This is a genomic window from Halomonas sp. 328, from assembly GCF_015645095.1.
Classification (GTDB): domain Bacteria; phylum Pseudomonadota; class Gammaproteobacteria; order Pseudomonadales; family Halomonadaceae; genus Bisbaumannia.
The window spans coordinates 1-50,966 of sequence record NZ_JADOTW010000029.1 but is presented as its reverse complement, the minus strand read 5'-3'; the positions used below and the strand labels follow the sequence as shown (position 1 = coordinate 50,966).

The following is a 50,966-nucleotide window of genomic DNA, read 5'->3' as shown; positions in this document are numbered from 1 at the left end:
GAGAGGACTTGAACCTCCACGTCCGTAAGGACACTAGCACCTGAAGCTAGCGCGTCTACCAATTCCGCCACCTGGGCAAGTGGCGAGCATAATACCGATTCCGTCGGGTTTTGCAAGCCCCGTCATCGGCATTCGGAGGCTGAAATCGCGGCAATGGTTGGGTCGAGCGATACCTAAGGCTATACTGCGGCCATGAAACCGACCCTGCCCGCCTCACGCCCGTGCCTCTCGCCCATTTCTTGTTCAAGGACGCCACACGCATGACCCACTGGACGCTCAGCGACGACCCCCACGCGGAACGTGAAGCCCACAAGTACGACAAGCCTGCCCCCAGCCGCGAGTACCTGCTCGCCCGCCTCGAGGATTACGGCAAACCCATCACCCACGAGAACATGAGCCGCATGCTGGGCCTCGACGACGAGGACCTGATCGAGGCGGTGCGTCGCCGCCTGGCGGCCATGGAGCGCGACGGCCAGGTGCTGCGCAATCGCCGCGGTGCCTATGCGCTGATCGACAAGCTCGACCTGATCAAGGGCAAGGTGTTGGGCCATCGTGACGGCTTCGGCTTCGTGCTGCGCGACGACGGCAAGAAGCCCGACCTGGTGCTGCCGCCGCGGCAGATGCGTCGGGTCTTTCATGGCGACCACGTGCTGGTGCGTGTCAGCGGCCGCGACCGCCGCGGCCGTGACGAGGCCACCATCGCCGAGGTGATCTCCCGCAATACCCAGAGCATCGTCGGCGTCTACCGGGCCAACACCCCGGAGTTCGGCGTGTTGATCCCGGAGAATGCCCGCATCACCCAGGAGGTGATCATTCCCCACAGCGCCTGCGGCGGCGCCCAGGATGGCCAGGTGGTCTCGGCGCGCATCGTCAAGCAGCCGGAGACCCGGGTGCAGCCGGTGGGCGAGGTGGTGGAAGTACTCGGCGAGCGCATGGATCCCGGGATGGAGATCGATATCGCCATCCGCAGCTACGAGATTCCCGCCGACTTCCCGCCGGACGTGCACGACCAGATCGCCAGCATGTCCGCCGAGGTGGCCGAGGAGGACAAGGCGCACCGCATCGACCTGCGCGACCTGCCGCTGGTGACCATCGATGACGAGAGCGCCAAGGACTTCGACGACGCCGTCTGCGCCTGGAAGACCAAGTCCGGCAGCTGGAAGCTGGTCGTGGCCATCGCCGACGTCTCCCACTATGTGCGCCCCGGCTCGCCCCTGGACCAGGAGGCGATCACCCGCGGCAACTCGGTCTACTTCCCGGGGCAGGTGGTGCCGATGCTGCCGGAGCTGCTCTCCAACGGGCTCTGCTCGCTGAACCCGGACGTGGATCGCCTGGCGATGGTCTGCGAGATGAATATCTCCCAGAACGGTGCCATCAGCCGCTACCGCTTCTACGAGGCGGTATTCCGCTCCAAGGCGCGCCTCACCTATAACAAGGTGGCGGCGATCCTCGACGAGGAGAGCGAGGGGGGCGATGCCCTGCGTCAGGAGTACGCTCCCCTGGTCAAGCCCCTGAAGGACCTGCACGCCCTCTACAAGCTGCTGCGTGAGGCCCGGGAGGCGCGGGGTGCCATCGACTTCGAGACCACCGAGACCGCCATCCTCTTCAATGAGGAGCGCAAGATCGAGAAGATCGTGCCGCGCTCGCGCAACGATGCCCACAAGCTGATCGAGGAGTGCATGCTGGCCGCCAACGTGGCCACCGCCCGCTTCCTCGACAAGCACGATCTGCCGGCGCTCTACCGCATCCACGAGAAGCCGTCCCCGGAGCGTCTCGACAAGCTGCGCCTGTTCCTCAACGAGCTGGGGCTCTCCGTGGGCGGCGGCGACGACCCGACGCCCCAGGACTATCGGGACCTGGCCGAGGCCATCAAGGGGCGCCCGGACGCCGATGTCATCCAGACGGTGATGCTGCGCTCCATGAGCCGGGCGGTCTACTCGCCCCAGAACGACGGTCACTTCGGCCTGGCCTATCCGGCCTATGCGCACTTCACCTCGCCGATCCGCCGCTACCCGGACCTGCTGGTGCACCGCGCCATCCGCTCGGTGATCCGCGGGCCGCGCCAGACCAATACGGTACTGCGCGCCGAAGGTGCCAAGGTGGAGCCGCCGAGCAAGTGGGCGCCCTACACCTTCGAGCAGATGCTCGAGCTCGGCGAGCACTGCTCGATGACCGAGCGCCGTGCCGATGACGCCACCCGCGATGTCGAGGACTGGCTGAAGTGCGAGTTCATGTCCGACAAGCTCGGCGAGGTCTTCGACGGCACCATCGCCTCGGTGACCCAGTTCGGCATCTTCGTGCGCCTCGACGAGGTCTACGTGGAAGGCCTGGTCCACGTCACCTCGCTGCCCTCCGACTACTACCACTACGAGGCCGAGAAGCACCGCCTCAAGGGCGAGCGCAGCGGCATGAGCTATCGTCTCGGCGATGGCGTCACCGTCCAGGTGGCCCGGGTCGATCTCGATGAGCGCAAGATCGACTTCGAGCTGGCCGATGCCAAGCCGCGTCCCCAACGGGTGCCGCGGCGCCGCAAGGAGGCCCCCGCCGCCTTCGCCCCGCGTAGCGAGGCCAAGGAGAGCGGCAAGGAAGCCACCAAGGGCAAGCGCCGCGGGCCGCGGCGGAGTCGCCGCCGGTGAGTGACAAGCGCGTCAACAGGAAGGGCGGCCGTCGTCCCGCTAACGCCGCCCGTGGTCCCCGGTCGAAGGGCGCCGTAGCGACCCCGGCGGGCCTCGACCTGGTGCACGGCGTGCATGCCGTCCAGGCCCTGCTGGAACGCGGCGAGGCACCCCGCGAGCTGTGGGTCCAGGAGGGCGATGCCGGGCGACGCCTGGCGGAGACGGTTCAGCAGGTGCGTGCCCGGGGTGCCCGGGTACTGACTCAGCCCCGGGAGCTCCTCGACCAGTTGACCCAGGGCGCCGCCCACCAGGGCATCGTGGCCTTCTGTCCGCCCCTGGCCTTCGCCAGCGAGGAGTCCCTGTGGTTGCAGCTGGGCGCCTGGCCCCATGCGGCGCCGCCGCTGTTGCTGATCCTCGATGGCGTCACCGACGTGCACAACTTCGGCGCCTGCCTGCGCAGCGCCGATGCCGCCGGGGTGCATGGCGTCATCGTCACCAAGGACAAGGCCGCGCCCCTCAATGCCACGGTGCGCAAGGTGGCCTGTGGCGCCGCCGAGAGCGTGCCGGTCTATCAGGTCACCAACCTGGCCCGCACCCTGGCCCGGCTCAAGGAGCAGGGCGTGTGGCTGTTCGGCACCGCCGGCGAGGCCGAGGCGAGTGTCTACGAGGGCGACTATCGCGGTCCCACGGCCCTGGTGATGGGCGCCGAGGGCAAGGGCATGCGCCGCCTGACCCGGGAGGCCTGCGACACCCTGGTCAAGCTGCCCATGGCGGGTAGCGTCTCCAGCCTCAATGTGTCGGTGGCCACCGGTATCTGCCTCTTCGAAGCCGTCCGCCAGCGAACGATCGCGCCGTAGGCGCGATCGTTCGCAAGCTGGAAGAGCGGCGCTTCGCGCCTGGAAGCCGGAAGCTTGAAGAAAACCCTTGCCCCCAGGGTTGGCTGGATAATGCTGCCTTCCAGCTTCCAGCTTCCAGCTTCCAGCTTCCAGCTTCCAGCTTCCAGCTTCCAGCTTCCAGCTTGCGTGCTGCGCGCGCAGTCATTAGAATATTGGCGCCCGTGCGTCCTTCGCGCGGGCGTTAGTGTTTCCACTATCACCTCCTTGCTTCTTCGGGCCCCCGTGCGCCCCAGGAAGCTGTCAAACCGAAAGGAGCCACCATGCGTCATTACGAAATCGTCTTCATGGTCCACCCGGATCAGAGCGAGCAGGTGCCCGCCATGGTCGAGCGCTACACCAGCCTCGTCACCGAGAGCGGCGGCAGCGTGCATCGCCTGGAAGATTGGGGCCGTCGTCACCTGGCCTACCCGATCAACAAGATCCACAAGGCCCACTATGTGCTGATGAACGTCGAGTGCCGCGGCGAGACCCTCGAGGAAATCGAGAACATCTTCCGCTTCAACGACGCCATCATCCGCAGCCTGGTCGTGCGCTGCAAGGAAGCCATCACCGAAGCCTCACCGATGATGAAGCCGGCAGAAGAGAAGCGTCCGCGTCGCGAAGAGAAGCCGCGCAGCGCCGAAACCGCCGAAGCTAACTGATTCCGCACGCCCAGAGGAGATTCACAATGGCACGCTTTTTCCGTCGCCGTAAGTTCTGCCGTTTCACCGCCGAAGGCGTGAAGCAGATCGACTACAAAGACATCGATACGCTCAAGGCCTACGTCACCGAAACCGGCAAGATCGTGCCGAGCCGTATCACCGGCACCAAGGCCCGTTATCAGCGCCAGCTGGCCACCGCCATCAAGCGCGCCCGCTACCTGGCCCTGCTGCCCTACTCCGACAGCCACCAGTAAGCCGGATTCGCGATGCTGCCCTTCGCCCGATGGCTGATGCGTGGAACGCCCCAGGCGGTGGCAGCGGCGGCGATCGCCGCCCTGGTGCCCTGGCTGTTCTGGCTGAGCGCCGCCATCGCCGCCCTGGTGACCCTGCGCCGCGGCATGTCGCCGGCCCTGCCGGTGATCCTCGCCGCCGCGCTGCCCGCCGGCTGGTGGTGGATGCAGGGGGACGTGATTCCCCTGGCCTGCGTGCTGCTGGCCACCCTGATGGCGGTGGTGCTGCGGGCGCGGGCGAGCTGGAGCGAGGCGCTGATCGTCGGGGCCCTGGCCGCGGCGGGGATGGTCCAGCTCGGTGTCTTCGTCCCCCCCGGGGGCGTGGGCCCGCTGCTGGAGCAGCTGCGGCAGAGCTCCGCGGAGGTGGATGCCATGCTCCGCGAGCTGGCCAACCAGGGCATTGCCACCGAGCAGGTGGCGACGCTCCTGGTGGGTGGGGTCACCGGCCTGATGGTGAGCCTGGCCGCGGTGGGCTGTCTGGCCCTGGGGCGTGCCTGGCAGGCGGGGCTCTATAACCCCGGCGGCTTCCGCGAGGAGTTCCATGGCCTGCGCCTGGCACCCCGCGAGTTCGCCATCCTGCTGGCGCTGGGCATCATGGGCCTGGCCCTGGGCCTTCCCGCCCTGGCCATGCTCACCTGGGTGCCGCTGCTGATCGCCGGCATCGCGCTGATTCACGGTATTATCGGTATCAAGGGGATGAACGGGCTCTGGTTGGTGGCCTTCTATGTACTGCTGATCGCCACCTGGCCCACGATTCTGATTGTGCTGCTGCTGGCCGTTATCGACAGCTTCGCGGATCTCCGCGGACGCCTGGCCCGCAGCGACTGACAAGAGGTTCACGAGATGGAAGTCATTCTGCTCGACAAGATTGGCAAGCTGGGTGGCCTGGGTGACCAGGTGACCGTCAAGGCCGGTTACGGCCGTAACTACCTGGTCCCGTACGGCCTGGCCGTGCCGGCCACCAAGGACAACGTGGCGGCCTTCGAGGCCCAGCGTGCCGAGCTCGAGGCCCAGGCCGCCGAGCGCAAGGCCGTGGCCGAGGCGCGTGCCGCCGAGCTGTCCGAGATCGAACTCTCCCTGGTCGCCAAGGCCGGCGACGAGGGCAAGCTGTTCGGTTCCATCGGTCCGCGTGACCTGGCCGAGGCCCTGAGCCAGGCCGGTCTCGACGTCGCCAAGAGCGAAGTGCGCATGCCGGAAGGTCCGATCCGTGCCACCGGCGAGTACGACATCGACCTGCAGCTGCATGCCGAAGTCGGCGCCACCGTGCGCATCGTGGTCGTCGCCGAGTAAGCGACCGCCACTCGCCCCGTCCCTTCGGGCGGCGGGGCAGGAAAGGCCCCGGGGGTTCGTCCCCCGGGGCCTTTCGCGTCTCTGGCGATCCCGCGGCTTGCCCGAGCCACATCGGGCGTCGCTTGAGGTAGAATGCTCGGGCTCGCCCCGAGCCGTCTCGTTCCAGCCAAGGCCCGTATCGCGTCATGAATGAATTCGCCGAGTCCGATCAGGAAACCGCCGCCCTCAAGGTGCCGCCCCACTCCCTTGAGGCGGAACAGTCGGTGCTGGGCGGCTTGATGCTCGACAACCAGGCCTGGGATACCGTCTCCGAGCGGCTCACCGCCAATGACTTCTATCGCTACGAGCATCGGCTGATCTTCAATGCCATGCAGACCCTGGCGGAGGGCGCCCACCCCCTGGACGTGGTGACCCTCTCCGAGGCCCTGGAGAATCGCGACCAGCTGGAGACGGTGGGCGGGCTCGCCTACCTGGCGGAGCTGGCCCGCAACACCCCTTCGGCCAGCAATATTCGCGCCTACTCGGAGATCGTCCGCGAGCGGGCGACCCTGCGCAAGCTGATCCAGGCCGCCAACCAGGTGGCCGAGAGCGCCTTCGCCCCCCAGGGGCGTCCCGCCGACGAGCTGGTCAACGAGGCGGAGCGGCTGGTCTTCCAGATCAGCGAGGAGCGCCCCAAGTCCGGCGGCGCCATCGGCATGAGCGAACTGCTGGCCAAGGCGGTGGATCGCATCGACGAGCTGTTCAACCTCAAGGGGCAGATGACCGGCCTCTCCACCGGCTTCCGCGACCTGGACGACATGACCTCGGGGCTGCAGCCCTCGGACCTGGTGATCATTGCCGGGCGTCCGTCGATGGGCAAGACCACCTTCGCCATGAACCTGGTGGAACATGCGGTGATCTCCGGCGACAAGCCGGTGGTGGTCTTCTCCATGGAGATGCCGGCGGACGCCCTGATGCTGCGGATGCTCTCCTCCCTGGGGCGCATCGACCAGACCCGGGTGCGCACCGGCCAGCTGGAGGACGAGGATTGGCCGCGGCTCACCTCGGCGGTCAACCTGCTCAAGGACAAGCAGCTGTTCATCGACGATACCGCGGCCCTGTCGCCCAACGAGATGCGCTCGCGGGTGCGGCGCATCGCCCGGGAGCACGGCAACATCGGCCTGATCATGATCGACTACCTGCAGCTGATGCAGATCCCCGGCTTCTCCGAGAACCGCACCGGCGAGATCTCCGAGATCTCCCGCTCCCTGAAGGGCCTCGCCAAGGAGTTCGGTTGCCCGGTGATCGCCCTGTCGCAGCTCAACCGCTCCCTGGAGCAGCGTCCCAACAAGCGCCCGGTGATGTCGGACCTGCGCGAGTCCGGGGCCATCGAGCAGGATGCCGACGTCATCGCCTTCGTCTATCGTGACGAGGTGTACAACGCCGATAATCCCGACAACAAGGGGTTGGCGGAGCTGATCATCGGCAAGCAGCGTAACGGCCCCATCGGCACCGTGCACATGGCCTTTATCGGCAAGTACACCCGCTTCGAGGACCTGGCCCCGGACAGCTACGGCCAGCATATGAACGAGTGATGGCGCCCCATTCGGGCGAGTGACCACGGGATGCTGGTGACGGCGACTTGAGGCCTGGGCTCGGCCCCGTATAATCGCGACCCTCGATCATCGACAGGAGACAACCATGGCAGGCGGATTTCGACGCGGCGGCCGCAAGCGCACCCCCAAGCTGGAGGGGCGCGGCGAACTGCAGTCCCTGGAACGGGAGGGCCCCTTCAAGGAGTGGCTGGGCATGCCCGACCTCTATCGCTACCAGCTGGTGGTGGAAGGCGAGACCTACAGCTACCAGACCGAGGATGCCGAGCTGCCGGTCAGCGTGGGCGACCGGGTGGTGTTCCGCTACAAGGAGACCAAGGCCGGCAAGTGGGTGGACCGTAACTCCTTGGGCAAGGCCATCGACCCTTCCGAATATCAGTAACCGACGGTCGGCCGGGGAACCCTCCGGGCAAGGCAAAGGTCATAGGACCACTATCTGAGTGTCATCGCATTGTCATTTGATGCATTCAGTGTGCAGGGAAGAGTTACCTGCTTTGCTTTGGAGGGATTATGGATATTCATCATCTGAAGGCCTACGTGGCCAGTCATGACAATTTCGAGATCCGCGTCATCACCCATTCCGGGAGTCGCTTCTACCAGGTGGAAGTGGAGGACCTGGAGGGCAAGCGCGACCTGCTGACCCGGGCCGGCAAGCCGATGATGTTTCGTGCCCTGGACGACATCTACCTGGAACTCAAGCGTGCCGGCATCCACCGCGCCTACCTGGTGCAGTACGTGCCCCAGGACGAGGTGATCGGTCGTGACGCCCACTACCACGACCCCCTGACCTCCCGCGTTCCCCTGGCCTTCTAAGAAGGCCCTCGTCGCCGTTTCCGTCGGCGACGCCCGCTTCCCTGCGCTCACTCCCTCTTTTCTTTCCGATAGCCCTTGGCGTGTCGTTTGGCTTCTCCACCGCCCTCCCAGCGGGGCGCTGTGTCGCAGGCCAGGCGGGCGAGGAAGGCCTCGGCCTGCTGGGTGATGGCCTCGCGCTTGGCCTCGCTCATGCGCGCCAGGCCGGCATAGATCAGGCGCATCCGGGGGTTGTCCGCCAGGGGCTCCCGGTGGCGCATCAGGAAATGCCAGTAGAGGCTGTTGAGGGGGCAGGCGTGGGTGCCGGTGAGCCGCTTGGGGTCATAGCGGCAGTGGCGGCAGTGATCCGACATGCGGTCGATGTACTTGCCGGAGGCGCAGTAGGGTTTGGAGCCCATCAGGCCCCCATCGGCGTGCAATACCATGCCCAGGGTATTGGGCAGCTCCACCCACTCGCAGGCATCCGCGTAGACCGCCAGGTACCAGTCGCAGAGCGCCTGGGGCGACACCCCGCAGAGCAGGGCGAAGTTGCCGGTCACCATCAGTCGCTGGATATGGTGGGCATAGGCGTGGTCGCGGGTCATCTCGATGGCGCGCCTGAGGCAGCGCAGCTCGGTGTCGCCGCTCCAGTAGCAGCTCGGCAGGCCGCGGCTGGCCCCCAGGTGATTGCCGCGCTTGTAGGCCGGCATGCGGGTCCAGTAGAGGCCCCGCACGTACTCCCGCCAGCCGAGGATCTGGCGAATAAAGCCCTCTACCGAGTTCAGCGGCGCGCGCCCCTCGAGGTACTCGCGCTCTGCGGCTTCGCACACCTCGCGAGGAGAGAGCAGGCCCAGGTTGAGAGCCGCGGCGAGCCGCGAGTGGAAGAGCCACGGCGCCGTGTCGCTGATGGCATCCTGGTAGCGGCCGAAATGGGGCAGGCGAGCCGCGAGAAAGTCGTCCAGCTCGGCCCGGGCCTGGGCCCGGGTCACCGGCCAGTCGAAGCCCTCGAGGCGACCGAAATGCTCGCCGAAGTGCTCCCCCACCAGCTCGAGCACCGCCTCGGTGATGGCATCCGCCCGGTGGCGGGGCGGTCTGGGGGGAGGGGGCGCATCGTCCAGGGGTTGGCGATTGTCGGCGTCATAGTTCCATTGTCCCCCCAGCGGGGCGTCGCCCGCCATCAGCAGGCCGGTGGCGCGTCGCTGGGCCCGGTAGAAGTGCTCGAGGCGCGGCTGCTTGCGGCCCCGCATCCAGGCGGCGAAGTCATCCGGGGTGGTATAGAAGCGGCTGTCCTCGAGCAGTCGCCAGGGCAGGGGCCCGGCCTGGCGCGCCCTGAAGGCCTCCCACAGTCGCCACTCGCCGGGACGCGTCACGCGAATCTCGTCGCAGCCATGGTGGTGGGCCAGGCGCTCCGCCTCGCCGACCAGCGACTGGGTATTGTCCGGGCTGTCGAGGGCGCTGTAGTGCACCCTCAGGCCACGCTCGCGCAGCTCGTCGGCGAAGTGGCGCATGGCCGCCAGCATCATGGCGATCTTCTGGGGATGGTGGGGCACATAGCGCCCCTCGTCGGCCACCTCGCAGAGGGCGATCACCGCCGCGTCGGGGAGGTCGGCCAGGCTCGGCAGGTCGTGGCTGAGCTGGTCACCCAGGATCAGGATCAGAGGCTTGGACATGGTCTCGCCTAAAGTTATACAAATATTCATGATAGTATAACTTTATTCCGCCTTATCGCGAGCCGCTGATACAATGGCTCGCGATTCAACGACGTCGGCGTGCCATGGCCCGGTGACGCCACACCAATCAGGAGCCTCTTATGTCCAACCCCCGATTCGGCGTCATGCTGGTCAACCTGGGTACCCCGGATGCCCCCACCCCCCAGGCGGTGCGCCGCTACCTGGCGGAGTTTCTCAGCGACCGCCGGGTGGTGGATGCGCCCCGCTGGCTATGGTGGCCGATCCTCCATGGGGTGATCCTGCGCATTCGTCCGCCGCGGGTGGCCAAGGCCTATGCCTCGGTGTGGACCGACGACGGCTCGCCGCTGCTGGCCATCGGGCGGCGTCAGCAGCGGGCCCTGGGCGAGCGCCTCAAAGCGGAGCTGGGCGAGGCCATCCCGGTGGAGCTGGCCATGACCTACGGCAACCCCTCCCTGGTGGAGGCGGGCCTCAGGCTGCGCCAGGCCGGCGCCGATCGGATCCTGGTGCTGCCCCTCTATCCGCAGTTCTCCCGCTCCACCACGGCGGCGGTCTTCGATGGCCTGGCCCGGGCCCTGGCCCCTTGCCCGCACCTGCCGGAGCTGCGCTTCATTCGCGACTACCATGACCACCCCGCCTATATCGGCGCCCTGGCGGCGAGTATCCGCGAGCACTGGGCGGCCCATGACGGCGAGCGCGGCAAGCTGATGTTCTCCTACCACGGCATTCCCCAGCGCTATGCCGACCAGGGCGACCCCTACCCCCGTCACTGCCAGCGCACCAGCGAACTGGTGGCCGAGGCCCTGGGGCTCGGCGAGGAGGAGTGGCAGCTCTGCTACCAGTCGCGCTTCGGTCGCGAGGAGTGGCTCAAGCCCTACACCGACGAGACCCTCAAGGCCTGGGGCGGCAGCGGCGTCGCGCACGTGGACATCATCAGCCCCGCCTTCGCCGCCGACTGCCTGGAGACCCTGGAGGAGCTGGAGGAGGAGAACCGGGAGAACTTTATCGAGGCGGGGGGCAAGACCTATCGCTATATCCCGGCCCTCAACGACCGGGACGACCATATCGGCCTGCTCGCCGAACTGGTCAAGACCCACTCCCAGGGCTGGTAGGCCGCGCTAGCGTGGTTGGATCGCTCCATGAACCAAGCGAGCTGCCATAGCCCTGGCATAGCCCAGGGCGGGTAGGCCCTCTCTATAGCCAGCGGCGGGCCCTGGCGCGCCGCTTCGGGCGCTTGGGGCGCGGCGGCCGCTCGACCCGGTGCTGGCCCACGTCCTCGTCGAGGAACTCCGGGGTGGCGCCGCGGGTGCCGGTGATAAAGCGCAGGTGCATGTGCAGGCCGGTCTTGGCGAGGATATGCCCGGTCACCGGGGCGGTAATGAAGAGGAAGAGGGTGATCAGCAGCTCCTGCACATGGAAGTCGCCCTGGGTCACCGTGAAGTAGAGCATCGAGGCGATCAGGATGCAGCCGATGCCCAGGGTGGTGCCCTTGGTGGGGCCATGCAGGCGCATGAAGAAGTCCTTGAACTGCAGCATCCCCAGGGAGCCGGTGAAGGCGAAGAGGCCGCCGGCCACCAGCAGGAAGGAGATCACCCATTCGAGGAGCACATAGAGGGTCATGGTCGCCTCCTATTCGATGATGTCGCCGCGCAGCAGGTAGCGGCAGATGGCCATGGTGCTGACGAAGCCCAGCATGGCGATCAGCATTGCCGCCTCGAAGTAGGTCTTGGTATTGAGCCACAGTCCCAGCATGACGATCAGCGCGATGGAGTTGACGTACATGGTGTCCAGGGCCAGCAGGCGATCGGGGATGTCCGGCCCCCGGGCCAGGCGAATCACGTTCATGGCCAGGGCCAGCACGATCAGCGTCAGGCTGATCCACAGCGCCTTGTCTAGCATTCGAAGATCTCCTTGAGGGGCCGCTCGTAACGCTGGCGGATCTCCTCGATCAGCGCCTGCTCGTCGTCGAGATCCAGTACATGGATCAGCAGCGAGGAGCGGTCGAGACGAATATTGGTGGAGACGGTGCCCGGGGTCAGGGTGATGGTGTTGGCCAGCAGGGTGATGGTCAGCGGCTCCTGCACCTCCAGGGGGTACTCCACGAAACCGGGATGCGGCGTGCGGCGGGGGCTGAGAATCAGCAGGCTGACATGCAGGTTGGCCTTGACGATATCCCAGAGCACATGGCCGGTGAAGCGCAGCAGCTTGAGGGGGTGCTTCACCCGCGGCAGCGGGTCCCAGAAGCGCCGGGTGATCAGCGGGATCAGCCAGGCCAGGGCCAGCCCCAGCAGCAGCTGTCCCGGCGCCAGGCTGCGCACCATCAGCAGCCAGACCACCAGCAGCAGCAACGACAGGGTCGGGGTAGGCAGCCAGCGGCTGGCCAGGCGTCCATGACCGCCGTTCATCGGGTCTCCTCCATTACAGGGCCAGGCGTCCATGACCGCCTCTTATGACCGGCTTTCATGGGGGGCTCCTCCATTGCAGGGCCAGGCGTCCATGACCGCCTCTTATGACCGGCTTTCATGGGCTCTCCTCCGTCTGCAGGGCCAGGGCCGTGGGCTCGCCGAACAGGGCGCCGAGCACCCGCTGGGGCGTGGCCAGCTGGTCGGCGGTGGCCAGGGTGAATTCCGCCATGGGGGCGGCGAAGAGGGCCAGCAGGGGGGCGCCGGCCAGCAGGCAGAGCACCCCGGCCAGCTGCAGCGGTTGTACCCGGCTGCCGCTGGTATCGCCCTTGTGGCTGGCCCAGAAGAGCACCGAGCCGGCCCGGGAGAGGGCGATCAATACCCCCAGGGTCGCCAGCAGCAGCAGGCTCCAGAACCAGGGGCGTGCCGTGGCATCCACCGCCTGCAGCAGCCACAGCTTGGCCAGGGCCCCGGAGAGCGGCGGCAGGCCGATGGCCGCCACCGCCGCCACCAGGAAGAGCCACCCGAGCAGGGTGCCCTGGCGCAGGCGTCGCGCCCGCACCAGGCGGGTGCCCGCCTTGCCGCGCTGGATGCCGATCAGCTCCGCCAGCAGGAAGAGGGCCCCGGTGATCAGGGTCGAGTGCACCAGGTAGTAGAGCAGGGCGGCATCGGCCTGGGGCGTGTCGAGGCCGGCGCTGGCCAGCAGTACCCCCGCCGAGGCCAGCACCAGGTAGGCGGCCAGTACCCGCAGGTCCCGGGCGCCCAGGGCGCCGATCACCGCTAGGGCCAGGGTCGCCAGTCCCATCCACCACAGCCAGCCCTGGATCAGTGCCGCCCCGGGGCCGGCGCCGAAGATCAGCGACTCGATCCGCAGGATGGCGTAGAGCCCCACCTTGGTCATGATGGCGAACAGCGCCGCCACCGGCGCCGGGGCCGCCGCATAGGTGCTGGGTAGCCAGAAGTAGAGGGGCAGGGCCGCCGCCTTGAGACTGAACACCACGATCAGCAGCAGGGCGCCGGCACCGGCCAGGACCTGGCGATCCTCGGGCAGCTCGACCAGGCGGCGGGCCATGTCGGCCATGTTGAGGGTGCCGGTGGCGCCGTAGAGGGTGCCGAGGGCCACCAGGAAGAGCGCCGAGCCCACCAGGTTGAGCACCACGTAGTGCAGGCCCGCGGCGACTCTTGGCTTGTCGCTGCCGTGCATCAGCAGCGCATAGGAGGCCAGCAGCAGGATCTCGAAGAAGACGAAGAGGTTGAAGAGGTCGCCGGTGAGGAAGGCGCCGTTGAGCCCCATCAGCTGGAGCTGGAAGAGGCCGTGGAAGAAGCTGCCCTGGCTATCCTCCCCGGCGCTGGCGAAGAGCACGCAGCCCAGCGCCAGCACCGCGGTAAGGGCCAGCATCAGCGCCGCCAGGCGATCCAGCATCAGCACGATGCCGAAGGGGGCCGGCCAGTCGCCGAGGGCATAGAAGCGGATCTGGCCATCGTCGCTGAGCCACAGCAGCCAGGCGCTCAGCCCCACCAGGGCCAGAGTGGCGAGAAGGCTGACGCGCCGCTGCCAGGCCAGGTTGGCCTGGCCGGTGAGCAGCAGGCCCAGGGCGCTGACCAGTGGCAGCAGGATCGGCAGGATTAACAGGTGCGGGTTCATCCTTTGCCACGCTCCTCGCCGGTCTTGCCATCCACATGGTCGCTGCCCAGCTCGCTGCGGGCGCGTACCGCCAGGATCACCAGGAAGGCGGTCATGGCGAAGCCGATGACGATGGCGGTGAGCACCAGGGCCTGGGGCAGGGGATCGGAGGGAGCGGTCGAGTCGCCGATCACCGCCGCCGCATCGGTATTGAGCCCGCCCATGGAGAACAGGAAGAGGTTCACCGCGTAGGAGAGCAGCGCCAGGCCGACGATCACCGGGAAGGTGCGCCCGCGCAGCAGCAGGAAGGTGCCGGAGGCGGTGAGCACGCCCACCACCAGGGAGAACAGGGCTTCCATCAGTGCTCCTCCACGCGGGGCCGGTGCACCGTGGTGACCCGGCCCAGGTTGATCAGAATCATCAGGGTGGCGCCCACCACCGCCAGGTAGACCCCCAGGTCGAAGAGCAGCGCCGAGGCGAGCTCGAAGTCGCCGATCAGCGGCAACGAGAAGTGGCCATGGGTAGTGGTCAGGAAGGGATAGCCGAACAGCCAGCTGCCCAGGCCGGTGAGGGTGGCCAGGGCCAGCCCCGACACCGCCACCAGGTTGTAGGCCACCGGCAGCCGCTCGCGGGTCCACTCGTAGCCCCGGGCCATGTACTGCAGGATCAGCGCCACGGCGGTGATCAGCCCGGCGATGAAACCGCCGCCGGGCTGGTTATGGCCGCGCAGGAAGATATAGACGGTGACCAGCAGCGCCAGGGGCAGCAGGATCTGCGCCACCACCGCCAGGATCATCGGGTGGCGGTGACTCGACCAGTGGATGCCCTCCACGTTGCCCGCCGGCATGAACAGCTTCAGGCGGCTGAGCAGCTTGAAGGTGGCCAGGCCCGCCAGGGTCAGCACGGTGATCTCGCCCAGGGTGTCGAAGCCGCGGAAGTCCACCAGGATCACGTTGACCACATTGGTGCCGCCGCCGCCGGGGACGCTCTCGCGCAGGAAGAAATTGGCGATCGATAGGGTCTCCCGGGTCAGCAGGGCGAAGTTGAAGCCCGCCACCAGCAGCCCCAGGGAGCCGGCCACCGCCAGGTCGCGGAACATCCGTCGGGTGGAGATCCAGCGCGGTGGCCGCTGGGGCAGGAAGAAGAGCGCCAGGATCATCAGGATCATCGACACGACTTCCACCGAGAGCTGGGTCAGGGCCAGGTCCGGGGCGGAGAAGCGCACGAAGGTCAGCGACACTGATAACCCCACCACCGACAGCATCAGCAGCGAGACCAGGCGCCAGCGGTGGCTCAGGGCGCTGCCGATGGCGCCGAAGATCATCAGCGCCGCCCCCAGCACCAGCATGCCGTCCAGGGGTTGCAGGGCGAGCTCGCCGGTGAGCCGCTCCAGGCGGCTCAGGCCGAGCCCCGCCATCGCCAGGGCGGTGATCAGCAGCAGCGCCAGGTAGCGCTGCAGGGAGCCGTTCTCCAGGCGCTGGGTGATGCCCAGACTGATCTTGGTGAGGCGGATCATCGCCTGCTCGAAGAGTCGGCGAGCATCGTAGCGACCGAAGACCTGGAAAGCCTGCTCCAGCAGGCGACGACGGCTCATCAGCAGCACGCCGACGGCCACCGCCAGGGCGCTCATCGCCAGGGGCAGGTTGAGGCCGTGCCAGAGCGCCAGGTTCAGCGCCGGCGGCGGGGTGGCCAGTACCGCCTGGCCGGCGGCCATCACCAGGGGGGCGGCCAGGGCCATGGGAAAGAGCCCCACCAGCAGGCAGAGGGCCGCGAGCATCAGGCCCGGGGCCAGCATCCCCCTGGGCGGGTCATGGGCCTCGGGGGGCTCGCCTCCGGGGCGGGCGAAGAAGAGACTGTGCACCAGGCGCAGGGAGTAGGCCACCGAGAGGCTGGCCGCGGCCACCACTCCCAGGGGAATCAGTGGGTTGAGCCCACCGAGCAGCTCGCTCTCCAGGCTGGCGGCGAACAGTAGCTCCTTGGAGAGGAAGCCGTTGAAGGGCGGCAGGCCCGCCATGGCGGCACCGGCGGTGACCGTGAGAGTGGCGGTCAGCGGCATCAGTGCCGCTAGCCCCCCCAGGCGGCGCAGGTCCCGGGTGCCGGTCTCGTGATCGACGATGCCCACCCCCATGAAGAGGGCGGCCTTGAAGGTGGCGTGGTTGAGCAGATGAAAGAGCGCCACCAGGGGCTGGCCGAGGCCCAGCAGCAGGGTGATCAGTCCCAGGTGGCTGAGGGTGGAGAAGGCCAGGATGCCCTTGAGGTCGCGCTGCAGCAGGGCGAACCAGGCACCGTAGAGCAGGGTCGCCAGGCCCACCCCGGTCAGCGCCAGGGCCCAGGCCGGGGTCTCGCCCAGGGCCGGCTGCAGGCGCATCAGTAGGAAGAGCCCCGCCTTGACCATGGTGGCCGAGTGCAGGTAAGCGGAGACCGGGGTGGGCGCCGCCATGGCATGGGGCAGCCAGAAGTGGAAGGGCAGCTGCGCCGACTTGGTAAAGGCCCCCAGCAGCACCAGGGACAGTATCCAGGGGTAGTGGGGCGAGGCGCGCAGCAGGTCGCCGGCGGCCAGCACCTCACCCAGGGCGAAGCTGCCCACCGTCTGGCCGATTAGCAGCACCCCCGCCAGCAGTGCCAGGCCCCCGGCGCCGGTGATGGTCAGGGCCATGCGCGCGCCGCGGCGGGCATCACTGTCCTGTGACCAGAAGCCGATCAGCAGGAAGGAGGCGAGGCTGGTCAGCTCCCAGAAGAGCCACAGCAGCAGCAGGTTGTCCGCCATCACGATGCCCAGCATGGCGGTCATGAAGAGCAGCAGGTAACCGGTGAAGCGGCCGTGATTCTCCTTCGGCGAGAGATAGTAACCGGCATACCACTGGATCATCACCCCGATGCCCAGGATCAGCAGGGCGAAGAGCAGGCCCAGGCCGTCCAGGCGCAGGGCCAGGTCCAGGCCGAGCTGAGGCATCCAGGCCCAGCCCTGTGACAGGGTGTCGCCCCCCAGGATGGCGGGGCCCTGAGCGAGCAGCAGACCCAGGGCCAGCAGGGGGGGGAGCAGGGGTAACCACTGGGGGCCAGGCGTGTCGCGATAGGGGCGGGTCAGGGCAGGCAGCGCCCCCAGCAGGGGCAGAAAGAGGATCCAGGGCAGCGACATGCGATCGGTTCCGGGCCATGCAGCGAGGGGTGCCGGAGGCCGCCATCGCTGGCGTTATTTTATCCTTATTGGGCATCGAGCCGGGGTGCCTTCGGGCACCGAAAACCACCGTCAAGCCACCGGAATGACTTGCCAATGATTGCCCCGATTCTATAGGCTTTGGCGCGTTAACTGTAGGCGTGGCATGTAAATTTACGAACCCCCTTTAGTCTAGAGTGAAGGGAGTGCCCGCTTCGGCGGTGCGGATGGCGACCGCGACAAGGAGACCCCTACGACATGCAACTTGCCGTGCTTTCCGGTTTCGTTCTGGCTGCCTTCGCCCCGCTGTTTCAGCGCTGGTGTGGCGAGCGTGCCAGCCAGGCCCTGGCCCTCTACCCGGCCGCCCTGGCGCTCTGGTTCCTGACCCAGCTGCCCGCGGTGGCGGCGGGTGAAGTGCTGGTCTTCACCCTGGAGTGGGTACCCTCCCTGGGGATCAGCCTGACCTTCCTGGTGGATGGCCTGAGCCTGCTCTTCGGCCTGCTGATCACGGTGATCGGCACCTTCGTGCTGATCTATGCCGGGGGTTACCTGAAGGGGCATCCCGACCTGGCCCGTTTCCACCTGGTACTGCTGGCCTTCATGGTCTCCATGCTGGGGCTGGTGCTGGCGGACGGCCTGCTGACCCTGTTCATCTTCTGGGAACTGACCAGCATCACCTCCTACCTGTTGATCGGTTTTAACCACTCCGACCTGGAAGCGCGCAAGTCGGCCCGTCAGGGGCTCTTCGTCACCGTGGCGGGTGGCCTGGCGCTGATGGCGGGGCTGGTGATGCTGGGTATCGCCGGCGGCAGCTGGTCGATCTCCGAGCTCAATGCCATGGATGATCTGCTGCGCGAGCACGAGCTCTATACGCCGCTGCTGATCTGCCTGTTGCTGGGGGCCTTTACCAAGTCGGCCCAGTTCCCCTTCCACTTCTGGCTGCCCAACGCCATGGCGGCGCCCACCCCGGTCTCCTCCTATCTGCACTCGGCCACCATGGTCAAGGCGGGCATCTACCTGCTGGCGCGGTTGCAGCCGGGCCTGGGCGGGACCGAGCTGTGGGTGGTGACCCTCTCCCTGGTGGGGGCCCTGACCATGTTCACCGGCGCCTTCCTGGCCATTCGCCACACCAATATCAAGAAGCTGCTGGCCTACTCCACCATCATGGCCCTGGGCACCCTGACCATGCTGTTAGGCATCGGCACCGAGGGTGCCCTGATCGCCTTCGTCACCTTCCTGCTGGCGCACTCCCTCTACAAGGGGGCGCTGTTCATGGTCGCCGGTATCCTCGATCACGAGACCGGCACCAAGGACGTCTCGGCCATGGGGGGGCTACGCTTCGCCATGCCGGTGACCGCCGTGGCGGCCTGCGTGGCGGCGCTCTCCCTGGCCGGGGTGCCGCCGCTGTTCGGCTTCATCGGCAAGGAGCTGATGTTCGAGTCGGTGCTGGAGGCGGGGGCCTGGCGCTGGCTGATCGTGCTGCTGGCCTTCTCCGCCGCGGTGCTGACCATCGCCGTGGCCGCCATCGTGGCGCTCAAGCCCTTCTTCGGCGAGCGCCGTGAGACGCCCCGGGCCCCCCATGAGGCGCCCAGTGACATGCTCGCCGGGCCGGTCGTGCTGGCCGGCCTGTCGCTGCTGCTGGGGGTGCTGCCCTTCCTGGCCGCCGACGGGGTGCTGGTCGCCGCCGCCGGCGCCGTGGCCGGGGAGCCACTGACCTTCTACCTGTCGCTGTGGCACGGCATCAACCTGCCGCTGATCATGTCCCTGGTGGGCCTGGTGCTGGGCTATCTGGTCTTCCAGCGCTGGGCGCGGATTCGCGGCCGCCTGGCGCGCCTCGAGCCGGTGCTCAGCCGCGGTCCCGAGGCCGGCTACGAGTGGCTGATGGACGCCATCGTGCGGGTTTCCGAGTGGCAGACCCGAGTGCTGCAGAACGGCTATATGCGTAACTACATCCTGGTGATGGTGGTGACCCTGGCCGTGCTGGTGGGCTATTCGCTGCTGATTCGCCACTCGCCCCAGCTAGCCATTCACCTGGACGTGCAGTTCCATGAGCTGATCGTGGTGGCGTTGATGGTGATGGGGGCCCTGGTGGCCTGCGTCTCCCGCTCGCGGCTCGCCGCCGTCGCCTCGGTGGGCATCATGGGCTTCTGTATCGCCTTGATCTTCATCCTCTTCAGCGCCCCGGACCTGGGCATCACCCAGTTGCTGGTGGAGACCCTGACGGTGATCCTGCTGATCCTGGTGCTGTTCCGGTTGCCGCGCTTCGCCAAGCTCTCCACCCCCCTGGAGCGGGTGCGCGACGTGGCGGTGGCCGGCAGCATGGGCCTGTTGATCATGCTGCTGGTGCTCACCGTGGTGGACAGCAACCAGTTCGTGCCGATCTCCGATTACATGATCGCCAACAGCGTCCCGCTGGCCCATGGGCGCAATATCGTCAACGTGATCCTGGTGGACTACCGGGCCCTGGATACCCTGGGCGAGATCTTCGTGCTGGCCCTGGCCGCCATCGGCGTCTACGCCATGCTCAAGCTGGTGGCGCCCAAGCCCACCGCCAAATCCACCAAGGGCAGCGCTGCCAAGGAGGCCAAGGATGGTTAAGTCCGGCACCATCATCCTCAACACGGCGGCCCGGCTGCTGATGCCGCTGCAGCTGCTGTTCTCGGTGTTCCTGCTGCTGCGCGGTCACGACGAACCCGGTGGCGGCTTCATCGCCGGCCTGGTGGCCTCCGGGGCCTTCGCCCTCTATCTGTTCGCCTACGGGGTCACCGCCACCAAGAGCGTGCTGCGCATGGTGGATCCCCGCGACCTGATCGGCTTCGGCCTGCTGCTGGGGATGATCTCGATCTTCCCTGCCTGGTTCCAGGATCAGCCCTTCCTCACCGCCCAGTGGTGGACCATCCCGGGAGTCGACTTCAAGTTCTCGACCCCGCTGATCTTCGATGTCGGCGTCTACCTGGCGGTGCTCGGCACCATGCTCACCGCCATCATGACCCTGATGGAGGTGGATAAGGATGAGCCCTGAGTCGCGCAACCCCTCAAGCTGCAAGGAGCTGCCATGGAACCCTTGATGGCGCTGGCCATTGGCCTGCTCTATGCCACCGCGATCTTCATGATGTTGCGGCGCTCCATCGTCAAGCTGGTGATCGGCCTGATGCTGCTCTCCAACGCCGCCAACCTCCTGATCTTCACCTCGGCGGGGATGACCCGTGGGGCGCCGCCGCTGATCCCGGAGGGCGCCCAGGGGCCGATCGGCGCCGTGGCCGATCCCTTGCCCCAGGCGGTGGTGCTGACCGCCATCGTGATCGCCTTCGGGGTGCTGGCGTTCGCCGTGGTGCTGATTCGCCGGGCCTACGAGATCGTCAAGGCCGATGACCTGGACAAGATGAAGGATACCGACACGTGAGGCCCGAAGTCGCTCTGCCCGTAATCATCCCGCTGCTGGCCGGCGCCATTTCGCTGCTGTTCTGGCGCTCGCGGCCCATGCAGCGCTTCACCGCCGTGGCCGGCACCGCGGCGCTGCTGCTGGTCAGCCTGTGGCTGATGATCTCCGTCTACCAGGAGGGCTATGTGGTGATGCACATGGGGGGCTGGCAGGCCCCCTACGGCATCACCCTGGTGGCCGATATGCTCAGCGCCATCATGGTGCTGCTGACCGGTATCATCGGCCTGGGACTGGCGATCTACTCGCTCTCCTCCACCGGCCCCCACCACGAGAAGTTCGGCTACTACCCGCTGATGCACCTGCTGCTGGCGGGGGTGCTGGGGGCCTTCCTCACCGGCGACATCTTCAACCTCTATGTGTGGTTCGAGGTGATGCTGGTGGCTTCCTTCGCGCTGCTGATCCTCGGCGGCGAGAAGGCGCAGATGGAGGGGGCCATCAAGTACGTGACCCTCAACCTGCTGGCCTCGGTGATCTTCCTCACCGCCATCGGCCTGCTCTACGGCATGGTCGGTACCCTCAACATGGCGGATATCGCCCAGCGCCTGGCGGTGGCCGAGAACCAGGGCATGGTCGAAGTGCTGGCGGTGATGTTCATGGTCGCCTTCGGCATCAAGGCGGCGGCCTTCCCGCTGTTCTTCTGGCTGCCGGCGTCCTACCACACGCCGCCGGTGGCGGTCTCGGCGCTGTTCGCCGGCCTGCTCACCAAGGTGGGCGTCTATTCGCTGTTCCGGGTCTTCACCCTGATGTTCGACCAGACCATGGACTATGTGCAGGACCTGCTGCTGTGGGGGGCCGCCTTCACCATGGTCACCGGGGTGCTGGGCGCCGCCGCCCAGTACGAGTTCCGGCGCATCCTGTCGTTCCATATCGTCAGCCAGATCGGCTACATGATCCTGGGCCTGGCTCTCTTCACCCCGCTGGCCATCGCCGGGGGCATCTTCGCGGTGATGCACAACATCATCGTCAAGACCAACCTCTTCCTGATCAGCGGCATCACCCGACGCCTGCAGGGCACCTATGAGCTGAAGAAGATGGGTGGCCTCTACAAGGAGCGCCCCTGGCTGGCGGTGGCCTTCTTCCTCTCCGCCTTCTCCCTGGCGGGGATTCCGCCCTTGTCGGGCTTCTTCGCCAAGTTCGTGATCGTGCGCGCCGGTATCGAGGCCGAGGCCTATGTGGTCACCGGCATCGCCCTGGCGGTGGGCCTGATGACCCTCTATTCGATGGTCAAGATCTGGAACGAGGTGTTCTGGAAGTCGCTGCCGGAGAACAACCTGGTGCCGGAGTCCCCCGCGCCCCGGGGCGATGACGGTCGCCTGGTCAAGAACACCCTGGGGCTGATGTACCTGCCGGTGGCGGTGCTGGCCAGTTTCGCCCTGCTGATCGGCGTCTTCGCCGAGCCGCTGACCACCATGATGCTGACCGCCGGTGAGCAGCTGCTCCATCCCGAGGGCTATATCGAGGCGGTGCTGGGCAATGGCGAGGCCCTGCTGCAATCGGCGCTGGAGGTGAGCCCATGACCGGTGCAATCTGGAACCTGCTGCTGGCCCTGGCCTGGGTGGTGCTGGGGGGCGACTTCAGTGGCGTCAACCTGGTGGTGGGCCTGGTGTTCGGCTACATCACCCTGGTGCTGCTCGAACCCCAGGTGGAGGCCCTCAAGGGCTACCCGGCTCGGGTGCCACGGATCATTCGCTTCATCGGCTTCTTTATCAAGGAGCTGGTGCAGGCCAACCTGAGGGTCGCCTTCGATATCCTGACCCCGCCCTGGCACATGCAGCCGGGGGTGATCGCCATGCCGCTCAAGGCCAGGACGGAGCTGGAGATCACCATGGTCGCCAACCTGATCTCCCTGACCCCGGGCACCCTGAGCCTCGATGTCTCCGACGATCGCAAGGTGCTCTATATCCATGCGATGTTCCTGGATAACGAGGAGGAGCTGCGGCGCAACCTGGAAGAGATGGAGCGCCGTGCCCTGGAGCTGTTTCGTTAGGCCGGGGTGGGGCCATTGCCTACCCCGCCCGGCTACGCCCAAGCGTAAGGAGTGACCTTGGAAACCATGATTCTCATCAGCCAGGTATTGATGGGCCTGGCCCTGATCCTGGCCTTCGTGCGCCTGGTACGTGGCCCCAGCCTGCCCGACCGGGTGGTGGCCCTGGAGCTCTTCTCCACCACCATCGTCGGCCTGGTCGGGGTCTATGCCATCAAGTCCGATGTGCCCAGCTTCCTGGATGCCGCCATCGTCATCGCCCTGATGGCCTTCCTGGCGGCCATCGGTTTCGCCCGCTTCCTGGAACGTGGAGGACCCCGCGATGATTGATGCCATCAAGGGAAGCCTGATCATCGCCGGCGGCCTCTTCATGCTGCTGGCCTCGCTGGGCATCCTGCGCCTGCCCGACCTCTTGACCCGCATGCACGCCACCACCAAGGCCGCGGCCCTGGGGGTGATCCTGGTGATGCTGGCGGTGGCCCTGCACTTCGGTGAGGTGGGAGTGGTGGCGCGCTCCTTCGCGATCATCATCTTTATCCTGATGACCGCGCCGGTGGCCGCCCATGTGATCGGTCGGGCCGGGTACTTCGTCGGCTCCAAGCTGTGGAGCGGTACCGTCAAGGACGAGCTGCGCCCCAACTATGACCCCCTGACCCACGAACTAAAGAGCGGCCTCGAAACCGAGGCCAATGCGCGTCGCCAGCCCAAGGAGAACGACCCGGATTAGGACCCCCTGACCCACGAACTAAAGAGCGGCCTCGAGACCGAAGCCAATGCGCGTCGCCAGCCCAAGGAGAACGACCCGGACTAGCCTGGCCGGAAAAGTCGACGATGCCCCATCGGGCCACCTCAGGGTGGCCCGATGGCGTTTCAGGGAGGCGATAAGGACTAAATAGTGTACATTGATATACACTCTGTACATTGTTTGTCTAATAAGGAGCTTCCCATGAGGCGCAAGGCCGACCTGCCCAGCAAGCCCTGTCTTCACTGTGGGCGCCCCTTCTCGTGGCGGCGCAAGTGGGCACGCTGCTGGGGGGAAGTGCGCTTCTGCAGCGAGCGCTGCAAGCGTGATGGGAGGCAGCGGTCATGAGTACCACCCTGGTCTGGTTTACCGAGGACCTGCGCCTGGGCGACAACCCCCTGCTGCGCTTCGCAACGCCACCGGAAGCCCTGCTCTGCGTCTACCTGCTCTGCCCCGAGCAGCTGGCGCCCCTGAACGAGCACCATGGGTGGTCGCGCATGGGAGCCGCCCGGCGACGCTTCCTGTGGCAGAGCCTGATCGCCCTGCGCGGCGAGCTGCTCAAACGGGGCAGCGACCTGCTGGTTCGGGTCGCCGAGCCGGTGGCGGCCCTCACCGAGCTGGTGGCGACCCATGGGGTGAGCGAGGTGCGGGTTCGCCGGCCGGCGAGTCAGGAGCGGGGCGATCAGCTCGAGCGCCTCGCCGAGGCCCTGCCCGAAGGGGTCCGGCTGTGGCCCGGGGAGAGCGGTACCCTGGTCGAGGCGGCCGACCTGCCCTTCTCCCTGGAGGCCTTGCCCGGCAGCTTCTCGGCCTTTCGTCGCCGCGTCGAGGCCGGGTGCGAAATCGCTTCTCCCTCCCTGGCGCCCATCACCCTGCCGCCCTGGCCCCGGGAGGCCTCCCGGGGCCTGCCGCCCCTGGTCGAGGTGTGTGGCCGGGCCCACCAGTGGCGCCCGGATCCTCGAGGCGGCTTTCTCTTTCGCGGTGGCGAGGCGGCCGGGCAGGAGCGCCTCGCGGCGTTCTGCCGCGCCGGCGGGCCCATCGGTCGCTACAAGCAGACCCGCAACGGCCTCCTGGGGGCCGACTTCTCCACCCGCCTGTCGCCCTGGCTGGCCCTGGGCTGCCTCTCGGCCCGTCAGGTGCATCGGGCGGTGCGTGACTGGGAGGCGGCCGAGGGGGGCAATGAGTCCAGCTATTGGGTGATCTTCGAGCTCTGGTGGCGGGACTACTTCCACTGGGCGGCGCGCCAGGAGGGCAGGGCGCTGTTCGGGGCGCGCCGCTTGTCGCCGCCGTCCCCGGCCTTCGACGCCTGGCGCCACGGCGAGACCGGGCTGCCCTTCGTGGATGCGGCCATGCGCGAGCTGGCCACCACCGGCTGGCTCTCCAACCGGGCTCGGCAGAACGTGGCCAGCTTCCTGGTCAAGGACCTGGGCGTCGACTGGCGCCTGGGGGCAGCCTGGTTCGAGCATGCCCTGGTCGACTACGAGGTGGCCAGCAACTGGGGTAACTGGCGCTACGTGGCCGGGGTCGGTCGCGACCCGCGAGGCGATCGCTACTTCAACCTGCTGCGCCAGGCCCGCCACTACGACCCCCGGGGGGATTACGTGGCCCACTGGTTGCCGGCACTGGCGGCCCTGCCCGCCGGCCTGGCGCGCCACCAGCCCTGGCGGGCGGCCCCCGGCGAGTTTGCCCCGCCGCGGGTGATCCCCGGGGCCTGGCAAGACGAACTGTTGCCCCTGGCCCTTCCCGCCTCCCGGGGAGGGGGGCGAGGCGCCCCGGGTTGATGGTCACTGGCCCATCGTCCGGGGCTGGTCGTCGGCTCGGATCTGCGCGATCATCGGGCTCTTTGCCAAGGAAAGCAGGAACACGAGATGCCCAGGCCCCTGATGCTCCCCCTTCTTCTTCTCGCCCTGGCCGGCTGCCAGAGCACCCCGCCCCCGGTCCAGGCCGACACGGGCCAGGAGGCCGTGGCCGCTTCCGCGTCCGAGGCCGCCGTCGAGGCGGCGCAGCCCACCGATTTCTCCACCTGGCTGGCGCAGTTCCGTCGCCAGGCCCGGGCCGAGGGGATCGGCGAGGCGACCCTCTCCCGGGCCCTGGATGGGGTGCGTTATCGCCCCCGGGTGATCGAGCTGGATCGCCACCAGCCGGAGTTCGTGCGGCCCATCTGGGAGTACCTGGACAGCGCCGTCTCCGCCCAGCGGGTCAACCAGGGGCGCGACAAGCTGGCCGAGCATCGGCGCACCGCCGAGGCCATGGCCCAGCGCTACGGGGTGCCCGCCGAGATCCTGGTGGCGATCTGGGGCATCGAGAGCAACTACGGCGGCAACTTCGGGAACTTCTCCACCCTGGAGGCCCTGGCCACCCTGGCCTACGACGGCCGGCGCCGCGACTTCGCCCGGGGCGAGCTGATGGCGGCACTGCGCATCATCGAGGCCGGCGATATCGCCCCGCAGCGGATGATCGGCTCCTGGGCCGGGGCCATGGGGCACACCCAGTTCATTCCCTCCAGCTTCGAGGCCTATGCGGTGGATGGCGACGGCGATGGGCGTCGGGATATCTGGGGCAGCATCCCCGATGTGCTGGCCTCCACCGCCAACTACCTGGCCGAGGCGGGCTGGCGCCGGGGCGAACCCTGGGGCGTGGAGGTGCGCCTGCCCCAGGGCTTCGATTACGCCGAGGCGGAGCTCGACACCCGCCTGAGCGCCCGCGAATGGGCCGAGCGGGGCGTGCGGTCGATAAGCGGCGCGGCGCTGCCCGACTTCGCCGCCGCCTCGGTGCTGGTGCCCGCCGGCGCCAATGGGCCGGCCTTCCTGGTGGGACCCAACTACCGCGCCATCCTGCGCTACAACAACGCCACCAGCTATGCCCTGGCGGTGGGCAGCCTGGCCGATCGCATCGCCGGTCGTGACGGAGTGGTGGCCGGCTGGCCGCGAGGCGAGCAGCCGTTGACGCGTGGCCAGGTGCGCGACCTGCAGGAGCGCCTCAATGCCCGCGGCTTCGACACCGGCACCCCGGATGGCATCCTCGGGCCCAATACCCGACGCGGGTTGCGCGCCTTCCAGCGCAGCATCGGCGAGGCGGCGGACGGTTTCGCCACTCGACGCCTGCTGGATGCCCTGCGCTAGGCCGGTTATTGCGTCGTCGTATCGAGCTTGGAGGAGACCCGTGAAGATGCCTTGGAATCGCTGGTGGGGAGTCGTGGCGCTGCTGCTGGCGGCGCCGCTGGCGGCCGATGAGCGGCCGGTACTGGGTTGGGTGGAGAAGGCGACCCTCGAGCCCTGGGGCATCGAGGTCAAGGCCAAGCTGGACAGCGGCGCCCTGACCTCCTCCCTGGATGCCCGGGAGATCGAGACCTTTCGCCGCGACGGCGAGCGCTGGGTGCGCTTTCGTCTCGACCTGGAGGACGAGGCCAGCGGCGAGGTGATCAGCGAGACCCTGGAGCTGCCCCGGTATCGGCGGGTGCGGTTGCGCGGCGCCGGCGGCGAGGACTCGCGGCCGGTGGTGCTGATGGATATCTGCGTCGGCGGCACCATCTACGAGGAGCAGTTCAGCCTGCGCGACCGGGGCGACATGAACTACCCGCTGCTGCTGGGGCGGCGCACCATCGGTCACCTGGGGCTGCTGGACGTGACCACCACCTTCCGGCAGCGCCCCGACTGCGATGACGACTCGCCGCGGGTGGCCCATGATCCCGACGAGGACGCGCGCTTCGCCGACGAAGAAGGCGGTGAATGAGCTGGCCTCAGCCCAGCCGGGCCAGTAGCGCCACCACCGCGGTCTCCACCCGCAGGATGCGCTCGCCCAGGTGGACGCCCTGGCAGCCCGCGGCCAGCAGCTGCTCCACCTCGTAGGGAATCAGCCCCCCCTCCGGCCCCACCACCAGCAGGGCCGGCTCCGCCAGGCCCCGGGGGCAGGCCTGCTCCATGCCGGGGTGGGCCACCAGGCCGCGGCGTCCCGCGAGGCGCCCCGGCAGCAGGTCCTCCACGAAGGGCTTGAAGCGGGTCGCCAGCTCGATCTCCGGCAGCCGGGTATCCCGGGCCTGTTCCAGGCCCAGGACCAGGTGTTCGTGGATCTTTTCCGGACGCAGCTCCGGCGACTGCCAGTAGCTCTTCTCCACCCGCCGGGTATGCAGCAGGGTCAGCCGCTTCACGCCCAGGGCGGTGACATGCTCCAGGCTGCGGGCCAGCATGCGCGGCCGTGGCAGGGCCAGCACCAGCTCGATATCCAGGGCCGCGGGCGGGGCCTGGTCGAGGGCATCGACCTCGAAGCGGGCCTCCTCGGCCTCCAGGCTCAGCAGCCGGCCGCGGCCGATGCCGCCGCTCAGGACCCCCAGGGTCAGCTCGTCGCCCGGGGCGGCCCGGTGCACCTCCTTGAGGTGGCGCAGGCGCCGCGGGTCGCGGACCCGGGCCTGGTGACGGTCGTGAAGGTCTTCCGGGGCGAGGAGAATCAGGTTCATAAGGGCTCGTCAATTGGCGTCCTGGGGTGGCGCGGTGCACAATACCTGCAAAGCCGACCACAGGAGCCGTGCCGTGCGCGTGATTCGCAAGTATGCCAACCGTCGCCTCTATGATACCGAACAGAGTCGCTATGTGACCCTCGAGGATCTGCGCCAGTTGGTGATCGACGAGGTGCCCTTCCGGGTCGAGGACGCCAAGAGCGGCGAGGACCTGACCCGTACCATCCTGCTGACCATCATCATCGAGCAGGAGCAGGCCGACGGCGATGCCGAGGTCTTCTCCAATGACCTGCTGGCCCAGCTGATCCGGGTCTACGACATGGCGCAGCCGCTGCCCCTGGCCCGCTACCTGGAGCAGGGCACCCGGCTGATGCTGGAGCAGCAGAAGCAGATGCAGGACCAGTGGCAGCAGGCCATGCGCCATACCCCCATGGAGCTGATGCGCGAGCTGGCCGAGGAGAACATGCGCTTCTGGCAGCAGACCTTCGGCGGCATGGGCCGCGCCCCCGGCGACAAGGGCGGCGACAAGGACAAGGACGGCGACAAGGAATAACCCGCCGACGGCTGGGTGCCTTTCTGGCATAATGCCGAGCCCCAAGCAGCGATTTCCCCGATAGCAAGGTACTCCCATGAAGGTTCTGATCATCGGCGGCGGCGGCCGCGAGCATGCCCTGGCCTGGAAGGTCGCCCAATCGTCCCAGGTGAACGAGGTCTTCGTCGCCCCGGGTAACGCCGGTACCGCCGGCGAGGCCAAGCTCACCAATGTGGCCATCGCCGCCGATGCCCTGGACGAGCTGGAAGCCTTTGCCCGCCGCGAGGCCATCGACCTGACCATCGTCGGCCCCGAGGCGCCGCTGGTGGCCGGGGTGGTGGACCGCTTCCGTGACGCCGGCCTGGCCATCTTCGGGCCCACCGCCGGTGCCGCCCAGCTGGAAGGCTCCAAGTCCTTCACCAAGGACTTCCTGGCCCGCCACGCCATTCCCACCGCCGACTACCAGACCTTCACCGCCGTGGAGCCGGCCCTGGCCTACCTGGCCGAGAAGGGCGCCCCCATCGTCATCAAGGCCGACGGCCTGGCCGCCGGCAAGGGGGTGATCGTGGCCATGACCCAGGCCGAGGCCGAGGCGGCGGTGCGCGACATGCTCGAGGCCAACGCCTTCGGCGATGCCGGTGCCCGGGTGGTGATCGAGGAGTTCCTGGAGGGCGAGGAGGCCAGCTTTATCGTCATGGTGGATGGCGAGGCCATCCTGCCCATGGCCACCAGCCAGGACCACAAGCGGGTCGGCGAGGGCGACAGCGGCCCCAACACCGGCGGCATGGGCGCCTACTCCCCGGCGCCGGTGGTCGACGACACCATCTTCGAGCGCATCATGGCGCGGGTGATTCGTCCCACCGTGGCCGGCATGGCCGCCGAGGGCCACCCCTACACCGGCTTCCTCTACGCCGGCCTGATGATCGACGCCGACGGCAACCCCAAGGTGATCGAGTACAACTGCCGCTTCGGCGACCCGGAGACCCAGCCGATCATGCTGCGCCTGCAGTCCGACCTGGCCGAGCTGTGCCTGGCCGGCGCCCGGGGCGAGCTGGCCGGCAAGGCCTGCGATTGGGATCCGCGGGCCGCCGTGGGCGTGGTGCTGGCCGCCGAGGGCTACCCCGGCAGCTACCGCAAGGGCGACCCCATCGAGGGGGTCGAGGCCGCCGAGGCCACCGGCTGCAAGGTGTTCCATGCCGGCACCCGCGAGGACGAGCAGGGCCGGGTAGTCACCAGCGGCGGCCGGGTGCTCTGCGTCACCGCCCTCGGCGAGGGCGTCTCCGCCGCCCAGGCCCTGGCCTATCGGGGCGTCGAGGCGATTCACTGGCAGGGCGTCTTCTGTCGGCGCGATATCGCCTATCGGGCCATCGCCCGGGAGCAGGCCCAGGGCTGACCCGAGGTCGCTCCACGCCAACAATAACCACGAAGGAGCCGCCACCATGGAACGTGTTCGCCTGGAATTTCCGGCCGAGGCCTGGACGCATCGCCACTCGCTGGCGGTGCGCATCACCGACATGAACTATGGTCGCCACCTGGGCCATGATGCCCTGGTCTCGCTGCTCCACGAGGCCCGCACCCAGGCCTTCGCGGCCCTGGGCGTCACGGAGTGGGATATCCACGGCCGCCCCAGCGTGGTGGCCGACCTGGCCATCCAGTACCAGGCCGAGGCCCGCTGGCCCGATACCCTGGAAGTGGAGACCGCCCTACCGGTGCCCGCCGGCAAGGCCCTGGTGGCCTTCCAGCGGGTGGTGCGCCCCGCCGACGGCGTCCAGGTCGCCCTGGCGCGGCTCAACCTGCTGCTGCTCGACCCCGCCAGCGGGCGTCCGGCGGCGGTGCCCGAGGCGCTGCGTCGGCGCCTGACGCCGGGCGAGGGGGGCTGAGCATGTCCCGCGAATACCCGATCATCGCCGTGACCGGCTCCTCCGGGGCCGGTACTACCACCGTCCGCCGCACCTTCGAGCGCATGTTCGTGCGCGAGGACGTGCATGCCGCCACGGTCGACGGCGACGCCTTCCATCGCTATACCCGGGCCGAGCTGGCGCGCATCTTCCGCGAGGAGCCGGAGCGCAAGGACGAGCTTTCCCACTTCGCCGTGGAGGCCAACCTGCTCGACGAGCTGGAGGCGCTCTTCCTGGAGTATGGCGAGCAGGGCAGCGGCACCTATCGGCACTATATCCATGCCGAAGACAAGCGCATGATCGAGAGCGGCTACCAGGTGGGCACCTTCACCGAATGGCAGCCGTTGCCCTGCGGCACCGACCTGCTCTTCTACGAGGGGCTGCACGGTGGCCTGGTCACCACCGAGCACGATATCGCCCGCCACGTGGACCTGCTGGTGGGGGTGGCCCCCACCATGAACCTGGAGTGGATCCAGAAGATCGACCGCGACACCAAGCTGCGGGGCTACTCCCAGGAGGCGGTGATCGATACCATCCTGGGGCGCATGCACGACTATGTGCGCTATATCCAGCCGCAGTTCTCGCGCACCCATATCAACTTCCAGCGGGTGCCCACGGTGGATACCTCCAACCCCTTCGAGGTGCAGGATATCCCCACCGATGCCGAGTCCTTCGTGGTGATCCGCTTCCGCGATCCCTCCACGGTGGACTTCCCCTACCTGCTGGCGATGATCCAGGATTCCTTCATGAGCCGTCCCCACACCCTGGTGGTGCCCGGCTCCCGGATGCCGCTGGCCATGGAGCTGATTCTCGCGCCCCTGGTACGCCACCTGCTGGCCCAGCGGCGCTTCCGTTGATCGACCCCGAGCCCGAGGAGGCCGCATGGATTGCCTGTTCTGCAAGATCATCAATCGCGAGATTCCCGCCGATATCGTCTACGAAGACGAGCATGTGCTGGCCTTCAATGACATCAATCCCCAGGCCCCGACCCATGTGCTGATCATCCCCAAGCGGCATATCGCTACCCTCAACGACCTCGAGGAGGCGGACCTGGCCCTGGTGGGACGGTTGCAGTACACCGCCGCCAAGCTGGCCAAGGAGGCCGGCTTCGCCGAGGAGGGCTATCGGGTGGTGATGAACTGCAATGAAAAGGGCGGCCAGACGGTCTACCATATACATATGCACCTGATGGGCGGTCGCCGCTTCACTTGGCCGGCTGGCTAGCCGGCGCTCTGCGACCAAGCGCTCGGGGTTGCCGGACATCGGGCCCTCTGCGTGTCGCGCCCCCAGTCGCGTTGCGACGCATCGGTGCATCTTCCTTCGAGCCGGGGCTTGCCCCGGCTCGATTCGTTCCGTTACCCGAGAAAGTGGAACTCCAGCAGAGTATCGCAGCTGGAATGGCTGAGGGGCGCTGTGGGCAGGATGGAGCGGGGGTTTTTTGCCAGGGATGGCAAAAGTAGCGCCCAGGGATGGGTTTACAGCGCCCCGCGATGGCCTGCCCTCAGGATAGCCCCGAGCCTCAAGAAGGAGACTGACTTGGGAGGCGAGGGGCGCTGGGGTAAACTGGGTCCAGTTGTCACGAGGCTTATTCCATGCGTCACCTGACCCCCAGCGATCGCCTGATCGATCAGTTCGATACCGTGCTGCGCACCCTGGTGCCCCATGCCGCCCAGCCCTCGCGCCCCTCGCCGGCGGCAGGGGTCCATGACGAGGCGCTCTCGGAAAGCGAGCGTGAGCAGGCCATCGGCCTGATGCGCATCAACCATACCGGCGAGGTGTGTGCCCAGGCCCTCTACCAGGGCCAGGGGCTGACCGCCAAGCTGCCGGATACCCGCGAACAGATGGAGCAGGCCGCCCAGGAGGAGATCGATCACCTGGCCTGGTGCGACGAGCGCCTGGAGGAACTGGGCGGGCGCACCAGCCTGCTCAACCCGCTCTTCTATGCCGCCTCCTTCGGCCTGGGGGCCGTGGCCGGCGCCGTGGGCGACCGGGTCAGCCTGGGCTTCGTCGCCGCCACCGAGGAGCAGGTGGGCAAGCACCTGGACGAACACCTGGAGACCCTGCCCGCCGGCGACCGCCGCTCCCGGGCGGTGCTGGCGCAGATGCGCGAGGACGAGGCCCACCATGAGCGATGGGCCCTGGAGGCCGGCGGCGCCCGTTTCCCGGCCCCGGTCAAGCTGGGCATGCGGCTGATGTCCAAGGTGATGACCAAGAGCGTTTATAAGCTATAACCCGGCTGCGCCGGGAGCTTGAAGCCATAAGCCGGAAGAAAAAACCGCTTCCGAGGTCTTGCTTCGGAGGCGGTGTTATTTAGGCTGCTATCCAGCTTCCAGCTTCCAGCTTCCAGCTTCCAGCTTCCAGCTTCCAGCTTCCAGCTTCCAGCTTCCAGCTTCCAGCTTCCGCTAGTCCTCGACGATGGTATAGGAGTGGCTGATCTCCACGCCGCCCTTGCCGAGCATGATGGAAGCGCTGCAGTACTTGTCGGCGGAGAGTTCCACCGCCCGCTGTACCTGCTTCTCCTTGAGGTTCTTGCCGCTCACCGTGAAGTGCACATGGATCCTGGTGAAGACGCTGGGCACGCTGTCGGCACGCTCCGCCTCCACCTTGGCCACGCAGTCATGCACGTCGGCCCGGGCCTTCTCGAGGATCTCCAGCACATCGAAGGAGGTGCAGGCGCCCAGGCCCATCAGCAGCATCTCCATGGGGCGGGGCCCGGTGTTGCGGCCGCCATGATCGGGGGGGCCATCGATCACCACGCTATGGCCGCTGCCACTCTCGGCAACGAATTGACGACCGTCGGTCCACTTTACTGAGGCTTGCATAAGCCGTGCTCCTTCCCGTTGTTCAATTCAATGATGCTTGTCTGTCACGGCCAAAACGGCCGCTCCCGGCTCTTTACCACCCCAGGCAACGAATTGACGACCGTCGGTCCACTTCACTGAGGCTTGCATAAGCCGTGCTCCTTCTCGGTTTGCAACTGCGTGTGTCTGTCGAGGGTAACGCTTAGCCTCGCAGGGCGCTAAGGCGGCGATCCAGGGCTGTGAGGCGCTCGGGGGTTCCCACGTCGACCCAGTCGCCCCGGTGATGGCTGCCGGATACCCGTCCCGCCGCCATGGCCCGGCGCAGCAGCGGCGCCAGGGGGAAGGCGCCAGCGGGTTCGTTGGCCACCAGGGCCGGGGCCAGCAGGCTCAGGCCGGCGAAGGTCAGGCGCGGCTCGCCGCGCTCCCGGACCCGGCCCTGGGCCTCCAGGTGAAAGTCGCCGTGCGGGTGATGGTCGGGGTTGTCCACCAGCACCAGGTGGGCCAGGTCCGCCCCCAGGGACGGCAACCGGCGGGGGTCCAGGTCGCACCAGATATCGCCGTTGACCAGCAGGAAGGGCGCCTCGCCCAGCAGTGGCAGGGCCCGCTGGATGCCGCCGCCGGTCTCCAGGGGGGCCTCCTCGCGGCTCCAGGCGATGCGTACGCCGAAGTCGCTGCCGTCCCCCAGGGCCGCCATGATCTGCTCGGCCCGGTAGCTGACGTTGATCACCACCTCGGTGATCTCCGCCGCCGCCAGGCGCTCCAGGTGATGGACGATCAGCGGCTTGCCGGCCACCGGCAGCAGCGGCTTGGGACAGTGGTCGGTGAGGGGGCGCATGCGGGTGCCGAGGCCCGCGGCCAGGATCATCGCCTTCATCTCTCGAGCGCCTCCCGGGCCAGGGCGGCCGTTAACGCCGGGGCGAAATCGGTCTCCAGCCAGGCGGCGAAGTCGTCGTGTGCCGGCAGCCCCGCCAGGCTATCGCGCAGGTGGTCGAGGAAGTGGGGCAGGCGTGCCAGGTAGCCGGTCTTGTGGTCGCGATGGGTCAGCCGACAGAAGATCCCCAGCACCTTGAGGGCGCGCTGGGCGGCCATGGCCTCGACCTGGTGGCGCCAGGTCTCGGCATCCAGGTCGGCGGCCAGGCGCCCCTCGGCCTGGGCGTGTTCCCGGAAGTCGTCCACGAAGGCGGCGAAGGTCGCGGCGTCGAAACGCCGGTAGCGGCCCCGCAGCAGCGAGATCAGGTCGTAGCTCGGCGGACCCGCCACGGCGTCCTGGAAATCGATCAGGGTCAGGGCATCGCCCCGGACCATCAGGTTCATGGCGTCGAAGTCACGATGCACCGCCACCCGTGGTTGGGCCAGGGCCGAGGCAATCAGCGCCTCCCGCAGGGCCGGCCAGCTCGGTGGCGTAGGCAGGGCCAGCCAGGTCAGGCACCACTCGGGGAAGAGATCCAGCTCGCGGCCCAGCAGGGCGGCGTCATAGGCGGGCAGCTCCCGGAGGGGAGCGGCCGCCTGAAGCCGGTGGAGCAGGGCGATGGCCCGCTCGTGCCAGGTCAGCAGGGCGGCCTCGTCATCGAAGCAGACCGAGAGCGGGGTGTCGCCCAGGTCCTCCAGTTCCAGGAAGCCGGCGTCCAGGTCGATGGCATGGAGGTGCGGCACCGGCAGGCCGGCGCTCTCCCAGGCCTGGGCGATGGCCACGAAGGGGCGGCTATCCTCCCGGGCCGGCGGGGCGTCCATCAGGATGCGGGTCCGGCCATCAGGCAGGGTGGCGCGGTAGTAGCGGCGAAAGCTGGCGTCGCCGGCGGCCAGGCGCAGCTCGCAGGCCTCAGTGGCCAGGTCATGCTGGCTGGCGAACCAGTGGCGCAGCCGGTCGAGGCGCGGCGCGGAAGCGGCCGGGGACATAGAAACTCCTTGCTGGCGGGCGCTCGTCCCTCGGACGGCGAGATCGTGGCGGCGAAGTTGACGCCTTGGGGACGGCGCCGCATGCTGGGCGCTGCTTGCGCGAGACGGGCCCGGCGTCGGACCGCCGAGCCGCTCCTGGCGGCTCTTCACGCTCCGGGCGTGACTCCCGCGCAGCAGAGCCGAAATACGCGCTGTATAATACCGATTTCATTCGCCAAGGACACCGACGACGATGGGCAAGCGATTCACCCGGACTGCCCTGGCTAGCCTGATTGGCGCCGCCTCCCTGGGGGGCATTGCTCAGGCGGCCCCGCCCGAGCCGCTGGCGGCCAGCCAGCTCGATTGGCACCCCTGGGGGGATCAGCGCCCCGCCGACGCCCTCTGCCGGGGGCGCTACCTGGTTCCCGACTATCGCCTGCCCGCCGGTGCCACGCCGGAGGAAGTGGTGGGGGAGTCGGAGCAGGCCAGCTACGGTGAGGATGGCGAGGTGATCCTCGGCGGCGAAGTGGTGCTGCGGCGCGGCACCAGCCAGCTGGAGTCGCCCCGGGTGCGGGTCACCGCCGAGCGTGACCGGGCCCTGGCGGACGGCCCCCTGGCGCTGCGCGATACCGGCCTGCTGGTGCGTGGCGAGGCCGGCGAACTCTCCCTGACGGACGATGCCGCGACCATCGAGCGGGCCCACTATGTGGCCCACGAGCAGCACCTGCGGGGGGGCGCCCAGCGCCTCGAGCGCCTGGCCGATGGCCGCTTTCGCCTGGCCTCGGCGAGCTTTACCAGCTGCGAGCCCGGCAGCGAGCTGTGGCGCCTGGTCACCGGCGACCTGGTGCTGGATCAGGCCAGTGGCTTCGGTACCGCCCGCCATGCCCGCCTGGAGGTGGGCCGGGTGCCGGTCTTCTACTGGCCCTGGGTGCGCTTTCCCATCGATGATCGCCGCCATACCGGCTTCCTGTGGCCGACCCTGAGCGTCTCCGGCGACGGGGTCGACTATGCCCAGCCCTTCTACTGGAATATCGCCCCCAACCGGGATGCCACCATCACGCCGCGCTGGATCAGCGATCGGGGCCTGCTGCTCGGCGGCCAGTATCGCTACCTCCATCCCAGCGACGCCGGTCAGCTCGACGGCGCCTACCTGCGTCACGACGATGGCGGCAGCGGCCCGGCGGGCAGCGCCGGGCGGCGCTTCGAGGGCGAGGATCGCTGGTATGTGGACTACCGCCACCAGGGCCGCTTCTCCGAGCGCCTGGGCTATCAGCTGCGCTATGGCGCCGCCAGCGATGGCCGCTACTTCGACGATTTTGGTGGCGACTTCGGCGAGCGTACCACCACCTATATGCCGCGCCTGGCGCGCCTCGATTACCGCGGACCGGTGTGGCGCCTGGAGGCCCGTGCCCAGGGTTTCCAGCGCCTCGACGAGCCGCTGGCGGATCGCGACAAGCCCTTCTATCGCCTGCCCAGCCTGACCGCCGATGCCCGCTGGCAGCAGCAGGGTTTCTACCAGCAGTGGCGCTCCAACCTCACCTACTTCTGGCGGGATATCGACGAGACGAGCCTTCCCCAGTCCCTGGAGCGCGAAGCCGCGGTGGGGACCCGGCTGCACCTCTCGCCGGCCCTGGGCTGGCGCTTCGACGACAGCTGGGGGCACCTGGAGCCGCGCCTGGAGTGGCTGCATACCGCCTATGACCTGGACTACGGCGACCGGATCACCGACCGTGACCGCCGGCCCGAGCGCAGCCTGCCGGTGTTCTCGGTGGATGGCGGCCTGGTCTTCGAGCGTCCCCTGACCCTGGGGGGGGCGGACCATCGCCAGACCCTGGAGCCGCGCCTCAACTACGCCTATGTGCCGGCCCGGGATCAGCGCGAACTGCCCGATTTCGACGCCAGCGAGCGAGCCTTCTCCTGGCAGCAGCTGTGGTCCCCCTACCGCTTCTCCGGGGCCGACCGGGTCGGTGACCTCAACCGCCTCTCCTATGGGCTGAGCAGTCGCCTGCTGGAGGATGCCAGCGGCCGCGAACGCCTCGGCCTGCACCTGGGCCAGGCCCTCTACTTCGAGGATCGCCATATCGACCTGAATGGCGACCCGGACACCCTGCCCCCGGAAGCGGACTTCCAGCGCTTCTACAACGCCACCCGCGATCGCTCGCCCCTGGTGGCCCGCGCCGACTGGCGGCATGGCGCCCGCTGGTCCAGCCACTACGAGATCCTCTACGACGACCACCTGGAGCGCACCGAGCGGGCCGCCGCCGGGCTCCAGTACCGTGATCCCCGCGGCCATGTGGTGAACCTTGGCTACCGTTGGGAGCTCCAAGGCTTCGACCCGTCGGTGGAGGTGGGCGATGACGCCTTCCGCAACTTCGATCGCGAGGAGTTCGACCTCTCCTTCGCCTGGCGGGCCAATGCCCGGGTCGACCTGATCGGGCGGCTGCTCTACGACAACACCAACGACCGCTTCCTGGAACAGCTCGCCGGGGTGCAGTGGAACGACTGCTGCTACGGCGTGCAGCTGGTATGGCGGGAGTGGGTGGATGACAATGACACCGGGATCCTGGCCGACGACTTCAACGACCGGGGGCTCTTCCTGCGCTTCGTGCTCAAGGGGCTCGGTGGCGTGGGCGGCGATGCCGGCGATTACTTCGAGCGGACCATTCCGGGTTACCGCCCGGCGGCCCTGTGAGGATCCGACGGGCCCCAAGGAAGTGAATTTTGATGATCAAGACAATCAACGAGGTAGTTATGCGCAGTCGTTTCTCCGCCAGCCTGGCCGTGGTGCTGTCGCTGCTGGCCCTGCCCCTGGCGGCCCAGGCCCAGAGTCAATTCCAGGGCCAGGGCGAGTTCCGGGGGCAGCCCTTCGAGCGCCAGGCGCTGGATCGCATCGTGGCGGTGGTCAACCAGGGCGCCATCATGGCCAGCGAACTGGACGCGCGCCTGGCCCAGGTGCGTAGCCAGCTGGCCGGGCGTGGCATCCAGGCGCCCTCCGACCAGGAGCTGCGTGCCCAGGTGCTGGAGCGCATGATCGTCGAGGAGCTGCAGCTGCAGCGGGCCGAGGAGGCCAACCTCAGCGTCGATGACACCGAGCTCAACCGGGCCGTGCGCAGCGTGGCCGAGAGCAATGGCATGAGCCTCGAGCAGTTCGCCGACGCCCTGGAGGCCGATGGCCTCAGCCTGGCCCTGGTGCGCGAGGATATCCGCCGCGAGCTCCTGACCCGCGAGCTGATCCAGCGCCAGGTGGCCAACCGCATCACCATCAGCGAACGCGAGGTGGAGCGCTTCCTGGCCCAGCAGGGCGAGGCCGGCGATGCCCGCTACCGCCTGGGGCATATCCTGGTGGCCCTGCCGCGCTCGCCGAGCAGCCAGCAGGTGCAGGAGGCCCAGCAGAGGGTACGCCGCCTGGCCGATGAGCTGGCCGCCGGTGCCGATTTCGGCGCCCTGGCCGCGGCCCATTCCGACGGTGGCCAGGCCCTGGAAGGCGGCGACCTGGGCTGGCGCACCGCCGGCGAGCTGCCGACCATTTTCGTCGACCTGGTGCCGACCCTCGCCGTGGGCGAGGTCAGCGAGCCGCTGCGCAGCCCCAGCGGCTTCCATCTGGTCAAGCTGGTCGATCGCCAGGGGGGGCAGGCCATGCCCGCCGAGGCCCAGCGTCAGCAGGCCCAGGAGCGGCTCTTCCAGCGCAAGGTCAACGAGGAGATCGAGACCTGGCTGCAGGAGCTGCGTAGCCAGGCCTTCGTCGATATCCGGCTCTGACCATGGTCGCGCCCCTCCTGGCCCTGACCAGCGGCGAGCCCGCCGGCATCGGCCCCGACCTGACGGTGCTGCTGGCCGCCGATCCCGCGCCCCTGCCGGGGCGCCTGGTGGCCATCGGCGACCCGGCCCTGCTCGCCGAGCGGGCCCGCCTGCTGGGCCTCGAGCTGCGCATCCGCGAGCTGGCGCCGAGTGAGGCGCCGGGGCCCCGGGTGGCCGGCGAGCTCGCCGTCTGGCCGGTGCCCCTGGCGGCGCCGGTGACCCCGGGGCGGGTCGATCCCGCCAACGCCGACTATGTGCTGGCGACCCTCGACCTGGCCATCGCCGCCTGCCGCGACGGTCGCGCCCAGGCCATGGTCACCGCGCCCCTGCACAAGGGGGCGATCATCGAGGGCGGTCACCCCGGCTTCACCGGTCACACCGAGTACCTGCGCGACGCCTGCGGCGTCGACGAGGTGGTGATGATGCTGGCCACCGACGCCGCCCTGCACGGCCGGGTGCTGGGTCAGGCTCGCTGCCCGCTGCGGGTGGCCCTGGCCACCACCCATCTGCCCCTGCGCCAGGTGCCCGATGCCATCACCGCCGAGGGACTGACCCGGGTGCTGCGGCGCCTGGAGGCGGGCCTGCGCCGCGACTTCGGCCTCGCCAAGCCACGCATCCTGGTCTGCGGCCTCAACCCCCACGCCGGCGAGGAGGGCCACCTGGGCCGCGAGGAGATCGAGGTGATCGGCCCGACCCTGGCGGCGCTGCGCGACGAGGGGCTCGACCTGGTGGGTCCGCTGCCGGCGGACACCCTCTTCACGCCGCGGCATCTCGAGGGGGCCGATGCGGTGCTGGCCATGTATCATGATCAGGGACTGGCGGTGCTCAAGTACGCCGGCTTCGGCCGCGGCGCCAATATCACCCTGGGCCTGCCGCTGGTGCGCACCTCGGTGGATCACGGCACCGCCCTGGACCTGGCCGGCAGCGGCCGGGCCGACCCGGGCAGCCTGCGGGTGGCCCTGGCCCTGGCGGCGGAGATGGCCGCGGCCCGTGCCACGCCCTGAGCCGTCAGCGACTCTTCTTGCAGCAAAGGATCCTATAGCGCATGTCATCTCGACCCCCGACGCACCGGGCCCGTAAACGTTTCGGGCAGAACTTCCTGCGCGATGCCGGCATCATCTCGCGGATCGTCCGCGCCATCGGCCCGCGTCCCGGGGAGCGCCTGTTGGAGATCGGCCCCGGCCAGGGGGCGCTGACCGGGCCCCTGCTGGAGGCCGCCGGCGCCCTGGAGGTGATCGAGCTGGATCGCGACCTGATTCCCGGGCTGCGGGTGCAGTTCTTCAACTACCCCGACTTCGTGATCCACGAGGGCGACGCCCTCAAGTTCGACTTCCGCGCCCTGCGCGGCGAGGGCGAGGCGCTGCGGGTGGTGGGTAACCTGCCCTACAACATCTCCACGCCCTTGATCGTGCACCTGCTGGGGGCCGGCGACGCCATCGCCGACATGCACTTCATGCTCCAGAAGGAGGTGGTGGAGCGCCTGGCCGCGGCCCCCGACACCGCCGACTGGGGACGCCTCTCGGTGATGGCCCAGTACCACTGCCGGGTCGATTCGCTGTTCGTGGTGCCGCCGGAGGCCTTCGTGCCGCGGCCCAAGGTGGACTCCGCCATCGTGCGCCTGATGCCCCATGAGCACCTGCCGCACCCCGCCAAGGACGAGGCGCTGCTCTTCGACCTGGTGCGCGAGGCCTTCGGCCAGCGCCGCAAGACGCTGCGCAACAACCTCAAGGGGCGCATCAGTGCCGAGGCGTTGGTCGAGCTGGGCATCGACCCGGGCCGCCGCCCTCAGACCCTGAGCGTCGAGGAGTTCGTGCGTATCGCCAACAGCCTGGCCGAGGAGGGCGTTTGAAACCCATGGGCGAGAGCGAGTCACCGGCCATTCGTATCGACGTGCAACCCGAGTTCCAGGCGGAGGAGTCGTCGCCGACGGAGCAGCGCTATGTGTTCAGCTACACCGTCACCGTGCACAACCACTCCCGGCAGAGCGTGCAGCTGCTGGCCCGCCACTGGAAGATTACCCAGGGCAGCGGCAAGGTCCAGGAGGTGCGCGGCAAGGGGGTGGTGGGCAAGCAGCCGCTGATCGGCCCCGGCCAGACCTTCCGTTACACCAGCCGGGCGGTGCTGGATGGCCCGGTGGGGGTGATGGAGGGGGCCTACACCTGCATCGAGACCGCCTCCCAGACCCACTTCGAGGTGCCCATCGCGCCCTTCCGGCTGGCCGGCCCCAACCAGGTCCACTGAATCCCGACGCCAGGAGTCACCATGACCACCTACGCCATCGGCGATCTCCAGGGCTGCCACGGCGAATTCGTCGCCCTGCTGGAGCGCCTCTCCTTCGACCCGCGCCGCGACCGGCTATGGCTGGCCGGCGATCTGGTCAACCGCGGTCCCGGCTCCCTGGCCTGCCTGCGCGAGGTGGCCGCCCTGGGCGAGGCCGCCCGGGTGGTGCTGGGCAACCATGACCTGCACCTGCTGGCGGTGGCCCGGGGCGATGCCGGGCTCAAGCGCAGCGACACCCTGGACGCGATCCTCGAGGCCCCGGACCGCGAGGCGCTGCTCGACTGGCTGCAGTCCCGGCCGCTGCTGGTGCGCGACGGCGAGGACGTCATGACCCATGCCGGCCTGCCGCCCCACTGGTCCCTGGCCCAGGCCGAGGCCCTGGCCGATGAGGTGGCCGGGGCCCTCACCGGCGAGGCCGGCGGCGCCTTCCTGCGCGACATGTACGGCAACCGCCCGGCCTGCTGGCGCGACGACCTGGCGGGCATCGATCGGCTGCGGCTGATCGTCAACACCCTGACCCGCATGCGTTTCATCGATGCCGAGGGCTGCCTCGACTTCTCCGCCAAGGAGGGCCTCGACTCGGCGCCGCCGGGCTTCGCCCCCTGGTTCCAGTACCCGCGGCCGGACGCGCCGCGTATCCTCTTCGGCCACTGGGCGGCCCTGGAGGGCCAGACGCCGACCAGCCGCGTCGACGCCCAGGCCCTCGACACCGGCTGTGTCTGGGGCGGACGCCTCACCGCCCTCGACCTGACGAGCGGCGAGCGACATAGCGTGCCCAGTCGCCAGCGCTGATCTTTCCCCCGATTCCCGGAGCCACCATGAACCAAGCCCCCTTCGAGCACCTCGACGTGGACACCCTGGCCGGCTGGCTGGCCGACCAGGCCCCCCTGACCCTGGTCGATATCCGCGATCCCCTGAGCTTTTCCCAGGGCCATATTCCCGGCAGTCGCCACCTGGACAACACCAGCGTGGCGGCGCTGCTGGAGGAGGCCCCCAGGGAGCGCCCCCTGGTGGTGGTCTGCTACCACGGCAACTCCAGCCAGCAGGCCGCCGCCTGGCTGGGCGGCCAGGGCTACGACCGGGTCTATAGCCTGGACGGGGGCTTCGGCGACTGGGTCGCTCGGCATCCCGAGCGGGTGGAGCGCCAGGGGTGAGCGACGATCCCTGTCTCGTGGGCCTCGAGGTCTACTGCGTGGGCGGAGCGGTGCGTGACGCCCGCCTGGGCTGGCCGGTCGCCGACCGCGACTGGGTGGTGGTGGGGGCGACCCCCGAGGCGATGCGCCGACGCGGCTTCAAGCCGGTGGGGCGCGACTTCCCGGTCTTCCTGCACCCCGAGACCCATGAGGAGTACGCCCTGGCCCGCACCGAGCGCAAGGCCGGCCACGGCTACACCGGCTTCGTGGTGCATGCCAGCCCCGAGGTTCCCCTGGAGGAGGACCTGGCGCGCCGCGACCTGACCATCAATGCCATGGCCGAAGCACCGGACGGGCGCCTGGTGGACCCCTACGGCGGCCTGGCGGATCTCGAGGCGCGCATCCTGCGGCATGTCTCGCCGGCCTTCGTCGAGGACCCGCTGCGGGTGCTGCGCACGGCGCGCTTCCTGGCCCGCTACTGCGGCCTGGGCTTCACCATCGCCGAGGAGACCCGGACGCTGATGGCCCGGCTGGTGGCGGAAGGCGAGCTGGCGCACCTGGTGGCGGAGCGGGTCTGGGTGGAGACCGAGAAGGCCCTGGACGAGCCCCACCCGGAGGCCTACTTCCAGGCCCTGCAGGAGTGCGGCGCCCTGGCCGTGTGGTGGCCGGAGCTGGCCGCCGACGAAGCGGCCCTGGACGCCGCCCTGGATCGCCTGCCGTGCCTGCCGGAAGACGATGCCGAGGCTCGTCAGTGGCGCTGGGCGCGCCTCGTCGAGCACCTGGACGACAACGAGCGGACGCGGCTCGGCGAGCGGCTGCGCCTGCCCAAGGCCTATGCGGCCCTGGCCCGCCAGGTGGCCCTGACGCGCGCCCTATGGCAGGGCGCCGAGGCGGCGCCCCCCAGCGCGGATGCCGTGCTGGCCTGGCTGAATGGGGTCGATGCCTGGCGCCGCCCGGAGCGGGTGCCGCCGCTGCTGTCGCTGGTCAGCCTGGAGAATGCCGAGCTGGCCACCGACCTGTCGCTGGCCTGGCGCCTGGCCGGGCAGGTGGTGCCCCGGGCGCTGATGGAGGAGGGTTTCAAGGGCAAGGCCCTGGGCGAGGCCCTGGCCCGCCGCCGTCACGAGGCGATCGCCGCGGCCCTGGCCGGCGAGGCGGGAGAGTCGACGCCCTGAACCGGAAGGGCGCTGCCGCGGAGGTGGTTGATCTTGTGGGAGATGCTATGTTGCTTCCCCCAAGCCGTCACAGAGGGTTTTGTGGGAGCTCAGCTCCGCTGAGCGATTGGCGCCACAGGCGCCCTGCTGCTGCGACCCATGAAAAAGCCACCGTCTTAGGGTTCAGATCTAATCCGGCCAGGAGATTCGCCGCCCCTGCCAGGTAAACTCCACCGGGCGCAGGGTCTGGTCGCGCTTGTCGAAGGCGGCCCAGAGTTCGTCGTAACGCCGGCCATCCAGGGGGTGGCGTGCCTCGGGCAGCAGCTCCGCCAGGGGCCAGAGCACGAAGGCGTGGTGGAGGATCTCGTCCCGGGGCAGGGCCACGCCATCCTGCATGCCGGTCAGCTCGCCCACCGTCAGTAGGTCGATATCCAGGGTGCGGGGGCTGAACTTGGGGCTGTCCTTGCGCCGCCCATGGGCGAACTCCAGGCGCTTGCACCAGGCCTGCAGCTCGCCCACCGAGGCGTCGCTCTCGAAGGCCACCACCAGGTTGTAGAAGTTGCGGCCATCCTCAAAGCCCACCGGCTCGCTGTCGAAGACCCGCGAGATCTCGAGCTCGCCGAAGGCCTCCGCCAGGGCGTCCAGGCAGCGATGCACATGGTGATCGCGGTCGATATTGCTGCCGATGCTGGCGGTGACCCTCATGCCCGCTGGCCCCGCTCGATGGTCACGCCCACCGCCGCCGCCTGGGGCACGGCGCCGGGCTTGCGCACCGTCAGCCGCAGCCAGGGAATGCCGAACTCCGCACGCAGGGTGGCGGCGAGGCGCTCGGCGAAGGTCTCCACCAGCTCGAAGTCATGGGCCGCGGCGAAGGCGGCGATGCGCTCGCTGATGGCGGCATAGTCCAGGGTCTGGCTCAGGTCGTCGTTGGCCGCCGCCGGGCGGATATCGGTGGCCAGGGCCAGGTCCAGTACCAGCCGCTGCTGGATGCTGCGTTCCCAGTCGTAGACGCCGATCACGGTGTCCACTGCGAGTGCCTCGATCAGCACGAGATCCATTCCCTACCCCTGCCTTGGTCGTGGTGGTGTGGCAAAGGCTCGATTGTACGCGACTCGCCAGGCAGAATCATGGTGTCGCCACGCTTCGGGAACCGTTCATGTCGCCCACGACACTGGCCCTGCTGCTCGCCCTGATGGGGCTAGGTTACCTGTGCGGTTCCTGGCTGGGCTCGCTGACCGTCTGCCGCCTGGCCGGGGTGGGGGACCCCCGCTACGCCGGCTCCCGCAATCCCGGTTTCTCTAACGTACTGCGCCTGCATGGCCTGCCGCTGGCCCTGGCCACCCTGGCCCTGGACGCCGGCAAGGGCATGCCGGTGCTATGGCTAAGCATGGCCCTGGGGCTGTCGCCCTGGGCCCAGGGGCTGGTGGGGCTGGCGGTGCTGCTGGGGCACAGCTACCCGCTATGGCACCGCTTTCGTGGCGGCAAGGCGGTGGCCAGCGCCTTCGGCGTGCTGCTGGTGCTGGTGCCCCCGGTGGCCCTGCTCTGCGCCCTGTGCTGGGCCCTGCTGGCCTGGCGGGTGCGTACCGCGGCGGTGGCCTCGCTGAGCAGCGCCCTGCTGGCGCCCCTGGCCAGCCTGTGGCTGGCGCCGGACTACGCCCTGGTGGTCACCGGCTTCGCCCTGTTGGTGCTGGCCCGCCACTTCTGGAACCTGCGCCGGCTGCGCAGCGGCGAGGAGCCGGGGCTCTAACGCCGGAAGCCGGAAGCTAGAAGCTGGAAGAAAAACCAAGTCGGCATGGGTAAGGGCTTCGGCGATATCGCCCGCAGGGCGATCCTGGTTGCCACCAAGGGCGACTTCGTCGCCCAATCGCCGAGACGTCGGACCGTCGGCATAGTCGGAGCGCCGAACCGCAAACTCCCACAATAGCGAGCCGGAAATAGGCTATGTCGAGGCTTCACGCTGATCTGTGATGGCACAAAGTTCTAGCCGGTGCCGCCGAGGTAAGGGCTTCGGGCCAGGAGGGCGAGCGATTTCGCCGGGACGCCGCCACGCAGCGAGCCGAGTAGCGGCGATCAACAGGGATGTCGAGGGAGAACGTGCGCGTTTGCGATCGGCGAGAGGGACCTCGGTCCGATTCGTCGCGTAGCGAGGCTCGCGCAGTGGCGGGGTTTCGTCCCGGTGGTGAGCGAGCCCCCTGGGCCGAAGGCCGTATTAGCCGGTGGTCTTAGCTGGCCTCGGGAGGCGTCAGGGTATCCATCGGCCAGCGGGGGCGGGCGGCGAAGACGCCGGGTTCATCGCGTTCGCCGGCGAGCAGGCGTTGGGCGCCTACGTAGGCGATCATGGCGCCGTTATCGGTGCAGAAGCGCCCCCGCGGGTAGTAGGCCCGGGCGTCGCGCTTGGCGCACTCGTGCTCCAGGCGCTCGCGCAGGCGCACGTTGGCGCTGACCCCGCCGGCCACCACCAGGCGCTTGAGGCCGGTCTGGTCCAGGGCGCGGCGGCACTTGATCACCAGGGTATCCACCACCGCCTCCTCGAAAGCCCGGGCGATATCGGCGCGGGCCTGATCGTCCAGGGCACCCTCCGCCTCGAAGGCGCGCAGGGTGGTCAGGGTATGGGTCTTGAGGCCGGAGAAGCTGAAGTCGAGCCCCGGGCGGTCGGTCATGGGGCGCGGGAAGCGCAGCCGCTTGGGGTCGCCCTGTTCCGCCAGCTTGGCCACCCGGGGACCGCCCGGGTAGTCGAGGCCGAGCATCTTGGCGGCCTTGTCGAAGGCCTCCCCGGCGGCGTCGTCCACCGACTCCCCCAGCAGTTGATAGCGACCGATGCCCTGCACCTCCACCAGCTGGGTGTGGCCGCCGGAGACCAGCAGCGCCACGAAGGGGAAGGCCGGGGGCTCGTCCTCCAGCATGGGCGCCAGCAGGTGGCCCTCCATATGGTGCACGCCGAGCACCGGCCGCTCCAGCGCCAGGGCCAGGCCATGGGCGGTGGCGGCCCCCACCATCAGGGCGCCGGCCAGCCCCGGGCCGGCGGTATAGGCGATGCCGTCCAGGTCGCCCCGGCTGAGGTTCGCCTCGGCGAGCACCTCGTCGACCAGCGGCAGCAGCTTGCGGGTATGATCCCGGGACGCCAGCTCCGGCACCACGCCGCCGTAGTCGGCATGCATGGCCACCTGGCTGAAGAGGGCATCGGCCAGCAGGCCGTGCTCGGTATCATAGAGGGCGACGCCGGTCTCGTCGCAGGACGTCTCGATCCCCAGTACACGCATGATGGTCAAAGGCTCGCTGGCTCCAAGGAGAGGCGCTATTCTACGCGCTTGCCCGCGGCGCGTCAGCGTCATTTGCAAAGCCGGGCGACCACGTCTAGAATACTGTGCGCTGTAAGACTGGGTCGTGCACCCGGATTCCCGCTTCCCCACATTTGTCTGCTCACGGTCGTTTCCTCGACCGAGTCGGAGTCTGCGACGGAATCGAGTCCTCAGGGTGTGCGTATCATCCGAACTCATGATCCTAAGGTAGGTGAGTGCTTAATGCCTTCTGTCAAAGTACGTGACAACGAGCCGTTCGACGTCGCACTGCGTCGCTTCAAGCGTTCCTGCGAAAAAGCCGGTGTTCTCTCCGAAGTTCGTCGTCGCGAGCACTACGAGAAGCCGACTGCCGAGCGCAAGCGCAAGGCGGCTGCCGCCGTCAAGCGTCACGCCAAGAAGCTGCAGCGCGAGCGCAAGCGTTTCGAACGGCTGTACTGATCCGTACTGGGGGCGATAAGGGCGCCTGGCGCATATCGTCCCGGAGGGATGCCAAGCGGCCGCCATTCGGTGGCCGTTTGTTTTTTTGCTGGACGACTTGACCTGCCGGTCTCTCGGGCGACTCAGCCATGGGACAGATTCCCCAACGCTTTATCGATGATCTCCTGGCCCGCGTCGACGTGGTCGAGGTGGTGGGGGAGCGTGTCCAGCTCAAGAAGGCGGGGCGCAACTTCAGCGGCCTCTGCCCCTTCCACCAGGAGAAGACGCCGTCGTTCACCGTCAGCCAGGACAAGCAGTTCTATCACTGCTTCGGCTGCGGCGCCCACGGCAACGCCCTGCGTTTCCTGATGGAGTACGACCAGCTGCGCTTCCCCGAAGCGGTGGAGCAACTGGCCGGCCGGTTGGGCATGGAGGTGCCCCGGGAGGGCGCCGACGACCCGAGGGCCCAGGCCCGGGAGCGCAAGCGCCAGGAAGGCGTCAACCTGCTGGAGCTGGCGGCGAGCTTCTTCCGCGAGCGGCTGAAGATGCCCGAGGCCCAGGCGGCCCGCGGTTACCTGGAGCAGCGCGGCCTGTCGCCGCAGGTCCAGGGCGACTTCGGCATCGGTTACGCCCCGGACGCCTGGGAGGGCCTCAAGCGCCACCTGAGCGAGCGGGGCATTCCCGAATCGGTGCAGGTCGAGTATGGCCTGCTGGTGCATCGCGAGGAGAGCGGGCGCACCTACGACCGCTTCCGCGACCGGGTGATCTTCCCGATCCGCGACTTCAAGGGGCGCACCATCGCCTTCGGCGGGCGGGTACTGGGCGACGCCAAGCCCAAGTACCTCAACTCCCCGGAATCGCCGGTGTTCCACAAGGGGCGCGAGCTCTACGGCCTCTATGAGGCGCGCCAGGCCAATCGCCAGCTGGAGCGCCTGGTGATCGTCGAGGGCTACATGGACGTGGTGGCCCTGGCCCAGTTCGGCATCCGCAACGCGGTGGCCACCCTGGGCACCTCCACCAGCGAGGAGCACCTGCAGCGGCTGTTCCGCCTGGTGGGGGAGGTGGTGTTCTGCTTCGACGGCGACCGCGCCGGGCGCCAGGCCGCCAGCCGCGCCCTGGAGACGGTGCTGCCGCTGATGATCGACGGCCGCCAGGCGCGTTTCCTGTTCCTCCCTGAGGGTGAGGACCCGGACACCCTGGTGCGCCGCGAGGGCCCCGAGGCCTTCGAGGATCGCATCACCTGCGCCAGTCCGCTCTCCGAGTTCCTCTTCGAGGAGGCCGGACGCGGCCGGGACCTGGCCCGGGTGGAGGATCGCGAGCGCTTCGCCACCACGGTGCTCAAGGCCCTGGAGAAGCTCCCCGAGGGGGTGCTCAAGTCGCTGCTGCTGGGCGAGCTGGCCAAGCGCACCGGCGTCGAGGCAGGGCGCTTCCAGGCGCTGATGAAGGCGGCGGAACCCGCGCCGGTCGAGGCGGAGGCCCCGCCGCCGATGCCTGATGCGCCCCCCGGGGAGTGGGGCGAACCCGCCCCGGAAGCGGCGACGCCGCGGCGCAAGGGCGCACCGCTGACCCTGCTGGGGCGCGCCCTGCAGCTGCTGGTGCATGAGCCTGCCCTGGTGGCGCGGCTGCCCGAGGAGGACGGCTGGTGGCCCGCCGAGGACCCGGATGCGGGCCTCTTCGGCGAGGTGATTCGCCTGCTGCGGGCCGGCGGCTACCGCAGCGGCCAGGTGCTGCTGGCCCACTTCCATGGGCGCCCCGAGGGGCAGCGTCTGGCGGAACTGGTGCGTCGCGAGCTGCCGATTCCCCGGGAGGTGCGCGGCGAGGAACTGGAAGGCCTGGTGGCGCATTTTCGTCACCAGCACCAGCAGCGCTCGCCGCAGAGCGAATTCGAGGCACTGCTGTCAAAGGAACGTAACGGCGAACGGCTCGGTCGAGAAGAGAAGCAGCGGCTCAATGAGCTGGTGCTGACACTGAGTCGGGGCCGATAAGGCGGGCAGGGCTTGAAAAGTCGCCGGTCACCTCCATCTAGGGGGCAGCCGGGAATTTCCATCGGGGAAACCGTACAACCTAACACACCTGAACCATGGCGCAAATGGAGCGCTGGCGGATAGGCGGGGTCAGACGCTATACTGTTTGGCTTTATGGATTTTCGACGCCTGAGCGTTCGGGTGCTTCATTCTTCTTCGTCGAGATAGGGTATCTATGGCTGGAAATGCGCAGCAACAGTCGCGTCTGAAGGAGCTGATCGCGCGCGGCAAGGAACAGGGTTACCTGACCTACGCCGAGGTCAACGATCACCTCCCCGAGGATATCGCCGACCCGGATCAAGTGGAAGACATCATCGGCATGATCAACGACATGGGCATCAGCGTCGTTGAAGTCGCGCCGGATGAAGACACCCTGATGATGTCCGACCACTCCACCGACGAGCATGCGGCGGAAGAGGCCGTGGCCGCGCTGGCTGCCGTGGAAAGCGACGTGGGCCGCACCACCGACCCGGTGCGCATGTACATGCGCGAGATGGGTACCGTGGAGCTGCTGACCCGCGAGGGCGAGATCGAGATCGCCAAGCGGATCGAGGAGGGCACCCGCGAGGTGATGTCGGCCCTGGCTTATCTGCCCGGTGCCGTGGAGTCGATCCTCGAGGCCTATGATGCCACCCAGGACGAGGAGGCCCCGGGCCGCCTCTCCGACCTCTTCTCCGGCTTTATCGATCCGGACGAGGGCATCCCCGGCGTGGCCGAGGCCGATGTCCCCGAGGAAGAGGAGTCCGCCTCCGTCGACGACGAAGACGAGGATGCCGAGGAAGAAGAGTCCGGCGGTGGCCCCGATCCCGAAGAGGCGCGTGCCCGTTTCGAGCAGATCCGTGAGCAGAACGCCCTGGTCAAGGCCGCCGTCGAGAAGCATGGCCACGGCTCCGCCGAGGCCCAGGCCGAGCAGGCCCGCCTGGCCGAGCTGTTCTCGCCGATCAAGCTGGTGCCCAAGCATTTCGAGCGCCTGGTGGGTCAGGTGCGCATTAGCGTCGAGCAGGTGCGTGCCCAGGAGAAGGCGATCATGCAGGTGTTCGTCAAGCGCGGCAAGGTGCCCCGCAAGGCGTTCATCAAGTCCTTCCCCGGCAACGAGTCCCGCGCCGAGTGGATGGACGAGTTCCTCGCCGACAACGCCAAGTACGCCGATCGCCTGGAACCCTTCCGCGGCGACGTGCAGCGCGCCCAGCGCAAGATCGCCTTCGAAGAGGACATGGTCCAGCTGCCGGTGGGCGAGCTCAAGGAGGTCAACCGTCGCCTCTCCATCGGCGAGGCCAAGGCGCGGCGCGCCAAGAAGGAGATGGTCGAGGCCAACCTGCGCCTGGTGATTTCCATCGCCAAGAAGTACACCAACCGCGGCCTGCAGTTCCTGGACCTGATCCAGGAGGGCAATATCGGCCTGATGAAGGCGGTGGACAAGTTCGAATACCGTCGCGGCTACAAGTTCTCCACCTACGCCACCTGGTGGATTCGTCAGGCGATCACCCGCTCCATCGCCGACCAGGCGCGCACCATCCGTATCCCGGTGCACATGATCGAGACCATCAACAAGCTCAACCGGGTCTCCCGGCAGATGCTGCAGGAGATGGGCCGCGAGCCGACCCCGGAAGAGCTCGGCGAGCGCCTCGAGATGCCCGAGGATAAGGTACGCAAGGTGCTGAAGATCGCCAAGGAGCCGATCTCCATGGAGACGCCCATCGGCGACGATGACGACTCCCACCTGGGCGACTTCATCGAGGACGGCACCATGCTGCTGCCCATCGATTCCGCCACCGGCGAGGGGCTGATCGAGGCCACCCGCAACGTGCTCGGCGGCCTCACCGCCCGCGAGGCCAAGGTGCTGCGCATGCGCTTCGGCATCGACATGAACACCGACCACACCCTCGAGGAGGTCGGCAAGCAGTTCGACGTGACCCGCGAGCGGATCCGTCAGATCGAGGCCAAGGCGCTGCGCAAGCTGCGCCACCCGTCCCGCTCGGAGCCGCTGCGCTCCTTCCTGGACGAGTAAGGCGGCTCGCCCCGCCGATAGAAAACGGCCGCGGGCCCGGGCGCGGGGGGTTTTTTTTGTGGGGGGGGGGGCGGCCGGGGCCCCCCCCCCCCCCGCCCCGCTCAAGAGTGTGGGGGGGGGGCCGGCCCGGGGCCCCCCCGGGGGCGGA

53 protein-coding genes and 1 tRNA gene are annotated in these 50,966 nt (G+C 68.4%); 39 read left to right on the top strand and 15 right to left on the bottom strand.

Going from position 1 to position 50,966, the window contains the following annotated elements:
• Window positions 1–69, bottom strand: a tRNA-Leu gene (locus tag IHD13_RS14650).
• Between the two features lie 191 nt (window positions 70–260).
• Between IHD13_RS14650 and rnr the strand changes: the two genes are divergently transcribed.
• From rnr to IHD13_RS14605, 9 genes are all read left to right on the top strand, one after another.
• Entirely contained in the window at window positions 261–2,636 is a 2,376-nt protein-coding gene (gene rnr / locus IHD13_RS14645; RefSeq protein ID WP_195861769.1) for a ribonuclease R, read from the top strand.
• A 101-nt stretch (window positions 2,637–2,737) separates the two neighbouring features.
• Window positions 2,738–3,472, top strand: coding sequence for a 23S rRNA (guanosine(2251)-2'-O)-methyltransferase RlmB (gene rlmB / locus IHD13_RS14640; RefSeq protein ID WP_442786574.1), 735 nt, complete (start codon window positions 2,738–2,740; stop codon window positions 3,470–3,472).
• A 299-nt stretch (window positions 3,473–3,771) separates the two neighbouring features.
• A complete protein-coding gene (gene rpsF / locus IHD13_RS14635; RefSeq protein ID WP_195861767.1) occupies window positions 3,772–4,152 on the top strand; it encodes a 30S ribosomal protein S6 in 381 nt (126 codons plus the stop codon).
• A gap of 26 nt (window positions 4,153–4,178) precedes the next feature.
• Window positions 4,179–4,406: a 30S ribosomal protein S18 gene (gene rpsR, locus IHD13_RS14630; RefSeq protein WP_146800863.1), complete on the top strand. Its 228-nt coding sequence runs from the start codon at window positions 4,179–4,181 to the stop codon at window positions 4,404–4,406.
• Window positions 4,407–4,418: 12 nt separating this feature from the next.
• Window positions 4,419–5,270, top strand: a complete 852-nt coding sequence (locus IHD13_RS14625) for a hypothetical protein (RefSeq protein WP_195861766.1) — start codon at window positions 4,419–4,421, stop codon at window positions 5,268–5,270.
• Window positions 5,271–5,285: 15 nt separating this feature from the next.
• Window positions 5,286–5,732 carry a 50S ribosomal protein L9 gene (rplI, locus tag IHD13_RS14620; RefSeq protein WP_195861765.1) on the top strand — a complete coding sequence of 149 codons (447 nt, stop codon included), beginning with the start codon at window positions 5,286–5,288 and terminating at the stop codon, window positions 5,730–5,732.
• A 185-nt stretch (window positions 5,733–5,917) separates the two neighbouring features.
• Entirely contained in the window at window positions 5,918–7,306 is a 1,389-nt protein-coding gene (dnaB, locus tag IHD13_RS14615) for a replicative DNA helicase (RefSeq protein WP_195861764.1), read from the top strand.
• A gap of 106 nt (window positions 7,307–7,412) precedes the next feature.
• Window positions 7,413–7,706: a hypothetical protein gene (locus IHD13_RS14610; RefSeq protein WP_195861763.1), complete on the top strand. Its 294-nt coding sequence runs from the start codon at window positions 7,413–7,415 to the stop codon at window positions 7,704–7,706.
• A 128-nt stretch (window positions 7,707–7,834) separates the two neighbouring features.
• Entirely contained in the window at window positions 7,835–8,137 is a 303-nt protein-coding gene (locus IHD13_RS14605; RefSeq protein WP_195861762.1) for a DUF6482 family protein, read from the top strand.
• 47 nt (window positions 8,138–8,184) lie between these two features.
• Here the strand turns inward: IHD13_RS14605 and IHD13_RS14600 are convergent, their stop codons facing one another.
• Window positions 8,185–9,783: a cryptochrome/photolyase family protein gene (locus tag IHD13_RS14600; RefSeq protein ID WP_195861761.1), complete on the bottom strand. Its 1,599-nt coding sequence runs from the start codon at window positions 9,781–9,783 to the stop codon at window positions 8,185–8,187.
• Between the two features lie 140 nt (window positions 9,784–9,923).
• Between IHD13_RS14600 and hemH the strand changes: the two genes are divergently transcribed.
• On the top strand, window positions 9,924–10,913 hold the full coding sequence (gene hemH / locus IHD13_RS14595) for a ferrochelatase (protein WP_195861760.1): 990 nt from the start codon (window positions 9,924–9,926) through the stop codon (window positions 10,911–10,913).
• Window positions 10,914–10,995: 82 nt separating this feature from the next.
• Here the strand turns inward: hemH and IHD13_RS14590 are convergent, their stop codons facing one another.
• The 6 genes from IHD13_RS14590 to IHD13_RS14565 all read right to left on the bottom strand — a co-directional run bounded on the left by IHD13_RS14590 (window position 10,996) and on the right by IHD13_RS14565 (window position 16,966).
• On the bottom strand, window positions 10,996–11,421 hold the full coding sequence (locus IHD13_RS14590; protein WP_195861759.1) for a Na+/H+ antiporter subunit G: 426 nt from the start codon (window positions 11,419–11,421) through the stop codon (window positions 10,996–10,998).
• 9 nt (window positions 11,422–11,430) lie between these two features.
• Window positions 11,431–11,700 carry a K+/H+ antiporter subunit F gene (locus IHD13_RS14585; RefSeq protein WP_195861758.1) on the bottom strand — a complete coding sequence of 90 codons (270 nt, stop codon included), beginning with the start codon at window positions 11,698–11,700 and terminating at the stop codon, window positions 11,431–11,433.
• Entirely contained in the window at window positions 11,694–12,206 is a 513-nt protein-coding gene (locus tag IHD13_RS14580) for a Na+/H+ antiporter subunit E (protein WP_195861757.1), read from the bottom strand. The genes IHD13_RS14585 and IHD13_RS14580 overlap by 7 nt, the downstream gene beginning before the upstream one ends.
• A gap of 115 nt (window positions 12,207–12,321) precedes the next feature.
• Window positions 12,322–13,848 carry a monovalent cation/H+ antiporter subunit D gene (locus tag IHD13_RS14575; RefSeq protein WP_195861756.1) on the bottom strand — a complete coding sequence of 509 codons (1,527 nt, stop codon included), beginning with the start codon at window positions 13,846–13,848 and terminating at the stop codon, window positions 12,322–12,324.
• The gene (locus IHD13_RS14570; RefSeq protein ID WP_195861755.1) at window positions 13,845–14,186 is read right to left on the bottom strand and encodes a Na+/H+ antiporter subunit C; all 342 of its coding nucleotides are present in this window, start codon (window positions 14,184–14,186) and stop codon (window positions 13,845–13,847) included. The genes IHD13_RS14575 and IHD13_RS14570 overlap by 4 nt, the downstream gene beginning before the upstream one ends.
• The gene (locus IHD13_RS14565; RefSeq protein WP_195861754.1) at window positions 14,186–16,966 is read right to left on the bottom strand and encodes a monovalent cation/H+ antiporter subunit A; all 2,781 of its coding nucleotides are present in this window, start codon (window positions 16,964–16,966) and stop codon (window positions 14,186–14,188) included. The genes IHD13_RS14570 and IHD13_RS14565 overlap by 1 nt, the downstream gene beginning before the upstream one ends.
• A 276-nt stretch (window positions 16,967–17,242) precedes the next feature.
• On the opposite strand from IHD13_RS14565, the gene IHD13_RS14560 reads away from it, so the two are divergent.
• The 11 genes from IHD13_RS14560 (at window position 17,243) to rloA3 (ending at window position 26,881) form a co-directional block, all read left to right on the top strand.
• Window positions 17,243–19,582, top strand: a complete 2,340-nt coding sequence (locus tag IHD13_RS14560; protein ID WP_195861753.1) for a putative monovalent cation/H+ antiporter subunit A — start codon at window positions 17,243–17,245, stop codon at window positions 19,580–19,582.
• A complete protein-coding gene (locus IHD13_RS14555; RefSeq protein WP_195861752.1) occupies window positions 19,575–20,006 on the top strand; it encodes a Na+/H+ antiporter subunit B in 432 nt (143 codons plus the stop codon). The genes IHD13_RS14560 and IHD13_RS14555 overlap by 8 nt, the downstream gene beginning before the upstream one ends.
• A 33-nt stretch (window positions 20,007–20,039) precedes the next feature.
• Window positions 20,040–20,387 carry a Na+/H+ antiporter subunit C gene (locus IHD13_RS14550; protein WP_195861751.1) on the top strand — a complete coding sequence of 116 codons (348 nt, stop codon included), beginning with the start codon at window positions 20,040–20,042 and terminating at the stop codon, window positions 20,385–20,387.
• Window positions 20,384–21,943 (top strand): Na+/H+ antiporter subunit D, encoded by a 1,560-nt coding sequence (locus IHD13_RS14545; protein WP_195861750.1) that lies wholly within the window; start codon window positions 20,384–20,386, stop codon window positions 21,941–21,943. Before IHD13_RS14550 ends, IHD13_RS14545 begins: the two co-directional genes overlap by 4 nt.
• A complete protein-coding gene (locus IHD13_RS14540; protein ID WP_195861749.1) occupies window positions 21,940–22,413 on the top strand; it encodes a Na+/H+ antiporter subunit E in 474 nt (157 codons plus the stop codon). The genes IHD13_RS14545 and IHD13_RS14540 overlap by 4 nt, the downstream gene beginning before the upstream one ends.
• Before the next feature lie 57 nt (window positions 22,414–22,470).
• Window positions 22,471–22,740 carry a monovalent cation/H+ antiporter complex subunit F gene (locus tag IHD13_RS14535; protein ID WP_195861748.1) on the top strand — a complete coding sequence of 90 codons (270 nt, stop codon included), beginning with the start codon at window positions 22,471–22,473 and terminating at the stop codon, window positions 22,738–22,740.
• Window positions 22,733–23,137 (top strand): monovalent cation/H(+) antiporter subunit G, encoded by a 405-nt coding sequence (gene mnhG, locus IHD13_RS14530; protein WP_195861747.1) that lies wholly within the window; start codon window positions 22,733–22,735, stop codon window positions 23,135–23,137. Before IHD13_RS14535 ends, mnhG begins: the two co-directional genes overlap by 8 nt.
• A 219-nt stretch (window positions 23,138–23,356) precedes the next feature.
• Window positions 23,357–23,500: a DUF2256 domain-containing protein gene (locus IHD13_RS18475; RefSeq protein WP_195861746.1), complete on the top strand. Its 144-nt coding sequence runs from the start codon at window positions 23,357–23,359 to the stop codon at window positions 23,498–23,500.
• Window positions 23,497–24,930, top strand: coding sequence for a DASH family cryptochrome (locus tag IHD13_RS14520; RefSeq protein ID WP_195861745.1), 1,434 nt, complete (start codon window positions 23,497–23,499; stop codon window positions 24,928–24,930). Before IHD13_RS18475 ends, IHD13_RS14520 begins: the two co-directional genes overlap by 4 nt.
• 87 nt (window positions 24,931–25,017) lie before the next feature.
• The gene (locus tag IHD13_RS14515) at window positions 25,018–26,271 is read left to right on the top strand and encodes a lytic murein transglycosylase (RefSeq protein WP_195861744.1); all 1,254 of its coding nucleotides are present in this window, start codon (window positions 25,018–25,020) and stop codon (window positions 26,269–26,271) included.
• 46 nt (window positions 26,272–26,317) lie between these two features.
• Window positions 26,318–26,881, top strand: coding sequence for a retropepsin-like aspartic peptidase RloA3 (rloA3, locus tag IHD13_RS14510; RefSeq protein WP_195861743.1), 564 nt, complete (start codon window positions 26,318–26,320; stop codon window positions 26,879–26,881).
• A gap of 7 nt (window positions 26,882–26,888) precedes the next feature.
• Here rloA3 and IHD13_RS14505 read toward each other — a convergent pair whose 3' ends face one another.
• Window positions 26,889–27,602, bottom strand: coding sequence for a 16S rRNA (uracil(1498)-N(3))-methyltransferase (locus IHD13_RS14505; RefSeq protein ID WP_195861742.1), 714 nt, complete (start codon window positions 27,600–27,602; stop codon window positions 26,889–26,891).
• Between the two features lie 73 nt (window positions 27,603–27,675).
• Here IHD13_RS14505 and phaR point away from each other — a divergent pair, with 73 nt between their 5' ends.
• From phaR to coq7, 6 genes are all read left to right on the top strand, one after another.
• Entirely contained in the window at window positions 27,676–28,155 is a 480-nt protein-coding gene (gene phaR, locus IHD13_RS14500) for a polyhydroxyalkanoate synthesis repressor PhaR (RefSeq protein ID WP_326838364.1), read from the top strand.
• A 76-nt stretch (window positions 28,156–28,231) separates the two neighbouring features.
• Window positions 28,232–29,527: a phosphoribosylamine--glycine ligase gene (purD, locus tag IHD13_RS14495; protein ID WP_195861741.1), complete on the top strand. Its 1,296-nt coding sequence runs from the start codon at window positions 28,232–28,234 to the stop codon at window positions 29,525–29,527.
• A gap of 46 nt (window positions 29,528–29,573) precedes the next feature.
• Window positions 29,574–30,014, top strand: coding sequence for an acyl-CoA thioesterase (locus IHD13_RS14490; RefSeq protein ID WP_195861740.1), 441 nt, complete (start codon window positions 29,574–29,576; stop codon window positions 30,012–30,014).
• Between the two features lie 2 nt (window positions 30,015–30,016).
• A complete protein-coding gene (locus IHD13_RS14485; protein WP_195861739.1) occupies window positions 30,017–30,889 on the top strand; it encodes a phosphoribulokinase in 873 nt (290 codons plus the stop codon).
• 25 nt (window positions 30,890–30,914) lie between these two features.
• Window positions 30,915–31,256, top strand: a complete 342-nt coding sequence (locus IHD13_RS14480) for a histidine triad nucleotide-binding protein (protein ID WP_195861738.1) — start codon at window positions 30,915–30,917, stop codon at window positions 31,254–31,256.
• 368 nt (window positions 31,257–31,624) lie between these two features.
• Complete coding sequence (coq7, locus tag IHD13_RS14475) at window positions 31,625–32,263, top strand: 2-polyprenyl-3-methyl-6-methoxy-1,4-benzoquinone monooxygenase (protein ID WP_195861737.1); 639 nt, start codon at window positions 31,625–31,627, stop codon at window positions 32,261–32,263.
• Window positions 32,264–32,434: 171 nt separating this feature from the next.
• On the opposite strand, the gene IHD13_RS14470 is transcribed toward coq7, so the two are convergent.
• The 3 genes from IHD13_RS14470 to IHD13_RS14460 all read right to left on the bottom strand — a co-directional run bounded on the left by IHD13_RS14470 (window position 32,435) and on the right by IHD13_RS14460 (window position 34,729).
• Window positions 32,435–32,854 (bottom strand): OsmC family protein, encoded by a 420-nt coding sequence (locus IHD13_RS14470; RefSeq protein ID WP_195861736.1) that lies wholly within the window; start codon window positions 32,852–32,854, stop codon window positions 32,435–32,437.
• A gap of 181 nt (window positions 32,855–33,035) precedes the next feature.
• Complete coding sequence (gene murU / locus IHD13_RS14465) at window positions 33,036–33,707, bottom strand: N-acetylmuramate alpha-1-phosphate uridylyltransferase MurU (RefSeq protein WP_195861735.1); 672 nt, start codon at window positions 33,705–33,707, stop codon at window positions 33,036–33,038.
• The gene (locus IHD13_RS14460) at window positions 33,704–34,729 is read right to left on the bottom strand and encodes an aminoglycoside phosphotransferase family protein (protein WP_195861734.1); all 1,026 of its coding nucleotides are present in this window, start codon (window positions 34,727–34,729) and stop codon (window positions 33,704–33,706) included. The genes murU and IHD13_RS14460 overlap by 4 nt, the downstream gene beginning before the upstream one ends.
• A gap of 232 nt (window positions 34,730–34,961) precedes the next feature.
• On the opposite strand from IHD13_RS14460, the gene IHD13_RS14455 reads away from it, so the two are divergent.
• Genes IHD13_RS14455 through IHD13_RS14420 form a run of 8 tightly spaced genes read left to right on the top strand, consistent with a single transcriptional unit; the run spans window position 34,962 to window position 43,091 of the window.
• On the top strand, window positions 34,962–37,400 hold the full coding sequence (locus tag IHD13_RS14455) for an LPS-assembly protein LptD (protein ID WP_195861733.1): 2,439 nt from the start codon (window positions 34,962–34,964) through the stop codon (window positions 37,398–37,400).
• Window positions 37,401–37,459: 59 nt separating this feature from the next.
• Window positions 37,460–38,467: a peptidylprolyl isomerase gene (locus IHD13_RS14450; protein WP_195861732.1), complete on the top strand. Its 1,008-nt coding sequence runs from the start codon at window positions 37,460–37,462 to the stop codon at window positions 38,465–38,467.
• Window positions 38,468–38,469: 2 nt separating this feature from the next.
• Window positions 38,470–39,510: a 4-hydroxythreonine-4-phosphate dehydrogenase PdxA gene (gene pdxA, locus IHD13_RS14445; RefSeq protein ID WP_195861731.1), complete on the top strand. Its 1,041-nt coding sequence runs from the start codon at window positions 38,470–38,472 to the stop codon at window positions 39,508–39,510.
• 41 nt (window positions 39,511–39,551) lie between these two features.
• Entirely contained in the window at window positions 39,552–40,355 is an 804-nt protein-coding gene (gene rsmA, locus IHD13_RS14440) for a 16S rRNA (adenine(1518)-N(6)/adenine(1519)-N(6))-dimethyltransferase RsmA (protein WP_195861730.1), read from the top strand.
• A gap of 5 nt (window positions 40,356–40,360) precedes the next feature.
• Entirely contained in the window at window positions 40,361–40,747 is a 387-nt protein-coding gene (gene apaG, locus IHD13_RS14435; RefSeq protein WP_195861772.1) for a Co2+/Mg2+ efflux protein ApaG, read from the top strand.
• Window positions 40,748–40,768: 21 nt separating this feature from the next.
• Window positions 40,769–41,578 carry a symmetrical bis(5'-nucleosyl)-tetraphosphatase gene (locus tag IHD13_RS14430; RefSeq protein ID WP_195861729.1) on the top strand — a complete coding sequence of 270 codons (810 nt, stop codon included), beginning with the start codon at window positions 40,769–40,771 and terminating at the stop codon, window positions 41,576–41,578.
• A 26-nt stretch (window positions 41,579–41,604) separates the two neighbouring features.
• Window positions 41,605–41,940 carry a thiosulfate sulfurtransferase GlpE gene (glpE, locus tag IHD13_RS14425; protein WP_195861728.1) on the top strand — a complete coding sequence of 112 codons (336 nt, stop codon included), beginning with the start codon at window positions 41,605–41,607 and terminating at the stop codon, window positions 41,938–41,940.
• Window positions 41,937–43,091, top strand: coding sequence for a polynucleotide adenylyltransferase (locus IHD13_RS14420; RefSeq protein ID WP_326838363.1), 1,155 nt, complete (start codon window positions 41,937–41,939; stop codon window positions 43,089–43,091). The genes glpE and IHD13_RS14420 overlap by 4 nt, the downstream gene beginning before the upstream one ends.
• Window positions 43,092–43,259: 168 nt before the next feature.
• Here IHD13_RS14420 and folK read toward each other — a convergent pair whose 3' ends face one another.
• Window positions 43,260–43,775 (bottom strand): 2-amino-4-hydroxy-6-hydroxymethyldihydropteridine diphosphokinase, encoded by a 516-nt coding sequence (gene folK / locus IHD13_RS14415; protein WP_195861727.1) that lies wholly within the window; start codon window positions 43,773–43,775, stop codon window positions 43,260–43,262.
• Complete coding sequence (folB, locus tag IHD13_RS14410) at window positions 43,772–44,128, bottom strand: dihydroneopterin aldolase (RefSeq protein ID WP_195861726.1); 357 nt, start codon at window positions 44,126–44,128, stop codon at window positions 43,772–43,774. Before folB ends, folK begins: the two co-directional genes overlap by 4 nt.
• A gap of 98 nt (window positions 44,129–44,226) precedes the next feature.
• On the opposite strand from folB, the gene plsY reads away from it, so the two are divergent.
• Window positions 44,227–44,817 carry a glycerol-3-phosphate 1-O-acyltransferase PlsY gene (gene plsY, locus IHD13_RS14405; RefSeq protein WP_195861725.1) on the top strand — a complete coding sequence of 197 codons (591 nt, stop codon included), beginning with the start codon at window positions 44,227–44,229 and terminating at the stop codon, window positions 44,815–44,817.
• A 475-nt stretch (window positions 44,818–45,292) separates the two neighbouring features.
• Here the strand turns inward: plsY and tsaD are convergent, their stop codons facing one another.
• A complete protein-coding gene (tsaD, locus tag IHD13_RS14400; protein ID WP_195861770.1) occupies window positions 45,293–46,330 on the bottom strand; it encodes a tRNA (adenosine(37)-N6)-threonylcarbamoyltransferase complex transferase subunit TsaD in 1,038 nt (345 codons plus the stop codon).
• A gap of 261 nt (window positions 46,331–46,591) precedes the next feature.
• Here tsaD and rpsU point away from each other — a divergent pair, with 261 nt between their 5' ends.
• The 3 genes from rpsU (at window position 46,592) to rpoD (ending at window position 50,818) form a co-directional block, all read left to right on the top strand.
• A complete protein-coding gene (gene rpsU / locus IHD13_RS14395) occupies window positions 46,592–46,807 on the top strand; it encodes a 30S ribosomal protein S21 (protein WP_016416934.1) in 216 nt (71 codons plus the stop codon).
• 128 nt (window positions 46,808–46,935) lie between these two features.
• Complete coding sequence (gene dnaG, locus IHD13_RS14390) at window positions 46,936–48,771, top strand: DNA primase (protein ID WP_195861724.1); 1,836 nt, start codon at window positions 46,936–46,938, stop codon at window positions 48,769–48,771.
• A gap of 214 nt (window positions 48,772–48,985) precedes the next feature.
• Window positions 48,986–50,818: an RNA polymerase sigma factor RpoD gene (gene rpoD, locus IHD13_RS14385; RefSeq protein ID WP_195861723.1), complete on the top strand. Its 1,833-nt coding sequence runs from the start codon at window positions 48,986–48,988 to the stop codon at window positions 50,816–50,818.
• The last annotated feature ends 148 nt before the right edge of the window (window positions 50,819–50,966 follow it).

Coding starts and splice junctions, on each gene's coding strand:
- coq7 (WP_195861737.1), top strand. CDS start 31,625: ATGCGTCACCTGACCCCCAGCGATCGCCTGATCGATCAGTTCGATACC.
- IHD13_RS14470 (WP_195861736.1), bottom strand. CDS start 32,854: ATGCAAGCCTCAGTAAAGTGGACCGACGGTCGTCAATTCGTTGCCGAG.
- rsmA (WP_195861730.1), top strand. CDS start 39,552: ATGTCATCTCGACCCCCGACGCACCGGGCCCGTAAACGTTTCGGGCAG.
- IHD13_RS14480 (WP_195861738.1), top strand. CDS start 30,915: ATGGATTGCCTGTTCTGCAAGATCATCAATCGCGAGATTCCCGCCGAT.
- IHD13_RS14580 (WP_195861757.1), bottom strand. CDS start 12,206: ATGAACGGCGGTCATGGACGCCTGGCCAGCCGCTGGCTGCCTACCCCG.
- dnaG (WP_195861724.1), top strand. CDS start 46,936: ATGGGACAGATTCCCCAACGCTTTATCGATGATCTCCTGGCCCGCGTC.
- plsY (WP_195861725.1), top strand. CDS start 44,227: ATGTCGCCCACGACACTGGCCCTGCTGCTCGCCCTGATGGGGCTAGGT.
- IHD13_RS14555 (WP_195861752.1), top strand. CDS start 19,575: ATGGTTAAGTCCGGCACCATCATCCTCAACACGGCGGCCCGGCTGCTG.
- tsaD (WP_195861770.1), bottom strand. CDS start 46,330: ATGCGTGTACTGGGGATCGAGACGTCCTGCGACGAGACCGGCGTCGCC.
- IHD13_RS14560 (WP_195861753.1), top strand. CDS start 17,243: ATGCAACTTGCCGTGCTTTCCGGTTTCGTTCTGGCTGCCTTCGCCCCG.
- IHD13_RS14490 (WP_195861740.1), top strand. CDS start 29,574: ATGGAACGTGTTCGCCTGGAATTTCCGGCCGAGGCCTGGACGCATCGC.
- murU (WP_195861735.1), bottom strand. CDS start 33,707: ATGAAGGCGATGATCCTGGCCGCGGGCCTCGGCACCCGCATGCGCCCC.
- rplI (WP_195861765.1), top strand. CDS start 5,286: ATGGAAGTCATTCTGCTCGACAAGATTGGCAAGCTGGGTGGCCTGGGT.
- IHD13_RS14610 (WP_195861763.1), top strand. CDS start 7,413: ATGGCAGGCGGATTTCGACGCGGCGGCCGCAAGCGCACCCCCAAGCTG.
- pdxA (WP_195861731.1), top strand. CDS start 38,470: ATGGTCGCGCCCCTCCTGGCCCTGACCAGCGGCGAGCCCGCCGGCATC.
- IHD13_RS14550 (WP_195861751.1), top strand. CDS start 20,040: ATGGAACCCTTGATGGCGCTGGCCATTGGCCTGCTCTATGCCACCGCG.
- rloA3 (WP_195861743.1), top strand. CDS start 26,318: ATGCCTTGGAATCGCTGGTGGGGAGTCGTGGCGCTGCTGCTGGCGGCG.
- apaG (WP_195861772.1), top strand. CDS start 40,361: ATGGGCGAGAGCGAGTCACCGGCCATTCGTATCGACGTGCAACCCGAG.
- IHD13_RS14585 (WP_195861758.1), bottom strand. CDS start 11,700: ATGCTAGACAAGGCGCTGTGGATCAGCCTGACGCTGATCGTGCTGGCC.
- IHD13_RS14515 (WP_195861744.1), top strand. CDS start 25,018: ATGCCCAGGCCCCTGATGCTCCCCCTTCTTCTTCTCGCCCTGGCCGGC.
- rpsR (WP_146800863.1), top strand. CDS start 4,179: ATGGCACGCTTTTTCCGTCGCCGTAAGTTCTGCCGTTTCACCGCCGAA.
- IHD13_RS14570 (WP_195861755.1), bottom strand. CDS start 14,186: ATGGAAGCCCTGTTCTCCCTGGTGGTGGGCGTGCTCACCGCCTCCGGC.
- IHD13_RS14455 (WP_195861733.1), top strand. CDS start 34,962: ATGGGCAAGCGATTCACCCGGACTGCCCTGGCTAGCCTGATTGGCGCC.
- purD (WP_195861741.1), top strand. CDS start 28,232: ATGAAGGTTCTGATCATCGGCGGCGGCGGCCGCGAGCATGCCCTGGCC.
- dnaB (WP_195861764.1), top strand. CDS start 5,918: ATGAATGAATTCGCCGAGTCCGATCAGGAAACCGCCGCCCTCAAGGTG.
- IHD13_RS14430 (WP_195861729.1), top strand. CDS start 40,769: ATGACCACCTACGCCATCGGCGATCTCCAGGGCTGCCACGGCGAATTC.
- IHD13_RS14520 (WP_195861745.1), top strand. CDS start 23,497: ATGAGTACCACCCTGGTCTGGTTTACCGAGGACCTGCGCCTGGGCGAC.
- rnr (WP_195861769.1), top strand. CDS start 261: ATGACCCACTGGACGCTCAGCGACGACCCCCACGCGGAACGTGAAGCC.
- IHD13_RS14485 (WP_195861739.1), top strand. CDS start 30,017: ATGTCCCGCGAATACCCGATCATCGCCGTGACCGGCTCCTCCGGGGCC.
- mnhG (WP_195861747.1), top strand. CDS start 22,733: ATGATTGATGCCATCAAGGGAAGCCTGATCATCGCCGGCGGCCTCTTC.
- hemH (WP_195861760.1), top strand. CDS start 9,924: ATGTCCAACCCCCGATTCGGCGTCATGCTGGTCAACCTGGGTACCCCG.
- folB (WP_195861726.1), bottom strand. CDS start 44,128: ATGGATCTCGTGCTGATCGAGGCACTCGCAGTGGACACCGTGATCGGC.
- IHD13_RS14460 (WP_195861734.1), bottom strand. CDS start 34,729: ATGTCCCCGGCCGCTTCCGCGCCGCGCCTCGACCGGCTGCGCCACTGG.
- IHD13_RS18475 (WP_195861746.1), top strand. CDS start 23,357: ATGAGGCGCAAGGCCGACCTGCCCAGCAAGCCCTGTCTTCACTGTGGG.
- glpE (WP_195861728.1), top strand. CDS start 41,605: ATGAACCAAGCCCCCTTCGAGCACCTCGACGTGGACACCCTGGCCGGC.
- IHD13_RS14625 (WP_195861766.1), top strand. CDS start 4,419: ATGCTGCCCTTCGCCCGATGGCTGATGCGTGGAACGCCCCAGGCGGTG.
- IHD13_RS14505 (WP_195861742.1), bottom strand. CDS start 27,602: ATGAACCTGATTCTCCTCGCCCCGGAAGACCTTCACGACCGTCACCAG.
- IHD13_RS14450 (WP_195861732.1), top strand. CDS start 37,460: ATGCGCAGTCGTTTCTCCGCCAGCCTGGCCGTGGTGCTGTCGCTGCTG.
- rpsF (WP_195861767.1), top strand. CDS start 3,772: ATGCGTCATTACGAAATCGTCTTCATGGTCCACCCGGATCAGAGCGAG.
- IHD13_RS14600 (WP_195861761.1), bottom strand. CDS start 9,783: ATGTCCAAGCCTCTGATCCTGATCCTGGGTGACCAGCTCAGCCACGAC.
- IHD13_RS14590 (WP_195861759.1), bottom strand. CDS start 11,421: ATGACCCTCTATGTGCTCCTCGAATGGGTGATCTCCTTCCTGCTGGTG.
- folK (WP_195861727.1), bottom strand. CDS start 43,775: ATGAGGGTCACCGCCAGCATCGGCAGCAATATCGACCGCGATCACCAT.
- IHD13_RS14605 (WP_195861762.1), top strand. CDS start 7,835: ATGGATATTCATCATCTGAAGGCCTACGTGGCCAGTCATGACAATTTC.
- rpoD (WP_195861723.1), top strand. CDS start 48,986: ATGGCTGGAAATGCGCAGCAACAGTCGCGTCTGAAGGAGCTGATCGCG.
- IHD13_RS14575 (WP_195861756.1), bottom strand. CDS start 13,848: ATGAACCCGCACCTGTTAATCCTGCCGATCCTGCTGCCACTGGTCAGC.
- rpsU (WP_016416934.1), top strand. CDS start 46,592: ATGCCTTCTGTCAAAGTACGTGACAACGAGCCGTTCGACGTCGCACTG.
- IHD13_RS14565 (WP_195861754.1), bottom strand. CDS start 16,966: ATGTCGCTGCCCTGGATCCTCTTTCTGCCCCTGCTGGGGGCGCTGCCT.
- IHD13_RS14540 (WP_195861749.1), top strand. CDS start 21,940: ATGACCGGTGCAATCTGGAACCTGCTGCTGGCCCTGGCCTGGGTGGTG.